This window comes from Buttiauxella cochleicola, assembly GCF_021282405.1.
Taxonomy (GTDB): Bacteria; Pseudomonadota; Gammaproteobacteria; order Enterobacterales; family Enterobacteriaceae; genus Buttiauxella; species Buttiauxella massiliensis.
In genome coordinates, this window is the sequence record NZ_JAJSOU010000010.1 from 1 (window position 1) to 56,489 (window position 56,489).

The 56,489-nt window shown below is 50.7% G+C and carries 57 protein-coding genes and 1 other annotated feature (1 of these 58 running past the window's edge); of the genes, 26 read left to right on the top strand and 31 right to left on the bottom strand.

The genetic code is table 11. The features are described 5' to 3' along the window. The first annotated feature begins 81 nt into the window (after positions 1-81). Positions 82-321, top strand: a complete 240-nt coding sequence (locus tag LVQ79_RS14175; protein WP_370639856.1) for a tyrosine-type recombinase/integrase — start codon at positions 82-84, stop codon at positions 319-321. 131 nt (positions 322-452) lie between these two features. Here the strand turns inward: LVQ79_RS14175 and ihfA are convergent, their stop codons facing one another. From ihfA to LVQ79_RS14225, 10 genes are all read right to left on the bottom strand, one after another. Further along, entirely contained in the window at positions 453-752 is a 300-nt protein-coding gene (gene ihfA, locus LVQ79_RS14180) for an integration host factor subunit alpha (protein ID WP_001229265.1), read from the bottom strand. A gap of 4 nt (positions 753-756) precedes the next feature. Next, positions 757-3,144 carry a phenylalanine--tRNA ligase subunit beta gene (gene pheT, locus LVQ79_RS14185; protein WP_232865464.1) on the bottom strand — a complete coding sequence of 796 codons (2,388 nt, stop codon included), beginning with the start codon at positions 3,142-3,144 and terminating at the stop codon, positions 757-759. A 14-nt stretch (positions 3,145-3,158) separates the two neighbouring features. Further along, on the bottom strand, positions 3,159-4,142 hold the full coding sequence (pheS, locus tag LVQ79_RS14190) for a phenylalanine--tRNA ligase subunit alpha (RefSeq protein WP_034455974.1): 984 nt from the start codon (positions 4,140-4,142) through the stop codon (positions 3,159-3,161). A gap of 66 nt (positions 4,143-4,208) precedes the next feature. Continuing rightward, positions 4,209-4,332, bottom strand: a sequence feature (Phe leader region). Continuing rightward, positions 4,283-4,327: a pheST operon leader peptide PheM gene (gene pheM / locus LVQ79_RS14195; protein WP_001386830.1), complete on the bottom strand. Its 45-nt coding sequence runs from the start codon at positions 4,325-4,327 to the stop codon at positions 4,283-4,285. Its footprint overlaps the feature before it by 45 nt. Before the next feature lie 76 nt (positions 4,333-4,408). Then, positions 4,409-4,765 (bottom strand): 50S ribosomal protein L20, encoded by a 357-nt coding sequence (gene rplT / locus LVQ79_RS14200; RefSeq protein WP_000124850.1) that lies wholly within the window; start codon positions 4,763-4,765, stop codon positions 4,409-4,411. A gap of 45 nt (positions 4,766-4,810) precedes the next feature. After that, positions 4,811-5,008 carry a 50S ribosomal protein L35 gene (gene rpmI, locus LVQ79_RS14205; RefSeq protein WP_005968897.1) on the bottom strand — a complete coding sequence of 66 codons (198 nt, stop codon included), beginning with the start codon at positions 5,006-5,008 and terminating at the stop codon, positions 4,811-4,813. A 96-nt stretch (positions 5,009-5,104) separates the two neighbouring features. Beyond that, positions 5,105-5,647, bottom strand: a complete 543-nt coding sequence (gene infC, locus LVQ79_RS14210; RefSeq protein ID WP_072009408.1) for a translation initiation factor IF-3 — start codon at positions 5,645-5,647, stop codon at positions 5,105-5,107. Between the two features lie 4 nt (positions 5,648-5,651). Further along, entirely contained in the window at positions 5,652-7,580 is a 1,929-nt protein-coding gene (gene thrS, locus LVQ79_RS14215; protein ID WP_064518256.1) for a threonine--tRNA ligase, read from the bottom strand. A 483-nt stretch (positions 7,581-8,063) separates the two neighbouring features. Then, on the bottom strand, positions 8,064-8,315 hold the full coding sequence (locus tag LVQ79_RS14220; RefSeq protein ID WP_232865465.1) for a YdgH/BhsA/McbA family protein: 252 nt from the start codon (positions 8,313-8,315) through the stop codon (positions 8,064-8,066). Positions 8,316-8,581: 266 nt separating this feature from the next. After that, on the bottom strand, positions 8,582-9,340 hold the full coding sequence (locus LVQ79_RS14225; protein WP_151995436.1) for a DUF481 domain-containing protein: 759 nt from the start codon (positions 9,338-9,340) through the stop codon (positions 8,582-8,584). Between the two features lie 289 nt (positions 9,341-9,629). Between LVQ79_RS14225 and pfkB the strand changes: the two genes are divergently transcribed. The 3 genes from pfkB to LVQ79_RS14240 all read left to right on the top strand — a co-directional run bounded on the left by pfkB (position 9,630) and on the right by LVQ79_RS14240 (position 11,912). Then, the gene (gene pfkB / locus LVQ79_RS14230; protein WP_232865466.1) at positions 9,630-10,559 is read left to right on the top strand and encodes a 6-phosphofructokinase II; all 930 of its coding nucleotides are present in this window, start codon (positions 9,630-9,632) and stop codon (positions 10,557-10,559) included. A gap of 98 nt (positions 10,560-10,657) precedes the next feature. After that, positions 10,658-10,948 (top strand): type V toxin-antitoxin system endoribonuclease antitoxin GhoS, encoded by a 291-nt coding sequence (gene ghoS / locus LVQ79_RS14235; RefSeq protein ID WP_134183131.1) that lies wholly within the window; start codon positions 10,658-10,660, stop codon positions 10,946-10,948. A gap of 103 nt (positions 10,949-11,051) precedes the next feature. After that, positions 11,052-11,912: a fructosamine kinase family protein gene (locus tag LVQ79_RS14240; protein WP_232865467.1), complete on the top strand. Its 861-nt coding sequence runs from the start codon at positions 11,052-11,054 to the stop codon at positions 11,910-11,912. A 35-nt stretch (positions 11,913-11,947) separates the two neighbouring features. Here the strand turns inward: LVQ79_RS14240 and LVQ79_RS14245 are convergent, their stop codons facing one another. After that, positions 11,948-12,484: a YniB family protein gene (locus LVQ79_RS14245; RefSeq protein WP_064518235.1), complete on the bottom strand. Its 537-nt coding sequence runs from the start codon at positions 12,482-12,484 to the stop codon at positions 11,948-11,950. Positions 12,485-12,651: 167 nt separating this feature from the next. Between LVQ79_RS14245 and hxpB the strand changes: the two genes are divergently transcribed. The 5 genes from hxpB (at position 12,652) to LVQ79_RS14270 (ending at position 17,286) form a co-directional block, all read left to right on the top strand. Further along, positions 12,652-13,320, top strand: coding sequence for a hexitol phosphatase HxpB (gene hxpB / locus LVQ79_RS14250; RefSeq protein ID WP_064518233.1), 669 nt, complete (start codon positions 12,652-12,654; stop codon positions 13,318-13,320). Positions 13,321-13,476: 156 nt separating this feature from the next. Then, entirely contained in the window at positions 13,477-14,238 is a 762-nt protein-coding gene (kduD, locus tag LVQ79_RS14255) for a 2-dehydro-3-deoxy-D-gluconate 5-dehydrogenase KduD (RefSeq protein ID WP_154153176.1), read from the top strand. 113 nt (positions 14,239-14,351) lie between these two features. Next, the gene (locus LVQ79_RS14260; RefSeq protein ID WP_151995440.1) at positions 14,352-14,942 is read left to right on the top strand and encodes a metal-dependent hydrolase; all 591 of its coding nucleotides are present in this window, start codon (positions 14,352-14,354) and stop codon (positions 14,940-14,942) included. Positions 14,943-15,075: 133 nt separating this feature from the next. Then, the gene (locus LVQ79_RS14265) at positions 15,076-16,467 is read left to right on the top strand and encodes an L-cystine transporter (RefSeq protein WP_151995441.1); all 1,392 of its coding nucleotides are present in this window, start codon (positions 15,076-15,078) and stop codon (positions 16,465-16,467) included. Positions 16,468-16,599: 132 nt separating this feature from the next. Further along, positions 16,600-17,286 (top strand): tetratricopeptide repeat protein, encoded by a 687-nt coding sequence (locus LVQ79_RS14270; protein WP_151995442.1) that lies wholly within the window; start codon positions 16,600-16,602, stop codon positions 17,284-17,286. An 80-nt stretch (positions 17,287-17,366) separates the two neighbouring features. Here the strand turns inward: LVQ79_RS14270 and cedA are convergent, their stop codons facing one another. Further along, positions 17,367-17,669, bottom strand: coding sequence for a cell division activator CedA (gene cedA / locus LVQ79_RS14275; RefSeq protein WP_370639855.1), 303 nt, complete (start codon positions 17,667-17,669; stop codon positions 17,367-17,369). Between the two features lie 95 nt (positions 17,670-17,764). On the opposite strand from cedA, the gene katE reads away from it, so the two are divergent. Beyond that, positions 17,765-20,026 (top strand): catalase HPII, encoded by a 2,262-nt coding sequence (gene katE / locus LVQ79_RS14280; protein WP_232865468.1) that lies wholly within the window; start codon positions 17,765-17,767, stop codon positions 20,024-20,026. Positions 20,027-20,078: 52 nt separating this feature from the next. On the opposite strand, the gene osmE is transcribed toward katE, so the two are convergent. Continuing rightward, positions 20,079-20,417 (bottom strand): osmotically-inducible lipoprotein OsmE, encoded by a 339-nt coding sequence (osmE, locus tag LVQ79_RS14285; RefSeq protein WP_064518222.1) that lies wholly within the window; start codon positions 20,415-20,417, stop codon positions 20,079-20,081. Between the two features lie 274 nt (positions 20,418-20,691). Here osmE and nadE point away from each other — a divergent pair, with 274 nt between their 5' ends. Continuing rightward, positions 20,692-21,516 carry an NAD(+) synthase gene (nadE, locus tag LVQ79_RS14290; RefSeq protein ID WP_232865469.1) on the top strand — a complete coding sequence of 275 codons (825 nt, stop codon included), beginning with the start codon at positions 20,692-20,694 and terminating at the stop codon, positions 21,514-21,516. Between the two features lie 83 nt (positions 21,517-21,599). Beyond that, entirely contained in the window at positions 21,600-22,490 is an 891-nt protein-coding gene (gene yddG / locus LVQ79_RS14295; RefSeq protein WP_232865470.1) for an aromatic amino acid DMT transporter YddG, read from the top strand. A 109-nt stretch (positions 22,491-22,599) separates the two neighbouring features. On the opposite strand, the gene hutU is transcribed toward yddG, so the two are convergent. Together hutU and hutH are read right to left on the bottom strand one after the other, a co-directional pair. Then, positions 22,600-24,300 carry a urocanate hydratase gene (gene hutU / locus LVQ79_RS14300; protein ID WP_232865471.1) on the bottom strand — a complete coding sequence of 567 codons (1,701 nt, stop codon included), beginning with the start codon at positions 24,298-24,300 and terminating at the stop codon, positions 22,600-22,602. A gap of 17 nt (positions 24,301-24,317) precedes the next feature. Beyond that, a complete protein-coding gene (gene hutH / locus LVQ79_RS14305; protein WP_232865472.1) occupies positions 24,318-25,862 on the bottom strand; it encodes a histidine ammonia-lyase in 1,545 nt (514 codons plus the stop codon). A 160-nt stretch (positions 25,863-26,022) separates the two neighbouring features. Between hutH and hutC the strand changes: the two genes are divergently transcribed. Then, positions 26,023-26,775: a histidine utilization transcriptional repressor HutC gene (gene hutC, locus LVQ79_RS14310; protein WP_232865473.1), complete on the top strand. Its 753-nt coding sequence runs from the start codon at positions 26,023-26,025 to the stop codon at positions 26,773-26,775. Here the strand turns inward: hutC and ves are convergent, their stop codons facing one another. After that, on the bottom strand, positions 26,776-27,321 hold the full coding sequence (ves, locus tag LVQ79_RS14315; RefSeq protein WP_232865474.1) for an environmental stress-induced protein Ves: 546 nt from the start codon (positions 27,319-27,321) through the stop codon (positions 26,776-26,778). Further along, positions 27,321-28,685 carry a formimidoylglutamate deiminase gene (locus LVQ79_RS14320; protein ID WP_232865475.1) on the bottom strand — a complete coding sequence of 455 codons (1,365 nt, stop codon included), beginning with the start codon at positions 28,683-28,685 and terminating at the stop codon, positions 27,321-27,323. Before LVQ79_RS14320 ends, ves begins: the two co-directional genes overlap by 1 nt. A gap of 174 nt (positions 28,686-28,859) precedes the next feature. Here LVQ79_RS14320 and hutI point away from each other — a divergent pair, with 174 nt between their 5' ends. Then, on the top strand, positions 28,860-30,089 hold the full coding sequence (hutI, locus tag LVQ79_RS14325; RefSeq protein WP_232865476.1) for an imidazolonepropionase: 1,230 nt from the start codon (positions 28,860-28,862) through the stop codon (positions 30,087-30,089). Beyond that, positions 30,073-30,870, top strand: coding sequence for an N-formylglutamate deformylase (gene hutG / locus LVQ79_RS14330; protein ID WP_232865477.1), 798 nt, complete (start codon positions 30,073-30,075; stop codon positions 30,868-30,870). The genes hutI and hutG overlap by 17 nt, the downstream gene beginning before the upstream one ends. Before the next feature lie 263 nt (positions 30,871-31,133). Here hutG and spy read toward each other — a convergent pair whose 3' ends face one another. The 6 genes from spy to astC all read right to left on the bottom strand — a co-directional run bounded on the left by spy (position 31,134) and on the right by astC (position 37,995). Then, positions 31,134-31,622: an ATP-independent periplasmic protein-refolding chaperone Spy gene (gene spy, locus LVQ79_RS14335; protein ID WP_232865478.1), complete on the bottom strand. Its 489-nt coding sequence runs from the start codon at positions 31,620-31,622 to the stop codon at positions 31,134-31,136. Between the two features lie 322 nt (positions 31,623-31,944). Beyond that, positions 31,945-32,910, bottom strand: a complete 966-nt coding sequence (gene astE, locus LVQ79_RS14340) for a succinylglutamate desuccinylase (RefSeq protein WP_232865479.1) — start codon at positions 32,908-32,910, stop codon at positions 31,945-31,947. Positions 32,911-32,943: 33 nt separating this feature from the next. Continuing rightward, a complete protein-coding gene (gene astB / locus LVQ79_RS14345) occupies positions 32,944-34,272 on the bottom strand; it encodes an N-succinylarginine dihydrolase (protein ID WP_232865480.1) in 1,329 nt (442 codons plus the stop codon). Between the two features lie 2 nt (positions 34,273-34,274). Continuing rightward, entirely contained in the window at positions 34,275-35,747 is a 1,473-nt protein-coding gene (gene astD / locus LVQ79_RS14350; protein WP_232865481.1) for a succinylglutamate-semialdehyde dehydrogenase, read from the bottom strand. Next, complete coding sequence (astA, locus tag LVQ79_RS14355; RefSeq protein ID WP_151995458.1) at positions 35,744-36,778, bottom strand: arginine N-succinyltransferase; 1,035 nt, start codon at positions 36,776-36,778, stop codon at positions 35,744-35,746. The genes astD and astA overlap by 4 nt, the downstream gene beginning before the upstream one ends. After that, the gene (gene astC, locus LVQ79_RS14360) at positions 36,775-37,995 is read right to left on the bottom strand and encodes a succinylornithine/acetylornithine transaminase (protein ID WP_232865482.1); all 1,221 of its coding nucleotides are present in this window, start codon (positions 37,993-37,995) and stop codon (positions 36,775-36,777) included. Before astC ends, astA begins: the two co-directional genes overlap by 4 nt. A gap of 434 nt (positions 37,996-38,429) precedes the next feature. On the opposite strand from astC, the gene xthA reads away from it, so the two are divergent. From xthA to LVQ79_RS14390, 6 genes are all read left to right on the top strand, one after another. Further along, positions 38,430-39,236: an exodeoxyribonuclease III gene (gene xthA, locus LVQ79_RS14365; protein WP_154153124.1), complete on the top strand. Its 807-nt coding sequence runs from the start codon at positions 38,430-38,432 to the stop codon at positions 39,234-39,236. 43 nt (positions 39,237-39,279) lie between these two features. Continuing rightward, positions 39,280-39,939: a TVP38/TMEM64 family protein gene (locus LVQ79_RS14370; RefSeq protein WP_232865483.1), complete on the top strand. Its 660-nt coding sequence runs from the start codon at positions 39,280-39,282 to the stop codon at positions 39,937-39,939. Between the two features lie 10 nt (positions 39,940-39,949). Continuing rightward, complete coding sequence (locus LVQ79_RS14375; protein ID WP_232865484.1) at positions 39,950-41,125, top strand: ABC transporter substrate-binding protein; 1,176 nt, start codon at positions 39,950-39,952, stop codon at positions 41,123-41,125. After that, entirely contained in the window at positions 41,122-42,702 is a 1,581-nt protein-coding gene (locus tag LVQ79_RS14380; protein WP_232865485.1) for an ABC transporter permease, read from the top strand. The genes LVQ79_RS14375 and LVQ79_RS14380 overlap by 4 nt, the downstream gene beginning before the upstream one ends. Then, a complete protein-coding gene (locus LVQ79_RS14385) occupies positions 42,702-43,340 on the top strand; it encodes an ATP-binding cassette domain-containing protein (protein ID WP_232865486.1) in 639 nt (212 codons plus the stop codon). The genes LVQ79_RS14380 and LVQ79_RS14385 overlap by 1 nt, the downstream gene beginning before the upstream one ends. A 94-nt stretch (positions 43,341-43,434) precedes the next feature. Next, positions 43,435-44,730, top strand: coding sequence for a rhodanese-like domain-containing protein (locus tag LVQ79_RS14390; protein WP_232865487.1), 1,296 nt, complete (start codon positions 43,435-43,437; stop codon positions 44,728-44,730). A 71-nt stretch (positions 44,731-44,801) separates the two neighbouring features. On the opposite strand, the gene LVQ79_RS14395 is transcribed toward LVQ79_RS14390, so the two are convergent. From LVQ79_RS14395 to LVQ79_RS14405, 3 genes are all read right to left on the bottom strand, one after another. Beyond that, complete coding sequence (locus LVQ79_RS14395) at positions 44,802-45,014, bottom strand: hypothetical protein (protein ID WP_232865488.1); 213 nt, start codon at positions 45,012-45,014, stop codon at positions 44,802-44,804. 442 nt (positions 45,015-45,456) lie between these two features. Beyond that, entirely contained in the window at positions 45,457-46,071 is a 615-nt protein-coding gene (locus tag LVQ79_RS14400) for a CDP-alcohol phosphatidyltransferase family protein (protein WP_232865489.1), read from the bottom strand. Beyond that, positions 46,064-46,639: a carboxymuconolactone decarboxylase family protein gene (locus LVQ79_RS14405; RefSeq protein ID WP_233338098.1), complete on the bottom strand. Its 576-nt coding sequence runs from the start codon at positions 46,637-46,639 to the stop codon at positions 46,064-46,066. Before LVQ79_RS14405 ends, LVQ79_RS14400 begins: the two co-directional genes overlap by 8 nt. A gap of 76 nt (positions 46,640-46,715) precedes the next feature. On the opposite strand from LVQ79_RS14405, the gene LVQ79_RS14410 reads away from it, so the two are divergent. After that, positions 46,716-47,123, top strand: coding sequence for a pyrimidine (deoxy)nucleoside triphosphate diphosphatase (locus tag LVQ79_RS14410; RefSeq protein ID WP_232865490.1), 408 nt, complete (start codon positions 46,716-46,718; stop codon positions 47,121-47,123). Here LVQ79_RS14410 and LVQ79_RS14415 read toward each other — a convergent pair. The 4 genes from LVQ79_RS14415 to LVQ79_RS14430 form a co-directional block, all read right to left on the bottom strand. Next, complete coding sequence (locus LVQ79_RS14415) at positions 47,089-47,331, bottom strand: YnjH family protein (protein WP_370639857.1); 243 nt, start codon at positions 47,329-47,331, stop codon at positions 47,089-47,091. The genes LVQ79_RS14410 and LVQ79_RS14415 overlap by 35 nt on opposite strands. Continuing rightward, positions 47,297-49,285, bottom strand: a complete 1,989-nt coding sequence (locus LVQ79_RS14420) for a DNA topoisomerase III (RefSeq protein ID WP_232865580.1) — start codon at positions 49,283-49,285, stop codon at positions 47,297-47,299. The genes LVQ79_RS14415 and LVQ79_RS14420 overlap by 35 nt, the downstream gene beginning before the upstream one ends. A 4-nt stretch (positions 49,286-49,289) precedes the next feature. After that, positions 49,290-50,333 carry a selenide, water dikinase SelD gene (selD, locus tag LVQ79_RS14425; RefSeq protein ID WP_232865492.1) on the bottom strand — a complete coding sequence of 348 codons (1,044 nt, stop codon included), beginning with the start codon at positions 50,331-50,333 and terminating at the stop codon, positions 49,290-49,292. Positions 50,334-50,451: 118 nt separating this feature from the next. After that, positions 50,452-51,003 carry an NAD(P)H nitroreductase gene (locus LVQ79_RS14430; protein ID WP_154153098.1) on the bottom strand — a complete coding sequence of 184 codons (552 nt, stop codon included), beginning with the start codon at positions 51,001-51,003 and terminating at the stop codon, positions 50,452-50,454. Positions 51,004-51,162: 159 nt separating this feature from the next. On the opposite strand from LVQ79_RS14430, the gene sppA reads away from it, so the two are divergent. The 4 genes from sppA (at position 51,163) to chiD (ending at position 56,232) form a co-directional block, all read left to right on the top strand. After that, on the top strand, positions 51,163-53,013 hold the full coding sequence (sppA, locus tag LVQ79_RS14435) for a signal peptide peptidase SppA (protein ID WP_232865493.1): 1,851 nt from the start codon (positions 51,163-51,165) through the stop codon (positions 53,011-53,013). An 89-nt stretch (positions 53,014-53,102) separates the two neighbouring features. Then, complete coding sequence (gene ansA, locus LVQ79_RS14440) at positions 53,103-54,119, top strand: asparaginase (protein ID WP_232865494.1); 1,017 nt, start codon at positions 53,103-53,105, stop codon at positions 54,117-54,119. A gap of 9 nt (positions 54,120-54,128) precedes the next feature. After that, positions 54,129-54,758 carry a bifunctional nicotinamidase/pyrazinamidase gene (gene pncA / locus LVQ79_RS14445; protein ID WP_232865495.1) on the top strand — a complete coding sequence of 210 codons (630 nt, stop codon included), beginning with the start codon at positions 54,129-54,131 and terminating at the stop codon, positions 54,756-54,758. Positions 54,759-54,960: 202 nt separating this feature from the next. Next, entirely contained in the window at positions 54,961-56,232 is a 1,272-nt protein-coding gene (gene chiD, locus LVQ79_RS14450) for a chitinase ChiD (RefSeq protein WP_232865496.1), read from the top strand. Positions 56,233-56,280: 48 nt separating this feature from the next. Here chiD and LVQ79_RS14455 read toward each other — a convergent pair whose 3' ends face one another. Then, a protein-coding gene (locus tag LVQ79_RS14455; protein WP_122974001.1) for a YeaC family protein crosses the window boundary here: on the bottom strand, positions 56,281-56,489 show its 3' portion. It continues 67 nt past the right edge of the window; the window shows 209 of its 276 coding nt (coding positions 68-276); its start codon lies beyond the right edge, outside the window; the stop codon is at positions 56,281-56,283.

Here is a 56,489-nt window from a genome sequence, read left to right on the forward strand (position 1 = left end):
CAAAGAAATGGAGTATGCCGATCCAAAACTGGCGGCTGGCGATGAGTCGTTTTATTATCGAGTTCGGTGACCGCCTGAGCGATCACCTTTAATACGTTGGCAGTTACACAGAATTATTTACAGGGTCGGCCAGCGACTCACTCATTGAGACATAGCTTCGCAACTCACTTCATGATTAACGGAGGAAGCATTATCACTCTGCAGCGGATACTGGGACATACCAGAATTGAGCAGACGATGGCGTATGCTCATTTTGCTCCTGAGTTCCTACAGGATGCCATTGCACTTAATCCACTTAGGGGAAATTTGCATCCACAATGAGTCCACACACAGGTGGTTTCAGGTGGTCACTGATGGGCTTCTAAGCCGTATTAAACCATTGTAGGTCGGCACTTTCAGGTGCCAGAAGCAAAGAAAAAGGCCGCTAAAGCGGCCTTTTTGGTTAATTCAGGTTACTCGTCTTTCGGCGACGCGTTTTCAACCCTACTCTTCAACTTCTGACCAGGTCGGAAGGTCACTACACGGCGTGCCGTGATAGGAATATCTTCACCAGTCTTCGGGTTACGCCCGGGACGTTGGTTTTTATCGCGTAAGTCAAAATTACCAAAGCCTGATAGTTTAACCTGCTCGCCGTTTTCCAAAGCACGACGGATCTCTTCGAAAAACAGTTCTACCAACTCTTTAGCATCACGTTTGCTAAGCCCTAGCTTATCAAACAGATATTCTGACATTTCAGCTTTTGTAAGCGCCATACGTTCAATCCCTCAATGATGCCTGGAATCGCTCTTTTAATGCCTCTACACATTTTGCAACGGTAGCGGCCATCTCCTCTTCTTCGAGTGTACGGCCCGTATCCTGCAGGATAAGGCTTATGGCAAGGCTCTTATAACCTTCGGCTACACCTTTACCACGGTACACATCAAACAAGTTTACGCCAACTACCTGATTTGCGCCAACTTTCTTACACTCTGCCAAAATATCTGCTGCGGGAACGTTTTCTGCAACCACAACTGCAATGTCACGACGGTTCGCAGGGAAACGAGAAATCTCTTTAGACTCAGGCACAGCGCGGTCTGCAAGCTTGTTCCACAGCACTTCGAACACCAGTGTACGACCGTTGAGTGAAAGCTTACGTTCAAGTTCCGGGTGCACAACACCAATGAAACCAACGTATTCCCCGCATAAATAAATGGCAGCACTTTGGCCTGGATGCAAGGCTGGGTTGCTTGCTGCTTTAAATTCGATGTCTGAAAGTTTACCGGTCAGATCCAGAACAGCTTCCAGATCGCCCTTCAAATCATAGAAGTCGACGGTGTTACGCGCCAGATCCCAATGCTCTTCGTAGCGGTTGCCACAGATCGCACCAGCCAGCATAAGATCCTGACGAATACCCAGGTCTGCCTGCGTATCAGGAACAAAGCGTAAACCGGACTCAAAGATGCGCACACGTGCCTGTTGGCGGTTTTGGTTATAAACCACGGTATTGAGCAGGCCGGTCAGCAGGGACAAACGCATTGCTGACATTTCGCTGGAAATTGGACTTGGCAGAATCAGATTTTCTTCACCCGGGTGCAGCAGTTGTTGAACTTTAGGATCAACAAAGCTGTAGGTGATCACTTCCTGGTAGCCTTTATCGACCAGCATGGTTTTCACACGCTTGAGCGAAAGGTCAGCTTCACGGTGAGTACCCATGATCAGACCCGCTTGTACAGGCTCATTAGGAATGCTGTTATAGCCATAAACGCGCGCTACTTCTTCAACCAGATCTTCTTCAATCTGCATATCAAAGCGCCAGCTTGGAGCCACTGCCGTCCACTGGTTATCGCCTTCAGTCACTTCGCAGCCAAGACGACGCAGAATATCGCCAACCTGCGCATCTGAAATATGATGGCCAATCAGACGGTCCAGCTTGCTGCGACGCAGAGTAATTGTGGCAGCTTTTGGCAGATGTGCTTCATTAGTCACATCAATTACCGGGCCTGCTTCACCGCCACAGATATCAGTCAACAGACGAGTAGCACGTTCCATTGCTTTGTACTGCAACGCTGAATCCACACCACGCTCATAACGATGAGAAGCATCGGTATGCAAGCCATGGCGGCGCGCGCGGCCGGTAATTGACAGCGGGCTGAAGAATGCACACTCAAGCAGTATGTTCTGGGTTTCATCATTCACACCAGAATGTTCACCACCAAAGATGCCGGCCATTGCCAGCGCTTTGTTGTGGTCAGCAATGACCAGAGTATCGGCATTCAACTTCGCTTCGTTACCATCAAGCAGCGTCAGGGTTTCACCCTCTTCTGCCATACGTACAACAATGCCACCTTCAATGCGGTCTTTATCAAACGCATGCATCGGCTGGCCGAGTTCCAACAGCACGTAGTTAGTTACGTCAACTACCGCATCGATAGAACGAATACCACAACGACGCAGTTTTTCTTTCATCCACAGCGGCGTAGGAGCTTTGACGTTGATACCTTTAACCACGCGGCCCAGGTAACGGGGACATGCTTCAGGCGCATCGACACGAATTGGCAGCGTGTCGGTAATAGTCGCCGCTACAGTAACTATTTCTGGCACGTTTAATGGCAGTTGGTTCACAACCGCAACATCACGGGCAACACCGATGATACCGAGGCAATCGGCGCGGTTTGGCGTGACGCTGATTTCGATAGTGTTGTCGTCAAGCTTCAGGTATTCGCGGATGTCGGTGCCAATCGGCGCATCCAGCGGCAGCTCAATAATACCGTTATGGTCATCGGAAATACCCAGCTCGGAGAATGAGCAGAGCATGCCTTCTGATGGCTCGCCGCGCAGTTTTGCAGCTTTAATTTTGAAATCGCCTGGCAGAACAGCACCAACGGTTGCCACAGCAACTTTCAGGCCCTGACGGCAATTTGGTGCACCACAAACGATGTCTAACAGACGGTCGCCACCGACATTAACTTTTGTTACACGCAGCTTGTCAGCATTCGGATGTTGGCCGCACTCAACCACCTCACCCACAACCACGCCGTTGAATTCGCCAGCAACGGCATCAACACCATCAACTTCAAGACCAGCCATAGTAATTTGACCGGAAAGCTCTTCACTACTGTTGGCTGGGTTTACCCATTCGCGTAACCAGAGTTCACTGAATTTCATTGGATATCCCGCCCTTATTTAAACTGTTTGAGGAAACGTAAATCATTTTCGAAGAATGCACGCAAATCGGTTACGCCGTAGCGCAGCATGGTTAAACGTTCCATGCCCATACCGAAAGCAAAGCCTGAATAAACCTCTGGGTCGATACCAACGTTACGCAGAACGTTCGGATGCACCATGCCACAGCCTAATACTTCCAACCATTTGCCATTTTTACCCATCACATCAACTTCTGCGGATGGTTCGGTGAACGGGAAGTAGGACGGGCGGAAACGAATCTGCAAATCAGCTTCGAAGAAGTTGTTCAGGAAGTCGTGAATCGTGCCTTTCAGGTTGGCGAAGTTGATATTGGTATCAACAATCAAACCTTCCATCTGGTGGAACATTGGCGTGTGAGTCTGATCGTAGTCGTTACGATACACGCGGCCCGGCGCGATAATACGAATCGGCGGCTGCTTGTCTTTCATGGTGCGAATCTGAACGCCAGAAGTCTGGGTGCGCAGTAAACGAGTTGCATCGAACCAGAATGTATCGTGGTCAGCACGAGCCGGGTGATGGCCTGGAATATTCAGCGCATCGAAGTTGTGATAGTCATCTTCGATTTCCGGGCCAGTCGCCACGGTGAAGCCTAACTCACCGAAGAAGCTTTCAATACGGTCGATGGTGCGTGTTACTGGATGCAAACCACCATTTTCAACACGACGACCAGGCAGTGAGATATCGATAGTTTCTTCTGCCAGGCGAGCATTCAGGGCAGCACTTTCAAGTGCATTTTTGCGAGCATTCAATGCTTCCTGCACTTTCTCTTTGGCTTCGTTAATTACTGCACCCGCTGCTGGGCGCTCTTCTGCTGGCAATTCACGTAGGGTGGTCATCTGGAGGGTCAGATGACCTTTTTTCCCTAAATACTCGACGCGTACGTTGTCTAACGCGGCAACATCCTGGGCCTCGTTTATGGCGGCCGTTGCGTTGGCAACCAGCTCTGCGAGATGTGGCATGGTATTCCTCTTATGCCGGCATAATTACCGGGGTAGTTGATTCGTATACAAAGATAAAAAGGATGCAAAAAAAAAGCCTCCATTATGGAGGCTTTCGGCGCTATTTTTCGTTTCTTTTCTTACGCGCAAAGCCCCCGAGTTCAGGTGCTAAAGTAAAAAAAGAAACGGAAAATAGCAGCATTCATGCTTGCAGTTACCTTATTGAACAGTGTTAAACATTACCGTTAGAAATTAAAAGAGGGAGCAAGCTCCCCCTAGTAACTGGCTTACGCCAGAGCTGCTTTCGCTTTTTCAACTAGTGCAGTAAATGCCACTTTGTCGAATACCGCGATGTCAGCCAGGATCTTACGGTCGATTTCAACAGAAGCTTTTTTCAAGCCGTTGATGAATTTGCTGTAAGAGATCCCGTTCTGACGAGCTGCAGCGTTGATACGTGCAATCCACAGCTGACGGAATTGACGTTTACGTTGACGACGGTCACGGTAAGCGTATTGGCCAGCTTTGATAACAGCCTGGAAAGCAACGCGGTATACGCGTGAACGCGCACCGTAGTAGCCTTTGGCTTGTTTAAGGATTTTTTTGTGACGAGCACGTGCGATAACACCACGTTTTACGCGAGCCATATTAGCTCTCCTGTTCTATATTCTGAATTAATTAAAAAATGCTACTTATGCGTACGGCAGGCAAGCGATGACCAGGCCCAGATCCCCTTTGGAGACCATACCTTTCGGACGCAGGTGACGTTTACGCTTAGTAGACTTTTTAGTCAGAATATGACGCAGGTTAGCGTGCTTACGCTTAAAACCACCACCGGCGGTCTTTTTGAAGCGCTTAGCAGCGCCGCGTACAGTTTTAATCTTTGGCATTTAATAACTTTCCACTTCGCATTGTTAATAAAACGAACCAGAAGGCGAACAAAACTCACGAGGCCGAAACCTCGCGAGAACTGTTACTTGATGGCCTTACTGTTTCTTCTTCGGAGCGAGCACCATGATCATCTGACGGCCTTCGATCTTCGATGGGAAGGATTCGACGACTGCCAGTTCACTCAGATCGTCACGGACGCGGTTAAGCACTTCCATACCAATCTGTTGGTGAGCCATTTCACGACCGCGGAAACGCAGTGTGATTTTAGCTTTATCACCCTCTTCCAGAAAGCGAACCAGGCTGCGGAGTTTTACCTGATAGTCGCCATCATCGGTACCAGGTCGGAATTTGATTTCCTTGACCTGAATAACTTTTTGCTTCTTCTTCTGTTCCTTAGAAGATTTGCTTTTTTCGTAGAGGAATTTGCCGTAATCCATAATTCGACAAACAGGCGGTTCAGCATTAGGACTGATTTCAACTAAATCAACCCCAGCCTCCTCGGCTTTTTCTAAAGCTTCATTCAGACTCACAATACCTAGTTGCTCGCCGTCTATACCTGTCAGACGAACCTCAGTGGCACGAATTTCTCTGTTTATGCGATTAGGACGCGCCGGTTGAACTCTTTTTCCGCCTTTAATAACTCTATTCCTCTAGTTGATTAAGATTGCGACTGCGAATTTCATTCTGCAGCTTTTCAATCAATTCGTTGACGTCCATGCTCCCCAAATCTTTGCCACGACGGGTACGAACGGCAACTTTGCCTGCTTCGACCTCTTTATCGCCACAAACTAACATGTAAGGGACACGACGCAACGTGTGTTCACGGATTTTAAAGCCAATCTTCTCATTTCTCAAGTCTGCTTTTACGCGAATGCCTGCATTTTGCAGTTTACGGGTCAATTCTTCGACATAATCAGACTGTCCATCAGTGATATTCATAACCACTGCTTGTACCGGCGCCAGCCAGGTTGGGAAGAAGCCCGCAAATTCTTCGGTCAGGATACCAATGAAACGTTCCATTGACCCGAGAATTGCACGGTGAATCATTACCGGAACCAGGCGTTCGTTACTTTCGCCGATATAAGACGCATTCAGGCGTGATGGTAAAGAGAAGTCGAGCTGTACAGTGCCGCACTGCCATGCACGATCCAGGCAGTCATACAGGGTAAATTCAATTTTAGGGCCATAGAATGCACCCTCACCCGGTTGATAATCAAACGGTATATTATTTTCTTGCAGCGCTACGGCCAAATCCGCCTCTGCACGATCCCACATTTCGTCGGTACCGATGCGTTTTTCCGGGCGGGTAGACAGTTTCACAACGATTTTTTCAAAACCGAAGGTGCTGTACATGTCATAAACCATGCGGATACAGCTGTTCACTTCATCGCGAACCTGCTCTTCGGTACAGAATACGTGAGCATCGTCCTGAGTAAAGCCACGAACGCGCATCAGGCCATGCAACGCGCCTGACGGCTCGTTACGGTGACAGCTACCAAACTCAGCCATACGTAATGGCAGGTCGCGGTAAGACTTCAGACCCTGGTTAAAGATCTGCACGTGACCCGGGCAGTTCATTGGCTTGATGCAGTATTCACGGTTCTCGGAAGAAGTAGTAAACATCGCATCTTTATAGTTGTCCCAGTGGCCAGTTTTTTCCCACAGCACACGGTCCATCATGAACGGGCCTTTCACTTCCTGATATTGGTACTCTTTGAGTTTGGAGCGTACAAACACTTCCAACTCACGGAAGATAGTCCAGCCGTCGTTATGCCAGAACACCATACCTGGCGCTTCTTCCTGCATATGATACAGGTCGAGTTGCTTACCAATTTTGCGGTGATCGCGCTTAGACGCTTCTTCCAGGCGTTGCAGATAAGCATTCAACTGCTTTTTATCTGCCCACGCGGTGCCATAAATACGTTGCAGCATTTTGTTGCTGCTGTCGCCACGCCAGTATGCACCGGATGTTTTCTGCAGTTTGAAATGATGGCAGAAACGCATATTCGGTACGTGCGGACCACGGCACATATCAACGTATTCTTCATGATGATACAGACCTGGCTTATCATCATGGCTGATGTTTTCATCAAGAATCGCAACCTTGTAGCTTTCGCCACGGTTAACGAAAGTTTCGCGGGCTTCGTGCCAGCTCACTTTCTTCTTGATGACGTCGTAATCTTTCTCAGCCAGCTCGTGCATACGCTTCTCGAGCAGCTCAAGATCTTCCTGCGTCAGCGTGTGGTCAATGTCAACGTCGTAGTAAAAACCGTTATCAATAACCGGGCCGATCGCCATTTTAGTGTGCGGCCACAGCTGTTTGATGGCATGACCCAATAAGTGGGCGCATGAGTGGCGGAGAATCTCCAGGCCAGCTTCATCTTTAACGGTGATAATCGCGAGTTTAGCATCGTGCTCAATAACATCAGATGCATCAACCAGTTCGCCATCAACACGGCCAGCGATACACGCTTTTGCGAGGCCAGGACCGATGTCCAAGGCTACATCCAGCGGGCTAACAGCATGGTCGTAATGGCGTTGGCTGCCATCAGGAAGAGTAATAACAGGCATTATAAGTCCTTATTCGCAGTGGTGACCCATACGCAAGATCACATGCAACATGTATTTTACTTTGGTTTCAACCGGTTGCGTCGTCATCTCGCCCACAATTGCAAGGCCGACTCCACAATTTATGCGTGAGTGCGAAGTTCACAGCCTCACGACGGTTGAGAATACTATCACTTTAAGGAGGGTATGTCGCGTTTTGCAGTCCAGAATCATCTTGATACCGGTAATAATAACTGACTGTTTTATCCCCATTTTTTCACGCAACTATCAGTGAAAATACGTTTGTATTCTCGAAAAATATGCAAATGAAACTAATAAGATTTTCTAAACATTGTGCTGACCAATAATTACATTATCGGTTTATAAGATTAGGAAAATAAAAAAACCGGGCATCTTGCTCCGGTTTTTTGTTTCATACGAATTTGAAAAATGAGAGATCAATTAGCAAGTTCGTATAAATGAAAACTAATCAGCATTGCTCAATTACTAATACCACTCGCCAGCAACAAGTGTATGGACATCAAAAGCATCATCCATTGAACGACCAGTTGATTGCGCACCCGGTTGGATATTTGAACCAGCTTCGATATCAGTCGCATGCCATGTGTTGGAAGGTGCAGTCTGCGAGGCGGCTGTAGTGCTTGTTAAAGTAGTGGCAGTTACAGGTTGAGCGGCAAACGCACCGCATGAAATCACAGAAAGTAAGGCTGCAGTAGCGATATATTTAATATTTTTCATATTCTTGATTCTCTTATTTAGTGGGACAGCAAGTTATTATCTCGCTATGAAATAAGAGTAGATCCAGATCACACTTTTCACAAGGTGATTTATTTATCAATTTGTGCCAAATATAAAGAAAATATGACGAGACAGATGATTAAGGAGAGATTGTGAAGAAATTAAAAAAAGATCTTTTTATTTAAAATAAAACCATGGACCAAAATAATAATAGCACATTACGATAAAATAAAACATTAAAGCCGGGAATTACCCGGCTTTGCCAATTACATCTTATAACCAAGAGTAACTGCGGTGCGTCTATCTGTATGCTCTGGAGCTGAATCAGGTGGATTTGAGTTCCAGGTGACGTTGTAGCCAACCCGCAAACCAAAGTGCTCATTGATTGCAACTTCAAGAGCAGTTTCAGAGTTTACCGTCGTATCCTGACTACCCAGCACAGAAACACCCTGGATAAATTTGGCATTGTCGGTCAGCTGCCAGTTATAGATACCTGACGCGTAACCCAACGGCTGAGTCTTATGCCCGCCATCAGTGTACTCGTCATAACGCACGCCTGGACCAAATTCCACACGCAAACTGTGTACCGGGCCACTGAGGAACTGACGACCATAACCTGCGGTCAGCACATCACGCGACTGATATCCGTTGTAGCGGTCTGTTAACCAGCTGGCCTGACCAAAGAGATAATCGCTATCAGTCATGTTGTAACGGCTACGACCACCAGCAGCATAAGTCTCAGAAGAGCGCTCATCGTTAGAAGACGTGTTGTTTGCATTACCCCACAGTGACCACGCGGTAGAGGTGTCGTACCAGGTCATGTTGGTGTTCGCAGTCAACGAAGAACTTGTGGTGTTGCCTGATTGCGCAAGATAACCCGCATTCAGGTTACCTTCGAACGGTTTCTTAGCGGTAGATGGGTCATCCATGACAGTGAAAACCGAATTATCTGCAATTGCAAAGTGACTCAATAGCGCACTTCCGGTCAGCAAAATTGCAGCCGGTACTGTCTTAACTAAATTCATTTAATCGTCCGTACAACATAAAAAGAAACCATCAAGGTTCCGGAATCTCTTCTGTGGATCAAATAATTATGAGCCAAGAAAGGTTACAAATTATAAAAAAGCCCGAATAACATAGCAATGAATTCTTCTTTCATTTTTTGAATAAGAGAGCTCTTAAAACATCTTTATTTTCATAAACATAGTGTTCTATTGCTTTTTACAAATCATATGATAAATCATTGTGTTAATTGACATTCTTTGGGCTGAAACAGTGCTACGCTTTAACCCAACGCTCAATTAAGGAGGATATATGGCTCGGATTTATACATTGACACTTGCTCCCTCACTCGATAGCGCAACATTAACCGCACAAATTTACCCGGAGGGAAAACTCCGCTGTACCGCTCCAGTGTTTGAACCTGGCGGTGGCGGCATTAACGTTGCACGTGCGATTGTGCACTTAGGAGGCCAGGCAACAGCCATATTTCCTTCCGGTGGCGCGACCGGGGAACACCTTTGTGCCCTCCTGCTAGATGAACATGTCGCTATTGATACTATTAATGCACGCGACTGGACTCGGCAAAACTTACATGTTCATGCGGAATCAACCGGCGAACAGTATCGTTTTGTAATGCCTGGAGCCGCACTCACCGATGATGAATTCCGTCTGCTCGAAGAAAAAGTTTTGTCCATTGAACCCGAAGCTATTTTGGTTATCAGTGGCAGTCTCCCACCAGGCATTAACGTTTCTAAACTTTGTGCATTAGTAAAAACAGCTCAACAAGCAGGTATCCGCTGCATCGTGGATAGCTCTGGCGAAGCCTTAAAAGCAACCCTTGAAATCGGCAATATTGAGTTGGTTAAACCAAACCAAAAAGAGCTCAGTGCATTAGTAAACCGTGATCTCACTCAACCTGACGATGTGCGCCAAGCCGCCCAAGAGATTGTCGACAGTGGCAAAGCGAAACGCGTGGTGGTTTCTCTGGGTCCACAAGGTGCTCTTGGTGTTGATGCCAGCGGTTGTGTGCAAGTTGTACCACCACCAGTCAAAAGCCAAAGTACGGTTGGCGCAGGCGATAGCATGGTCGGGGCAATGACGTTGAAACTGGCAGAAGGTGCACCTTTATTAGATATGGTTCGTTTCGGTGTTGCCGCCGGTAGCGCAGCCACCCTAAATCATGGCACTCGGTTGTGTTCACTGGAAAATACGCAAAAAATCTACGATTACTTGCGTAGTTAGCGACTACATCCTGAATGGCGGCTTGTCGTTTCGTCAGAAGTCGCCATTTCATATAGATCAACTATGCTGAAACCTTCGGGATAACAATGAGGTGAATAATGAGTAGCGGAGACATCGTGCGCTATGTTGTCACATTTAAGTTCCAGGAAAATAATCTCACGGATCTTAACGAGCTCAATAACCAACTGACACGCGGCGGTTTTTTGCTCACTATGTCAGATGACGAAGGTAAAATTCACGAGTTAGGTATCAACACATTTGGGTTAATAAGCACATCAAGCCAGACAGAAGTTGAAGAGTTATCCCGTGGCCTTGGTCAGTTAGCACTGGGTATCGAACCCGAAGTGTCAGTAACAACATGGGAAAACTGGCTACAAGAGAGTAAATAGCCTTGTTTTAAATATCATGACCGGGGATGTGCGTCAGTTCGAAGTTTGACCCGGTTAACAGCGATAAGCTAATGATCTACCAGAAAACCTGGGGAGAAGCATCATGTGGCAAGCTATTAGTCGTCTGTTAAGTGAACAACTCGGCACTGCTGAAATTGAACAACGCACGGAATTACCCGGCGGCGAAATTCATGCCGCCTGGCGAATTCACTATGCCGGTCATGAGATCTTTGTCAAAAGCGATGCGCGTGAAATGTTGCCCATCTTCACTGCTGAAGCCGACCAGCTTGAGTTACTTTCGCGCAGCAATACGGTACGCGTACCTAAAGTTTGGGCGGTTGGCAGCGATCGCGATTACAGCTTCCTGCTGCTCGAATACATGCCATCAAAACCGCTGGATGCGCATAACGCCTTTTTGCTGGGGCAACAGCTGGCTCGGTTGCATCTATGGAGCGAGCAACCGCAATTTGGCCTCGATTTTGATAATGATCTTTCCACTACCCCTCAACCCAATGCCTGGCAACGACGTTGGTCTACATTTTTTGCGGAACAACGCATTGGCTGGCAGTTAGAACTCGCCGCTGAAAAAGGGATCCATTTTGGTGATATCGATCTCATCGTCGATTTTGTACACCAAACGCTTGCCTCCCACCAGCCGCAGCCATCATTGCTACATGGTGATTTGTGGTCAGGAAATTGCGCAATGGGGCCTGATGGTCCATTTATTTACGACCCGGCGTGTTACTGGGGAGACCGCGAATGCGATCTGGCAATGTTGCCATTGCATCCTGATCAACCACCGCAAATCTACGACGGTTACCAGTCGATATCCCCTCTTCCCGCCGATTTCCTCCTACGCCAACCGATCTATCAACTCTATACCCTACTTAACCGGGCGATTCTTTTTGGCGGTCAGCATTTAGTGGTCGCAGAAAAAGCATTGGATAGAGTTCTGGCGGCGTAATGACTTCGCCACTCCTCAAACAGGAGTGGCGTTTTCTAGATGAAACCCAGTAATGAAAAGAAGAAGTAGCCGATGACGATAATGATGATGGGTAAAACATAGAGCGGGAAAATTTGCAGGAAAATCGTGTGTCGCGGCACGACAATTTTTGCATCAATCTGCGCTTTCGTTAACCCTTCCGGGCCTTTTGCTTGTTCCAGAATCAATTGATCTTGCACACCTTCACGCAGAAACTTCGCCTGGCGGCTCATACGTGCGCCAGATGCCTGTAATGCGAGGCCAACAAATATCAGCGCGTAGATGACCCAGAACAGAATGTTTGCCTGCTGATGGAACTCCGGTTGTGGCGAGTTGTACCAGAAGAAATTTAAAAATGGCGTATTGAAACGCATCATCTCAATCATGACATGAGCAAAATCCAGCATCACGGCATTAATGCCCGCCTGTTTTTCGCTATGCGCATCCATAAACTTCAAAATCGAAATCAGTGTAGAAATTACCGCTGGGATAAAAATTACCCAGCCAGCCACACGTTTGAGTACGGCAATGCGTCCAGCTTGTTGATACGTCATTCGTTCCCCTTGGTTAAGACGTAACTTGTACGCACAAAGTCTACCTTGTCCGGTGTGATTTCGCCTGAGCTTTACGGGCGAATTTCATAAAGCAGTGGCATCCTCAGGTAATTCCAGCTATTGATTAGAGATCTTATCTTTAATACATAAATGACAGGAGTCGTTAAATGGCTGTTACTCGCCAAATTGTAGCTGCAATTTTTGATATGGACGGTTTGTTGATTGATTCAGAACCGTTATGGGATGAAGCAGAGCTAGAGGTTATGGCAAGCATTGGCGTGGATATCTCCCGCCGTTGCGAACTGCCCGATACGCTCGGCTTGCGTATCGACCTGGTCGTCGACCTGTGGTTCTCCCACCAACCGTGGAATGGTCCAACGCGTGAAGAAGTGACTAACCGCGTCATTACCCGTGCCATTTCCTTAGTTGAAGAGAAACGCCCTCTCTTGCCAGGCGTGCGTGAAGCCGTTGCATTGTGCAAAGCACAGGGGCTGAAAGTAGGTTTAGCTTCTGCATCACCTCTGCATATGCTTGAACGCGTTCTGGAAATGTTTGATCTGCGTGATCAGTTTGATGCCATCGCCTCAGCTGAACACCTGTCTTACAGCAAACCGCACCCTCAGGTTTACCTGGATGCCGCCGCTAAACTTGGCGTCGACCCGCTAACTTGTGTGACGCTTGAAGATTCCGTAAATGGGATGATTGCCACCAAAGCTGCGCGTATGCGTTCAATCGTGGTTCCCGCCGAAGAAAACCATGATGATGTGCGCTGGTGCCTTGCCAACGTAAAACTGCCGTCACTGGTTGAATTACGCGCCGAACACCTGCTTGGCTAATCTTTTATAAGGTGCGGGGATCCCCGCATCTTTCTCAAAATCATACCTCCGTCAAAATTATTGAAACGCTATTTCATATTAATTTGAATTTCCCCCATCCCGTATCTATTCTTTATTTACACGCGCATATGCGCTTTTCCGGATACCGGGGTAACTATGATTCTCGATGCTTTTAATCTGCAGGGTAAAGTCGCTATCGTCACAGGTTGTGACACTGGATTGGGTCAGGGAATGGCGATCGGCCTTGCTGAGGCTGGTTGTGACATCGTTAGTGTGAACCGCAAAATCCCGCACGAAACCGCACAAAAAGTGGAAGCGCTGGGGCGACGTTTTCTCGCCATCCAGGCAGATTTAAGCCAGCACGAGGTCATTCCGGGCATCATCGAACAAGCCGTGGCGGGAATGGGAAAAATAGACATTCTGGTCAATAACGCGGGCACCATTCGCCGCGAGGACGCCCTTGAATTTAGCGAGAAAAACTGGGATGACGTGATGAACCTGAATATTAAATCAGTGTTCTTTCTCTCTCAGGCGGTAGCAAAACAATTCATCAGGCAAGGTGGCGGCGGGAAAATCATTAATATCGCCTCAATGTTGTCATTCCAGGGCGGTATACGAGTTCCCTCTTATACGGCATCAAAAAGCGCGGTGCTCGGTGTCACGCGATTGCTGGCAAACGAATGGGCACAGCACAATATTAATGTGAATGCTATTGCACCAGGATATATGGCTACTAACAATACTCAACAACTGCGTGATGACGAAGTGCGCAGCCAGGAAATACTAGACCGTATTCCGGCAGGCCGATGGGGCGTTCCCGCGGACCTACAAGGCCCAATAGTTTTTCTCGCATCTAGCGCGTCCGATTACGTCAACGGATATACCATTGCAGTCGACGGGGGCTGGCTAGCCCGGTAAATCCGCTATCGCCGGGTTACCGGCGGTAGCAAAATGTTACGCCGTCACCTCTTCCGTCTACTGTATAAAATCCCTATACTGTATGAATCGACAGTTTTCATCCAGGTAGTATCATGACGGCGGAAGGCCATCTTCTTTTTTCCATTGCCTGCGCAGTTTTCGCAAAAAACGCCGAACTCACGCCCGTGCTTGCTCAAGGAGACTGGTGGCATATTGTGCCGTCAGCCATTCTGACCTGCTTATTACCAGATATCGACCATCCAAAGTCGTTTCTGGGCCAGCGTCTGCCGTGGATTTCCAAACCTATTGCCCGAGCCTGCGGTCACAGGGGCTTTACACACAGTTTGTTTGCGGTGTTTGCAAGCCTTGCACTGTTCTATCTTAAAGTCCCTGAAACTTGGGTTATTCCCGCCGATGCGCTACAAGGCATGGTGTTGGGTTATTTGAGCCATATTCTGGCAGATATGCTTACGCCTGCTGGTGTTCCACTGCTGTGGCCATGCCGTTTGCGCTTTCGCTTTCCGATTGTCAGACCGCAAAAAGGCAACCAACTTGAACGCGTTTTGTGTATGGCGCTGTTTGGTCTGGCTGTGTGGATGCCGCAAAGTTTGCCCGATAACAGTGCGGTACGTTGGTCATCACAGGTGATAATTTCAATGCAAATGACCTTCAACAGCATTTTAAATCACCATTCAGCACAATAATTAGACGAAACCATTCAAAATGTAATAATCAATTCCTTTTGAATATAAGTGTCGTTCTAAGCTTCTGGTACGATTTACAGAATAAAGATGGCAATCAGTCCATCTATTTAAAAAACACTCAGGAGATACGGGGATGAATTTTCCACTTATAGCGAACGTTATCGTGTTCGTTATTCTGCTGCTGTTGCTGGCGCAAACTCGCCACAAACAGTGGAGTCTGGCAAAGAAAGTACTGCTTGGTTTAGCAATGGGCGTAGTATTTGGCCTTGCGCTGCATACCATTTATGGCGAAGACAGCCCGGTACTTAAACAATCTATCCAGTGGTTTAACATCGTTGGTAACGGTTATGTGCAACTGTTGCAAATGATCGTCATGCCATTAGTGTTCGCCTCAATTCTGAGCGCGGTAGCTCGTTTGCATAATGCCTCTTCATTGGGGAAAATCAGCTTCCTGACTATCGGGACCTTGCTGTTTACCACTTTGATCTCGGCACTTGTCGGCGTGTTGGTGACCAACCTGTTCGGCCTGACCGCTGAAGGTTTGGTACAAGGTACAGCTGAAACCGCCCGTCTGAGCACCATTGAAACCACGTACGTGGGCAAAGTGGCTGACCTGAACGTGCCGCAACTGATTCTGTCATTCGTGCCGAAAAACCCGTTTGCTGACCTGACTGGGGCGAATCCAACCTCCATCATCAGCGTGGTGATTTTCGCCGCATTCCTGGGTGTCGCTGCTCTGAAATTGCTGAAAGACGATGCGCCGAAAGGTGAACGTGTTCTGGTTGCGATTGATACGCTGCAAAGCTGGGTAATGAAGCTGGTGCGCCTGGTCATGCAATTGACGCCATACGGCGTACTTGCACTGATGACTAAAGTTGTTGCCGGTTCAAACCTGCAAGACATCATCAAGCTCGGTAGTTTCGTGGTTGCGTCTTATCTCGGTCTGGCAATTATGTTCGGCGTGCACGCAGTATTGCTGGCCGTAAACGGCGTAAGCCCGCTGAAATACTTCCGCAAGGTTTGGCCGGTACTAACATTTGCCTTCACCAGTCGTTCTAGCGCCGCCAGCATTCCATTGAACGTTGAAGCGCAAACTCGCCGTCTGGGAGTTCCTGAGTCCATCGCAAGCTTTGCGGCGTCCTTTGGTGCCACTATCGGCCAGAACGGTTGTGCTGGTCTCTATCCTGCCATGCTGGCGGTGATGGTCGCTCCAACTGTCGGTATTAACCCGCTGGACCCGGTCTGGATTGCAACTCTGGTTGGTATCGTCACCGTAAGCTCCGCAGGTGTTGCGGGCGTTGGTGGCGGTGCAACCTTCGCAGCCCTGATTGTTCTGCCAGCCATGGGCTTGCCGGTCACACTGGTAGCATTGTTGATTTCTGTTGAGCCACTGATTGATATGGGTCGTACTGCTCTGAACGTTAGCGGTTCAATGACTGCCGGTACTATCACCAGCCAGTTGATGAAGCAGACGGATAAAGAATTACTCAATAGTGATGAAGAAGCGGAATTGGCGCATCGCTAATCAGTAGCAAAACCACCTTATAATCTGCGACAATAAACGGTTCCTGTAACAGGGAACCGTTTTTTTATTTATAACTTAGAGCCCCTCTCAGGGTGCCAAAACACTTTCGCCTTCTACGGACCTCTTCCCTCAATGAAACGACTCTGCATTCTACTTTTCTTCTTTGTCTCTGGCGCCTGGGCAGAAAATGTCGATAGCCCTTACCTGAAACATGCGCAGGAAGGTGACAGCCGTGCGCAATTCTATCTTGCCGATACTCTGGTTAGCGCAGGCGAATATCAGCAGGCAGAAAGCTGGGCTGCCAAATCAGCCGCTCAGGGTGATGCCGATGCCATGGCATTATTGGCTCAACTCAAAATTCATGACCCTGCCACCGCTGATTACCAACAGGCTAAATCGTTAGCACAACAGGCCGTACAACGAGGCAGCCAGTCTGGAAAAGTGACTCTGGCACGCATTTTCGTTAATACCCAAGCGGGTAAACCCGATTACACCAGGGCCATTGAACTGCTGGAAAGCGCCTCGCAGGATATAGAAAGTGACTCAGCAGTCGATGCGCAAATGTTTCTGGGGTTACTCTACGCCAATGGTGTAGGGACAGCGCAAGATGATGAAAAAGCCACTTTCTGGTTTAAACGCAGCTCTACGCTCTCCCGCACCGGATATGCCGAGTATTGGGCTGGAATGTTATTTTTAAACGGTGAAAAGGGTTTTATCGCTGTCAATAAACAGCGTGCATTGCAGTGGTTAAATCTGAGCTGCATGGAAGGCTTTGATACCGGTTGCGAAGAGTTTGAGCGGCTCAGTAACGGCGGGTAAGTCAATCTGCGTTGCAGGGCCTGCACTCGACAGGCCTTTAAATTCAAGTCTCTTAAAACAGCTCTGAGCTCGTTCTTCTCTCAGTAAATCTCATTTTCATGTCTGACCTGTATTGCCCAGCGTTGTGCCGATTCCGGTAAGGTAAAGGGCGGTGACTGGCGGAACGCATTTCCTACCAGCACAAAAGCCACGTAGCGGTTGCGTAGCAGCCACACATCCTTAAACCCATCCACTCGAAAAGCATGAGACGGTGGTGAGGGTTCAACACGCGCTTGGTACGTAAGAACGGGACGAGTATTCGGTTGGCGTAAAGGTTTCATAGGCAATGGAATCAAAACTAAATTGTTGAACAACTTCGCTATGATAGCGGAGAACTGTCCCATAAGTCTCGCGTCGAGATGACCTTGTCCTATAGTTAAAGCTGTTTTGGGCCATACGAAGCCCAATGAGAGCAGAACTAAAACAGGAGATGAGTTCAATGTCGACGAACGATAAGCACCCTCTGAATCACAGTGCACCTATACATGACGCCAATGAATCGAAGCCTGGTATGGATTCACTGGCACCCGATGATGGCTCTCATCGCCCTTCAACTGAACCGAGCCCTCCGGGAGCGCAACCTACTGCGGCAGGGAGTTATAAAAGCCCGGACACCTCCAACGAAAAATTAAAATTGCTCGATAAGCATCGCAAGAACGGTGAAAACTTCCCTCTGACCACCAATCAGGGCGTGCGCATTGCCGATGACCAGAACTCGCTGCGTGCTGGTACGCGTGGGCCTACGCTTCTGGAAGATTTTATCTTGCGGGAGAAAATCACCCACTTTGACCATGAGCGTATTCCTGAGCGAATCGTTCACGCGCGCGGATCAGCGGCACACGGTTATTTCCAGCCATACAAAAATATGGCGGAAGTGACCAAAGCAGATTTTCTTTCCGACCCCGACAAAATCACTCCGGTATTTGTACGTTTTTCAACGGTACAAGGTGGCGCAGGCTCGGCCGATACAGTGCGTGATATCCGCGGATTTGCCACTAAGTTCTACACCGAAGAAGGCATTTTCGATTTAGTCGGTAACAATACTCCGGTATTTTTCATTCAGGATGCGCATAAATTTCCTGATTTCGTCCATGCAGTGAAACCTGAGCCACACTGGGCTATCCCGCAAGGTGGCAGCGCGCACGACACCTTCTGGGACTATGTCTCGCTGCAACCTGAAACACTACACAACGTCATTTGGGCGATGTCTGACCGCGGTCTGCCGCGCAGCTACCGCACCATGGAAGGTTTCGGGATTCATACTTTCCGCATGATTAACGCAGAAGGGAAAGCGACTTTCGTACGCTTCCACTGGAAACCGACCGCGGGCAAAGCTTCTCTGCTTTGGGATGAGTCGCAAAAACTGACCGGACGTGATCCTGATTTCCACCGCCGCGACCTTTGGGAATCGATTGAAGCGGGTGACTTCCCGGAATATGAACTGGGCCTACAATTAATTCCGGAAGAAGATGAATTTAAATATGACTTTGACCTGCTCGACCCAACCAAACTGATCCCGGAAGAACTGGTGCCGGTTCATCTGGTGGGCAAAATGACGCTCAACCGCAACCCGGATAATTTCTTTGCCGAAAATGAACAAGTGGCATTCCATCCGGGCCATATCGTTCCAGGCTTAGATTTTAGTAACGACCCGCTGTTACAAGGCCGTTTGTTCTCTTACACCGATACACAAATCAGTCGTCTCGGGGGGCCAAACTTCCATGAAATTCCGATAAACCGTCCGACCTGCCCATATCACAACTTCCAGCGTGACGGCATGCATCGCATGGATATTGACAGCAATCCTGCCAACTACGAACCCAATTCTATCAACGACAACTGGCCGCGCGAAACACCTCCGGGGCCAAAACGCGGCGGTTTCGAAAGCTATCAGGAGCGTATTGAGGGCCATAAAGTCCGCGAGCGCAGCCCGTCGTTTGGTGAATATTATTCGCAACCGCGGTTGTTCTGGCAAAGCCAGACTCCTGTGGAACAGCAGCACATCATCAGTGCCTTTAGTTTCGAATTATCTAAAGTCGCGAGGCCGTATATCCGCGAACGTGTACTGGATCATTTGACACATATTGATATTTCCCTTGCTCATCCGGTCGCAGAAAATCTCGGAATTGAACTGTCTGATGAGCAGATGCATGTTGCGCCGCCAAAAGATGTGAACGGCCTGAAGAAAGATCCAAGCCTGAGTTTGTATGCCGTGCCAAGTGGTTCAGTGAAAGGCCGCGTGGTGGCTATTTTGCTGAGTGAAAAAGCCAATGCTGCGGATGTTCTGGTAGCGATGAAGGCGCTGAAAGCTCAGGGCGTGCATACCAAACTACTGTTTTCCCGCATGGGTGAAACAAGCGCTGATGACGGATCCCTGCTCCCGATTGCCGCCACGTTTACCGGTTCGCCATCGGTCACGGTAGATGCGGTGATTGTTCCCGGGGGCGATCTCACTTCAATTCTCAACAACGGTGACGCAGCTTATTATTTACTGGAAGCTTATAAACACTTAAAGGTCATTGGTCTTGCAGGGGATGCCCGCCAGTTTAAAACTCAGCTAGGAATCGATAATAACCAGGGCGAGGAAGGCGTGGTTGAAGGTGACACTGTCACGACTGCATTTACCGATGATTTCCTTAAACTGTTAGCCGCGCACCGTATTTGGTCGCGCAGCAATAAAATCAGCCATATCCCGGCTTAACCCACAAAAAAGCCGTCACATCAGTGACGGCTTTTCCATTTCTAACGTGTAATTATTTTTTGACCTGCGGGTCTGTATCGTACTCAGCACAAGTCTGATAACCCGAGTTCATCACATGCCCGGTTTCATCAAGCGCTACGAAATAAGTTTCTGTTTTGCCATCACGCTGACCGAGAATGTAGGTCTGGCAAGTACCACGTGCGTGAATCATGGTCACTTCTGAAGACGGTTTGCCTGCGACCTGTTGAACTTGCTCACGGCTCATGCCTTTTTTCACATCTTTTACAACCGGTGTTGCTACCTGATCTTTAGTACGATCGTAGGCTGTACAACCGGCAAGCATTGTCATAACCGCTGCTGCACTTAAAATTCCTGCAAAAGTCTTGTTCATATTTTATCCTCGTTTTTCAGGGTATTGCTCATGCGTGTTAGATAAGCCTGGAATATAAAAGCGCATTTTTCAACTAAGCAGACCAAATGAACAAATTTTAGGATTATTAAACAAAACACCAGGTTAGCTCCAAAACGTACCAAATAGCTCTAAATCACACCAAACGGCACAACCACTCTCCCATGAGTCTTGTCGTTTTACCCACAAACGGGTAGTTTTAACAAATCTGACTTTTGCTACCTGCATACGCAGGTAAATTGCACCGGAGGGTTAAATGGCTCTGCAACAAGAGATTATTCAGGCACTAGGGGTGAAACCACAAATCGACCCAGCACACGAAATTCGTGTCAGCGTTGATTTCCTGAAGTCGTACCTGAAAAGATATTCATTTATTAAGTCACTGGTGCTGGGTATTAGCGGCGGCCAGGATTCAACCCTTACCGGTAAACTCTGTCAGCTCGCCATCAATGAACTGCGTGATGAAACCGGTGACGAAAGTTACCAGTTTATCGCAGTACGCTTGCCATTTGGCGTGCAGGCCGATGAACAAGACTGTCAGGATGCCATCGCCTTTATTGAGCCAGACCGCGTGCTAACCGTGAATATCAAAGGTGCTGTGCTGGCGAGCGAACAAGCACTGCGCGAAGCAGGTATTGAGTTGAGCGATTTTATTCGTGGTAACGAAAAAGCTCGCGAACGTATGAAAGCACAATACAGCATCGCTGGCATGACCAAAGGCGTTGTTGTGGGTACTGACCACGGTGCTGAAGCGGTAACCGGATTCTTCACCAAATACGGCGATGGCGGCACCGATATCAACCCAATCTTCCGCCTTAACAAGCGCCAGGGAAAAGCACTGCTTAAAACACTGGACTGCCCTGAGCATCTTTACCAGAAAGCGCCAACCGCTGACCTTGAAGATGACCGCCCTTCTCTGCCTGATGAAGCTGCTCTGGGCGTTACCTACGAGCAAATTGATGACTACCTGGAAGGCAAAACTCTGGACGATGCCACCAGCAAAATTATCGAAGGCTGGTATCTGAAAACCGAACACAAACGCCGCACGCCGATTACCGTGTTTGATGATTTCTGGAAATAAATAGCATCACGCCATCCGACCTGCTGCGGGTTTTCCAGGTCGGATAAGCGCAGCGTCATCCGACAATCCCTTTCTGGAAACACATGGATACCTCTGCAAAACGTGCCACGGCTTTTGGCCTGCTGGCGATCCTCCTCTGGAGCACCTCGGTCGGTTTACTGCGCAGTATCAGCGAGCATTTTGGCCCGGTGGGTGGCGCTGCGCTGATTTACACCGTCAGCGCATTTTGCCTGTGCATTGCGCGGGGATTACCGAAAATCCGTGAAATCCCTCCGCGCTATCTGTGGATTGGCGGTGCGCTATTCGTCACTTACGAAATTTTCCTCGCCTTAGCGATTGGGCTGGCGCACAGCCGCAGCCAGTCGCTTGAGCTGGGGATGATCAACTATTTATGGCCAAGTCTGACCATCCTGCTTGCGCTGTTTATCAACCAACAACGCAGCAATTTGTGGCTCTGGCCGGGGCTGGCGCTTTCGCTGGCGGGCATCGTTCAGGTGATGAAAGGCGATGGTGACTGGTCACCGTTGCAGATGTGGCACAACATTCTCGATAACCCGCTGGCTTATGGCCTGGCGTTTGCCGCCGCGCTCATTTGGGCGCTGTATTGCAACATCACTCGCCGCTGGAGCGCAGGCAAAAATGGCGTGTCGCTATTCTTCTGCGCCACCGCCACCGTGCTGTGGGTGAAATTCGCCTTTGTTAGCGAAGCGCCGATTCACTTCACGCTGCCTTCAACGCTGCAACTTCTGTTTATGGGTGTTTCTACCGCTGTCGCCTACACGGCCTGGAATCACGGCATTCAGCGCGGGAACATGACGTTGCTGGCTACGGCCTCGTATTTCACGCCGGTGCTTTCGGCGTTGATTGCGAGTTTGTGGTTGGGTTTGCATCCTGGCTGGGGTTTCTGGCAGGGTGTGGCGATGGTAGTCAGCGGGTCGTTACTCTGTTGGCTCGCGACCCGACGTTATGGTTAACGCTTCATACTTCGAGCTGCAACTGCGTTGGCTGCTCTCACAAACCCCAATCACTTACTTTAGTAAGCTCCTGGGGATTTGCTCCTTTGCCACCTTGCTGCAACCCGAATTATTTTGCGTTATGAATGGGTAGCATCGGTAGTTTCAGATCTTGCGCTTTCGCGCATTCAACAGCACTTTCATAACCCGCATCGGCGTGGCGCATCACGCCCGTTGCCGGGTCATTCCACAGTACGCGACCTAAACGCACCGCCGCTTCTGGCGTACCGTCTGCAACAATCACCACGCCTGCGTGTTGCGAGAAGCCCATACCTACTCCACCGCCATGATGCAAACTTACCCAGGTCGCGCCACCTGCGGTATTTAGCAGTGCATTCAGCAATGGCCAGTCGGAAACCGCATCAGAGCCATCCTTCATGGATTCTGTTTCACGATTTGGCGATGCTACCGAACCGCAGTCCAGATGGTCACGACCAATTACGATTGGTGCTTTCAGCTCACCGTTACGCACCATTTCGTTAAACGCCAACCCGGCAAGATGACGTTCGCCAAGGCCTAACCAGCAAATGCGTGCCGGCAGCCCCTGGAAAGCAATGCGCTCCTGCGCCATATCCAACCAGCGATGCAGGTTCTGGTTATCCGGGAACAATTCTTTGAGTTTCGCATCAGTTTTCGCAATATCTTCAGGATCACCTGAAAGCGCTACCCAGCGGAACGGCCCTTTGCCTTCGCAGAAAAGTGGGCGAATATAGGCCGGAACAAAGCCCGGGAAATCAAAGGCATTTTCCACGCCTTCATCAAACGCCACCTGGCGGATATTGTTACCGTAATCCACCGTCGGCACGCCCATTTCCCAGAAATCGAGCATCGCCTGAACATGTACGGCCATCGACTCACGAGCTGCTTTCTCAACCATTTTTGGCTGTGTGGAGCGCTCTTCATGCCAACGATCCACAGTCCAGCCCAGCGGCAAATAACCATTAACCGGATCGTGCGCTGAGGTTTGATCGGTCACAATATCGGGCTTAATGCCCCCCGCTTTCGCGCGTTTTACCAATTCTGGTAGCAGATCGGCTGCGTTGCCTAATAGACCGACGGAGATCGCTTTTTTCTCCGCGTTCGCTTTTTCGATCATCGCCAGTGCTTCATCAAGAGTTGTCGCTTTATAGTCGAGATAACTAGTACGCAGACGGAAATCAATGCGCGACTCCTGGCACTCGATGGCTAACACCGAAGCGCCTGCCAGAACGCCAGCCAGCGGCTGTGCGCCACCCATTCCGCCCAGGCCAGCAGTCAGGATCCATTTGCCACGCAAATCCCCACCATAATGCTGACGTCCAGCCTCGGCGAAGGTTTCAAAGGTGCCCTGCACGATGCCTTGCGCGCCGATGTAAATCCACGAACCCGCGGTCATTTGCCCATACATCATCAACCCGGCTTTATCGAGTTCATGGAAATGATCCCAGTTTGCCCAATGCGGTACGAGGTTGGAGTTGGCAATTAGCACGCGCGGAGCATCTGCGTGAGTGCGGAAAATACCGACTGGTTTGCCCGATTGCACCAGCAATGTTTCATCGGCCTTGAGCGTACGCAGCGAGGCAAGGATCTGTTCAAAGCAATCCCAGTTGCGAGCGGCTTTACCGATCCCGCCGTACACTACGAGATCTTCCGGGCGTTCAGCGACATCGGGATCGAGGTTGTTTTGGATCATGCGGTAAGCTGCTTCAATCAACCAGTTTTCGCAGTGCAATGTCGCACCATGCGGTGCGCGTACCGTGCGGGCTACCGCCTGTTTTACAGATTCAGTCATTGTAGTGGCTCCCGGCATCAGGCCGACGTAGAAGGGAAAAGTTGTGTAATAACAGCAGGTAATTCACCACTACAGCCCCACTGGCGCATGCTTTCGATATCCGGAGCCAGTAAGCGGTCTTTATCAAGGAAAGCAACGCGTTCACGCACGCCACTAAAGACCTGTTCCATGATTGGCGAACTGCGTAATGGGCGGGAAAACTCGATCCCCTGAGCAGCAGCCATCGCTTCAATTCCCACTACGGCGGCGGTGTTGAAACACATTTCCCCAAGGCGGCGCGCGGCATAAGTCGCCATTGAAACGTGGTCTTCCTGGTTTGCTGAAGTTGGCAGGCTGTCCACACTTCCCGGATGAGCCAGTGATTTGTTTTCAGATGCCAGCGCGGCGGCTGTCACCTGGGCAATCATAAAGCCTGAATTAATTCCGCCCTCTTTTACCAGGAATGGCGGTAAGCCAGAAAGACCGGTATCCAGCAGTAATGCCAGTCGACGTTCAGAAATCGCGCCAATTTCAGCAACGGCCAGCGCAATAATATCGGCGGCGAATGCTACAGGTTCAGCATGGAAATTCCCTCCGGAAATCACCTCTCCGGTTTCGCTAAATACCAGTGGGTTGTCCGACGCGGCGTTAGCTTCAATTTGCAATACGCGTGCTGCATGGCGCAGGTTATCGAGGCATGCTCCCATTACTTGCGGTACGCAACGGATGGAATACGGATCTTGTACACGCCCACAATGCTGATGAGAGTCAACAATTTCACTATCGGCAAGCAATGCTCTGACTGCCGCCGCAACGTCGATTTGCCCGGTCTGCCCGCGCGCTTCATGAATTCGCGCATCGAAAGGTTTCACTGAACCTTTAATTGCTTCCAGTGATAACGCCCCGGCGATAAGGCCAGCACCAAACACTTTTTCGCCTTCAAACAGGCCGCGCAACGCCAGTGCAGTAGAAACTTGCGTACCGTTAAGTAACGCCAGCCCCTCTTTTGGCCCAAGCACCAGCGGCTCGACTCCGGCAATTTTCAAGCCGGCGATAGCTGGAAGCTCTTCGCCATTGATACGCACATTACCTTCACCCAACAACATCAGCGAAAGATGCGCCAGCGGGGCTAAATCTCCCGATGCGCCAACTGAACCTTTTTCCGGGATAACCGGCATCACACCTGCGTTAAACAGGCGCAATAAACTGTCGATAACATCCATACGCACACCAGAGTGACCACGCGCGAGGCTAATAATTTTGCTCGCCATCACCAGACGTACCACATCATCTCGCAACGGTTGCCCAAGACCCACGCTATGCGAAAGCACCAGGTTGCGTTGCAATTCAGCCAGGTGCTCTTTGGCAATGGTGGTTTGCGCCAGCTTGCCAAATCCCGTATTAATGCCGTAAACCACATCGCCATGATTGACGATAGCCTCAACGGTTTGCTGGGACTTAATGACCGCATCAATGGCCCTGGAGTCAAGGCTCAAAGTCACGACTCCATGGTAGATTTCACGCAGTGTGGCGAGCGTTACGTGCCCCGGTGTAAGACAGCAAATCTTTTTTTGCAGCGACATAGCGACATCCTGATGGCATCAATTCATGTGAACGTATAGAGTTGTATAGACAACCTAACTAATAAACCCAAATGACCGCCAGCGGGTCATAGGAAATTTTTATTGAACAGTGAGCGAGATCGCGCTTTCGCCGCAAAATGCAATTTTTAAGGAACCGTTGATGTCTGAAATCCAACCTCTGGATCAATTGCGTGCCGCCATCAGTGATTTACCTGCGCCCATTTACCTACGGGTAAAACAAGGAATCATCAGCCAGATCCGCAGTGGGAACTGGCTCGCTCATCAGCGAGTGCCTTCGGAAACCGAACTGGTGAATGCGCTGAATGTCAGCAGAATGACTATCAACCGGGCGTTGCGAGAACTCACTGGCGAAGGCTGGCTGGTACGAATGCAAGGTGTGGGAACCTTTGTGGCAGAGCAAAAAGGCCATACTGCAATGCTTGAAGTGGGTAGCATTGCCGAAGAGATTACCGCGCGAGGTCATCACTACCGCAATCAGGTGGTAGCGCTTGAACAAGTTAAGGCAGATGAAAAACTGGCACATGCCTTTTCAGTCAACGTTGGCGAGCCGCTGTTTTATTCGCAACTGGTTCACTACGACAACGATATGGCAGTACAGCTGGAAACGCGCCATGTGAACCCGGCGCTTGCCCCAGACTATCTACAACAAGATTTCCGCCTGGTAACGCCACACCATTATCTGAGCAAAGTCGCACCGCTAACTTCGGGTGAACATATTGTGGAAGCGGTGCTGGCAGATGAAACGCAGCAAGGATTGCTTGAAGTGACGGCCAACCAGCCTTGTTTATTGATTCAACGCCGCACCTGGCACCATTCACAGGTGGTGACGGTAGCCCGACTGCTGTATCCGGGCTCGCGTTATCAATTGGTCGGCAGTTTTACCGGGCAATGATCAGAGATAGGTAATTTCGCTAAACAGTAGCTTTCCTTCCGACTTCAGTAAGCGCAAGGTGTGGCGGCCCTCTTGCCACCACGCACCTTGCTCTGGCGTCAGTAGTTTGTCACCCAGTTGCCACTCACCGCTGAGCACATAAACAATGCCGCCACGCGGAGCGAAGGTCGTAAACGTGCGGTCAGCGACACGCACTTTGGCGCGGCAACGGTCACGATGCGTCATGATGTTAAAATCCATCGACATACCCTGCTTTAGCTCGGCTTTAACCGTGTAATCACCGGCAAAAGCAAACGGCTGAAAGTGCTTTAGGGTATGACGAAACGCCTTTCCGGCATCCAGAACCACTTCCCCCCCTTCAAGCAAGGTGATGACACGGTCTACCTGAGGGAAAGCTGAAAACTCGCCGCTACTGGCGATTGACGCGATACTGGCGCGCCAGTTGAAATCGCGCGTAGCGGGCGGAAAACAGCAAATTTCGCGGGTTTCTCCGGCCCCGTTACGCCACAAGCTGACGGGTACTTTCCGTATATCAAAGAATTCCATCACCACTCCTGAAGAGTGCGCATCACCTGCGCAAACTGTGCATTACTTTGTTCATCGAGTGGGTGCTGCCTGTCGGTTATCACCTGTTTTCCAGCAACCCACACGTCTCGTATTTGTTCGCTGCGTCCACCAAACAACCAGCGGTTAAGAATCGCGTAATCTTCAACATGCGCAAGCCATGAGTCACGCTCGAGTACCAGCCAGTCCGCACGCTGCCCAGGAGCAATCATCCCCATCGTCACACCGCAGGCTTGTGCCCCGCCAACTGCAGCCTGCCGCCACAAAACCTCGCCGACCTGAGGCAATTCTGGCAACACAATGCGGTTGCGCCTTTTATCACGAAGGCGCTGCGCGTACTCAAGCCAGCGTAATTCTTCAAGCGCACTAACCGACACATGACTGTCAGAACCCACTCCCCAATGGCCGCCCTGGGCGATGAAATTGGTCGCTGGGAAAATGCCATCGCCGAGATTTGCTTCGGTTGTTGGGCATAAACCTGCCACTGTGCGGCTTTCAACAATTTGGGTTAACTCTTCAGGCGACAGGTGCGTGGCATGAACCAGGCACCAGCGGTCGTCCACCGCAAAGCGGTTATATAGCCATTCCACCGGGCGTTCATTGCTCCAGGCAAGGCAGTCGTCGGCTTCTTTTTCCTGCTCAGCAATATGGATATGAACCGGCAGGCGGTAATCACTCGCTTCCAGAACATCTTCCATCTGCTCCTGTGTCACCGCGCGTAATGAGTGAAAACACAAACCGTGATTAATCAATGGATAACGGCGTAATGCATTGCCCAACGCTTGTTGTTGGCGCAGATAACGATCGACATCCTGGATAAATCTTTTTTGCCCCGCGGCAGGTGGTTGTGCGCCAAAACCCGCGTGGCTGTACAACACTGGCAACAGCGTTTGCCCTATCCCACTGTTATCGGCAGCAAGCAGCAGTTGCTGTAGCATCAAATCACCTGACGCATACGGTTTTCCGTTAACGTCATGATGTAAATAGTGAAATTCAGCGACCTGAGTGTAACCACCCTTGAGCATATCAATGTACAAATGAGTGGCAATGGCACCGACTTGTTCGGGAGATAGTTTCTGCACCATGCGATACATCATGTCGCGCCACGTCCAGAAACTGTCCTGCGGATTGCCTGCCACTTCTGTCAACCCCGCCATCACCCGCTGAAACGCATGAGAGTGCAAGTTTGAGATAGAAGGAATCACTATGCCCGGTAGCAGTGTGGCATCTTCCCCTGAAGCACCAACTTCGACGTGAGTAATCGTTCCTTGTTCGTTGACGCTAATACGCACATTGTGCCCCCAACCTTGTGGGAGCATCACAACTGGAGCAAAAAATGCAGGCATGGATTTGATTCCTTCTTTTGCGATGCCAATGATTTAGCGATTAAATCAGACTAACGCAAACCAAATTTTAAACTTGTTTAACCCCGTCATAATTCGCATGACTGAAGTTGCCGAAAAGTACATGCTGCGCTAGCTTGTAGTCAATTGTCTATACAACCTGATGTGGAGAATGTCATGACTTACCCTCGCAGCATCGACAGCCTGTGGAGCGGTGCAACGCTTGTCACCATGGTGGATGGGCAATACCAGTTGATTGAAGATGGCGTTATCGCAGTGCATCAGGGGAAAATCGTTTGGCTGGGCGCTCGTGCTGATCTGCCCGACATTACAGCGCAAGCACATCACCACTTTGATGGCGGGATAATTACTCCGGGCTTTATTGATTGCCACACTCATTTGGTGTTTGGTGGCGATCGCAGTGCGGAATTTGAAATGCGGTTAACTGGCATGAGTTACGCAGAAATTGCCGCACGTGGTGGTGGCATTATTTCCACCGTTCGCAGTACGCGCGAAGCCGATGAAGATGAGTTGCTGCATTCTGCCCGCAAGCGTCTGCAACATCTTCTGCAAGAAGGCGTGACGACTGTCGAAATTAAGTCGGGATACGGGCTGGATATCGACAATGAAATCAAAATGCTGCGCGTTATCCGCCGACTGGGCGAAACCTTACCGGTTGAAGTTTACGCCACCTGCCTTGCGGCTCACGCCGTTCCTCCTGAATTTAGCGGTGATAGCGACAGATGGGTCGAAGTGGTTTGCGAACAATTACTCCCGCGTGTAGCACAAGAAAAACTGGCTGATGCCGTAGACGCATTCTGTGAGCATCTGGCTTTTAGCCCGGCGCAAACCGAGAAAGTTTTTACCGCCGCCCGCACTCTGGGAATGCCTGTAAAACTCCACGCCGAACAACTTTCAGCACTCGCTGGCAGCACTCTTGCCGCTCGTTTTCAGGCGTTATCTGCCGACCACCTTGAATACGCAACCGAAGCTGACGCGCAAGCAATGGCAGAAGCCAATACCGTTGCCGTATTGCTGCCTGGCGCGTTTTATCTGTTACGTGAAAAGCAACAACCGCCGGTTGCTGCATTCCGCAAACATGGTGTGCCGATGGCGGTCGCAAGTGATGCCAACCCAGGCACCTCGCCTGCATTATCATTGCGTTTAATGCTCAATATGGCCTGTACTCTGTTTGGTTTAACGCCTGAAGAAGCGCTGGCAGGTGTCACGCTGCATGCCGCGCAGGCATTGGGTATCCGTGAAAGCCACGGCAGCCTTGAGTGCGGAAAAGTTGCTAACTTTGTGCACTGGCCCGTGGCACGTCCCGCAGAACTGGTCTATTGGTTAGGGGGGCAATTGCCCTGCACCGTTATTTATCAGGGAGAGAAACGTGACAGCACCTTTTAATTTCAGTCGTGGGAAACTGCCCATCCTTATCAGCATTCCACACGCAGGCACCGCACTCACACCAGAAGTTGAGTCGGCCTTAAGCGATGCAGCAAAACCATTGCCTGATACCGACTGGCATATCCCGAAGCTTTATGATTTTGTTGCCGCATTGGGTGCAAGCGTGATTACCGGCAATTATTCGCGCATGGTTATCGACCTCAACCGACCGGCGGACGATAAACCGCTCTACACCACCGCCACAACCGGTCTGTATCCTGAAACGCTATTTGATGGCACTCCGGTGTTTATTCCGGGCAAAGAACCGACTCCAGATCAGCGCAAAGCCGCACTTGAGACAATTTGGCAGCCTTACCACCAGCAGTTACAAAGTGAGCTGGAGAGAATGAAAGCGGAGCATGGATACGCGCTGTTGTTCGACGCACATTCCATCGCCAGCCATATTCCGCGTTTGTTTGAAGGTAAGCTTCCGGATCTTAATTTCGGTACTAACGGCGGTAAAAGCTGTGATGAGTTGATAGAAGAGCATCTGGTGGCTTGTGCGGCATCGCAAAAGCAATTTAGCTGGGTGGCAAACGGGCGCTTTAAAGGCGGTTATATCACGCGTGCTTATGGGCAACCATCACAGGGGATCCACGCGGTGCAGTTAGAGCTAGCCCAATGTAATTATATGGATGAGCAACCGCCGTTCGCATGGCGGGAAGAGCGGGCCGCGCAGTTACAACCGCTGCTTGAGTTGCTTATCCGTTCAATGTTGAACAGCGCGCAGCAGATAGCCTGATCTGAAAAACTGGTGGATGACGCCTGCGGCTTATCCACCCTACAAAACCTGAACATCAAAAATTTACCCTAAATAATTCGAGTTGCAGGAAGGCGGCAAGTGAGCAAGTCCCCAGGAGCTTACAAAAGTAAGTGACTGGGGTTTGCTAGTGCAGCCAACACACCTGCAGCTTGAAGTATGAAGGGTAAAAAGAAAACCGCCGGTTCTGTCCACAGCAATAACGCTTTGTGGACAAAACCGGCGGTCTTAAGTCAGTCGATCAGTTATTCCTGATCAGCAGGCATTTTACCTTCATGTTGCGGACGTTCTGTCAGACGCTTCTCAAAATTGGCATTAAATTGTTTTTTCTGTTCCGGCGTCAGAATGTTGTAGATCTTATTCTGTGTTTCCATATGAGCCATCATGCGAGCTTTATTCTGCTCAGCCATTTTATCTACCTGAGCCTGCGCTTTAGCCTTATCGAAGCTGTCGCTGGCAATAATGCTGTGTGCCGCACGGCGCTCTTCTAATGAAGGACGCTCCATTTTACCGCGCTGCTCTTTCATGATGTCGCGCACTTGTTGTTTCTGCGCGTCAGTCAGGTTTAAATCCTTAAACATCATATCGTGGTGACCACCACGCATACCTTTATGGTGCGTCATCGGCGCGTCGGTTTTTGCCGCCGGGGTCGCGGTGGTGTCAGCTGCATGAGCCAGGTTCGCCGCGCCGAGAGCCAGAGTTGAAGCAACAAAGAGAGCTGTTAATTTACGCATATTGTTTATTCCTATTCTGATTTCTATTACGACAAGGTTTGCCGCGTTGACGAAATTAAGTTTACGGGGTTGTGCGTCAAGTAATAGTCCCCGTCGGTAAAGCATTGAAAGGGTAAAAAACAAAATTGCAGCAATTATGAAGAGAATAAGGATAAACAAAGGGGAATTGAAACAGAATACAACAAAGTAATGATTTTAAAGGAATTATGAAGAGAGTGTATAGCAATACGCAGAATGGATAAAGCCGCCAACTAAGATTTATCTGTATATTGTTGTTTGCCCGTTGATTATTTATTGGCCCCACTACTGAGGCCAATACATATTAAATTTCGTGCAGCATTAATCCTGCACGTAATCCCAGCGCAACATTAGGATTAGGGAATAAAACAAACTCGACATCTTCTTTCACCACATATTGCGTGTCGCCATCTTCGGCCAGCAATGTGCCTTTCGGGAATGCGGTGAAGTTCTGTGTTTGCGCTGACATATGCAACACAAAGGCATCACTGTGTCGCGTGATTTGCTGCGCCACTTTATAGCGTAACGGTTTACCTTCAATGGGCTCTGGCGCCTCGCCGCTTAGCAATGCCTGCAATGCCTGTTTTGTCACCTCAAACTGGCTGAGATCGTTTTCGCCAAAAGGCTGTGCTTTGCCCAACTCAAGCGTGCAACTGAGCGCATTGAAATGTTCGCTGCTGAAATGGGTAAAAGTGCCACCAGGTTCCTGATGAAACACCAGCGCCTGTAATCCCGCACAGCCCAGCCAGGAGAGAAATTCCTCATCATATGGCAATGGACGCGAAGGCAAGACGCCGAAACGCGGGTGATAAGAGCTGCGAATGGCAGTATGCATATCCAGATGCCAGCAGATGGTCTCTTCACATTCGGCCAAAAACAGATCCAACGCATGCTCAAGTCGGCAGGCACGTTGTGTTTCAATGCTTTCAGGGAATTGCTGCCAACCACCGCTAAACATACGATTCATATCGCTGTGCTGATAGCGCTGATTGCTGCGCAGTGCCGCAGGATTGCCCAGAATCACCAGCAACCGCCACTGCAACGCTATTTCACCGGCAACCAGGCTGTCCACCAACTGCGCAAGTATTTCTACCGGCGCAGTCTCGTTTCCGTGGACTCCTGCCGACAACACCAGTGTCTTTTGCGTCGCCTGATGTGGGGCCAGTGTCAAAATACCTTCATCCCACCACTGCCAATGCAGATGGGCATTTTCTCCGGCGCTCGGAGTTGGCACTTTACCCGCCAGGGTTTGCGCCAAAAAATCCAACATTGTGCCTCCTGTTAGAGCCTGCCAGGCAGGCTCTTAATGTTGAAATGGATAAACAGAACCTAAGTCTAGTATATGGGTTAGTTCATCGAGTGCTTCGCGCCCTTCTCGCAACAACTGTGGGTCAGCTAAATCAGCCTGAGTCAGTTGGTCACGATACCAACGGTCCACCCAGTTATTGAGCGTGACAAACAACGTTTCGTTCATCATCACCGCTGGGTTTAACGCTTTTTGTTCCGCTTCGTTCAATACAACTCGCAGGCGTAAACATGCCGGGCCGCCGCCATTTGCCATGCTTTCGCGCAGGTCAAACACTTTGAGTTCGCTGATTGGGTTATCGGCTGCCAGCACTTCGTTGAGATAATGCCAGACGCCTGCATGCTGCCGGGACTCTTCTGGCAAAATCAGCGTCATGCTGCCATCGTCACGGCTTAATAACTGGCTGTTAAACAGATAAGTTGCGACCGCATCGGCCACTGAAACTTTATTTGCGGGAACTTCAATAGGCGTGAATCCGGGCACTTTAACACGCAACTGCTCGTATAACGCATGTTGATGAAGAAATGCCTGTTCGTGGCAGAACAATACCTGGCGGTTGGATACCGCGATTACGTCGTTATGGAACACGCCCTGATCGATAACCGTCGGGTTTTGTTGCGCGTAAACCACTAAGTCCGGGTTAACCTGGTTGAGCCGGACGACAGCCTGACTTGCTTCGAGCGTCTGGCGAGCCGGATAACGTGCAGGAACCAGCCCTGCTTTTGCCTCTTCGCGGCCATAGACAAAAAGCTGTGTCGATGGCTCGCCATACGCACCACCGAGGCGGTTATGGTTTGCCGCCCCTTCGTCACCAAACATCGCCACCTGTGGAAGTGCACCGTGAACAGAAAAATACTGTTCATTTCGGAAGATAGCCCGTAACACGTTTTCTGTGGTCGGCGCTTCACTGGCACGGTGGAACTTGTTGTTCAGGTTCGCCACGGTGAAGTGGACTTTGCCATCGAGGCTATCTGCTGATGGGCTGACTGTCGCGGCATTTGCTACCCACATTGAGGAAGCCGAACTCACCGCCGACAGCAATTGCGGCGCTTGTTTTGCCACGCGTTCAACAATCTGTTCATCGCTGCCGCTAAAACCCAACTGGCGCAACAGCGGAATATTAGGTCGCTCTTGAGGAGGGATAACCCCTTGTGCAAACCCGGCATCCGCCAGCGCTTTCATCTTCAGCAAACCTTGCTTCGCGGCAAGCTTCGGGTTGGAAACCCGGAACTGATGCCTGGTTGATGCTTCATTCCCGAAAGAAAGCCCGGCGTAATGGTGGGTCAGGCCCACCAGTCCATCAAAATTAACTTCACGCGCTTTCATGATTATTCCTTACCGCTAAAATCAAGTCCCGGGCTCAGGGTGGCAGGCAGCGGGAAGGACGGGCTTTCCAGCGTTGCCATCGGCCACGCGCAGTAATCTGCCGCATACCACGCACTGGCGCGGTGGTTGCCAGATGCGCCCACGCCGCCGAACGGTGCCGCACTCGACGCGCCTGTTAACGGTTTATTCCAGTTAACAATCCCGGCGCGAGCTTCGAGTAACAACTGGTCAAACTGCTCACGATGCGGAGAAATCAGGCCGCTTGCCAGCCCATAACGTGTGTCATTCGCCATCGCGATAGCATCATCGAAATCGGCATAACGGTATACGGTCAGTAACGGCCCAAACACTTCTTCGTCTGGCACATTCGCCACGCCGGTTAATTCAACAATTCCTGGGGTGAGCAGCGATGTGCCTGCTTTTACCAGTTTCGGCTCGAGCAGTGATTTGCCGCCACGCGCGATATGTTCCTGCCAGCCAGTTAGCACGCGCTCTGCCGCCTGAACGGAGATAAGCCCGCCAATAAACGGCTGCGGTGTGGCGTCCCACGCATCCGGGCGAATACGCCCCGCTACTTCTACCAGGCGGTTTAAGAATGCATCACCTTGCGCACCCTGTTTTACCAACAAGCGACGCGCACAAGTGCAGCGTTGCCCGGCGGTAACAAACGCCGACTGAATGACCAGGTGAACTGCACCGTCGATATCTTGTGGATCTTCAACGATCAGCGGGTTGTTGCCACCCATTTCGAGGGCGAGAATTTTTTCTGGCTGCCCGGCAAACTGGCGATGAAGTTGGTAGCCGGTATTGGCGCTGCCGGTAAATAACAGGCCATCCAGCGTCGATTGCTGCGCCAGTGCCTGTCCGGTTTCGCGCCCGCCCTGCACCAGGTTCAGCACGCCATCCGGCACACCCGCCTGCTGCCACAGCTTCATCACTTGCTCACCAATCAGCGGCGTCAGTTCGCTAGGTTTAAATACGATGGTATTCCCTGCCAGCAGACCCGGCACGATATGGCCGTTCGGCAAATGGCCGGGGAAGTTGTACGGGCCAAAGACCGCCAGAACACCGTGTGGACGGTGGCGCAATGTCGCTGCACCATCTGGCATCGGAGTGTGCGTTTCGCCGGTGCGCGTGTGGTAAGCCTTAATCGAGATGGATATTTTATTCACCATCGCGGTAATTTCAGTCGCCGCTTCCCAGCGCGGCTTGCCAGTTTCCTGGGAAATAGTCACGGTCAGGGCTTCTTTGTTGGCTTCAAGCAGGCTTGCAAACTTTTCGACGATAGCCTGGCGCTCGGCAAACGGGCGTTTTGCCCATGCCGGGAATGCGCTACGCGCAGCAATGCACGCCTGTTCTACCTGCGATGCGTTAGCCGCAACCCCTTCCCACAGCAAATCACCGTTTACCGGGTTATTTTTTTGTAATGATTCGCCTTGCCCGGAAAGCCATTGTCCATTAATCCACTGAGTCATACTTTTTTCTCCTCGGGGCACAAACGCACCAGACGTACTTTATCGCCAGCACTACATTTCAGGGCATCTGCGGTAACGGCATCAATCACAAGCCGGTCACCTTTTGGATTTGCCTTAATCAGCATGGCGCGGAAATCGTTATATTTTTCATTGGCTACCAGGCACATCGGCAGCTCTTCGGTTGCTGGTTGACCAATAGCAATTTCAACCAGACGGCTTTTGCGAATCGCCCTTACGCGGTCGATATCGCACTCAAGTGTTGGGCCACCGTCAAAAATATCCACGTAATTGCGATAACGGAAACCTTCGGCTTCCAGCACCGCCCGTGCAGGCGCAGTTTGCGGGTGGACTTTGCCTATCACCGCCTGCGCTTCAGGCGAGAGGAAATCGGTGTAAATCGGGTGTTTAGGCATTAATTCGGCGATAAACGCTTTTTGCCCGGTGCCACACAAGTAATCGGCACGGCTAAATTCCATAGAGAAGAAACGGTTGCCTAAGCTTTCCCAAAACGGTGAATGACCATGTTCGTCAATCACGCCACGCATCTCGGCCACCACTTTTTCGTTAAAGCGATCGCGAAACGCTGCCATAAACAGAAAGCGTGATTTGGATAGCAGGTAGCCATTGCCCTCTTTACGCCAGTCAGCGTCGAGGAATAGCGTGCAAAGCTCGCTGCTGCCGGTGTGATCGTGGCTGAGAAACAGCGTTGGTAATGCATTGTAAATATTCAGCTCTTTGGAAGCATGAACATGGGTACCCACGTGGTAGTTGTACCAGGGGTCGTTTAACCCAACCGCCACTTCGATGGCGCAAATCCCCACCACGCGTTCGATGGCGGTATCTTCCAACACGAAAACATAGCCCTGGTCGCCTTCTGGCAGGCCACCCTGCCAGGTATTCATTGAGCGTTCGATACGTTCAGACAGCGTTTTTTCATCCGCAGGCAGTGAAGTCAAGCCGCCGCCTGTTTTACCCGCCATCTCCAGCAGCCCGGATAAATCACCGCGCTCAACCGGACGGATAATCATCATGATTGCTCTCCCGCAATAAAGCGTTCACAGGCGCGCTCAAAACGATCCAGCCCTTTTTGCACTTCAGCTTCGCTGACTATCAACGCTGGTGCAAAACGTATGACGTTCGCCCCGGCGATAAGCATCATCAAGCCTTCGGCGGCGGCGGCCTGTAAGATAAGTTTAGCCTTTCCGCTGTATTCCGGTTGCAGCACGCAGCCAATTAACAGCCCCAGACCGCGCACTTCACTAAATAGCTGATGTTTCTGGTTTATCTTGTTTAAACGCTCAACAAACCAGGCGTGACGCTGTTTAACACCGTTGAGTACTTCAGGTGTATTAATGATTTCCATCACCCGGCCTGCCACAGCACCTGCCAGCGGGTTGCCGCCATAAGTTGTGCCGTGAGTGCCTACTACCATCACTTTGGAGAATTTATCGGTGGTCAGCATCGCGCCAATCGGGAAGCCACCGCCCAATGCTTTAGCCGTAGAAAGCACATCCGGCGTGATGCCGTAATGCATGTAGGCGTAAAGCTCACCCGTACGGCCAACGCCGGTTTGCACTTCATCAAAAATCAGCACCGCGTTGTGGCGGTCACACAGTTCGCGCAAACCTTGCAGGAACGTTGGATCCGCAGGCACCACACCGCCTTCACCCTGAATTGGCTCCACAATCACTGCGCAGGTATTTTCGTTAATCAGTTCACTGGCAGATTGCAGGTCGTTATAAATGGCGTGGCTGATTTGCGGCGGCAATGGCGCAAAGTCTTGTGAGTAAGCAGGCTGTCCACCCGCCGAAACCGTAAACAGCGTGCGGCCATGGAAAGCATTTTTGAAAGCAACGATGCCGCTTTTCTGTGGGCCAAAATTATCGTGCGCATATTTACGCGCCAGTTTTAATGCCGCTTCGTTAGCTTCCGCCCCTGAGTTACAGAAGAACACTTTGTCGGCAAAAGTGGCATCAATCAGCTGTTTTGCCAGGCGCAGAATCGGCTCGTTGGTGTAGCCGTTGCCGGTATGCCAGAATTTTGATGCTTGTTCTTCCAGCGCTTTGCGCAGTTCCGGGTTAGCGTGACCCAGAGCGTTCACCGCAATCCCACCCGCAAAGTCGATATAATCTTTGCCTTGCTGATCCCACAACGTCGACCCTTCACCACGTACCGGAATAAAAGAAGCTGGGGCATAAACGGGCATCATCCATTCGTCGAAATTCTGGCGGGTAATTGACTGCGACATAGCGACCTCTTCCGGTAAATAAAAAGTTATTTATATGTTAATTAATTGGGTGTTTGCGCTGTAAATGTAGATTGCACGCTTCGTGCCAGCCAGCGATATAAATGAATAGCAGAGAGGCTGGATTGTTAAATCAATAGCTTACGCACCATGGCTATTCACACAAAGTGAATATATAGTGCATAGTTTTACGGTGCCGCTTGGATCGCCAGATAAAAACAAGAAAGATTATGCAGTGGGAAAATATAATACTGGATTTGTGATCGATGATGGGGTTTGCACGTTGTTTACGCCCCAAAACGGGGCGGCGTGGCGTATTTTGGTGCAGATTTTGCTCAGTTCAAATTCGCCCAGGGAAAAAATTGGCCATCAGTCTCACTTCCCCGCTTTTTCTGCTACCATCCTGCAACATTGTTAAGCAACCACGGCAGCGACTTATGAAATTCGTCTCTTTTAATATCAACGGCCTGCGCGCCCGCCCACATCAACTTCAAGCCATTGTGGAACAACATCAGCCTGATGTTATCGGTTTGCAGGAAACGAAAGTCCACGACGATATGTTCCCGCTCGAAGATGTCGCAAAACTGGGCTACAACGTCTTTTATCATGGTCAGAAAGGCCATTACGGTGTGGCGTTATTAACTAAAGAGACGCCGATTTCGGTTCGTCGTGGCTTCCCGGGTGATGATGAAGAGGCACAACGCCGTATCATTATGGCGGAGCTTCCAACGCCATTAGGCAACCTGACGGTGATTAACGGTTACTTCCCGCAGGGCGAAAGCCGCGACCACCCGACCAAATTCCCGGCCAAAGCAAAGTTCTACCAGGACCTGCAAAACTTCCTCGACAGCGAACTGAATAAAGACAACCCGGTGCTGATTATGGGTGATGTCAATATCAGCCCAACCGATCTGGATATCGGTATTGGCGAAGAAAACCGCAAGCGTTGGTTGCGTACCGGTAAATGCTCCTTCCTGCCAGAAGAACGTGAATGGATGGATCGCCTGAAAAGCTGGGGCTTGGTTGATACTTTCCGCCACGCTAACCCGGAAACTAACGACAAGTTTTCATGGTTTGATTACCGCTCAAAAGGCTTTGATGACAACCGCGGTCTGCGTATCGATCTGCTTCTGGCAAGCCAACCGCTTGCCGAACGTTGTATCGCGACCGGCATTGATTACGATATTCGTAGTATGGAAAAACCTTCTGACCATGCACCAGTGTGGGCTGAATTTAAACTGTAAGGACGTTGTATGAACATCACCTGGCGCTACGGTTTCTTGCCCAATGCGTAAGTTACTTTTTGCCGCTCTGGTGGTTGTTTTTATCCTGCTAATTATCTTCCTGCCGCCGGGTAGCCTGGCGGCACTGCAACATTACCAGGCACAATTCTCCACATGGCATCAGTTGCATCCGCTGCAAACGGCACTGGCATTTTTTGTGATTTATGTTGTGGTCACCACCCTTTCGATTCCCGGTGCCACACTATTAACGCTGCTGGCAGGTTCGCAATTTGGTTTGATTCAGGGAACCGTGCTGGTGGCGCTGGCTGCAACCTGTGGTGCAACACTCGCGATGCTCATCAGCCGCTATTTGTTACGTGACTGGGTACAACTTCGTTTTGCTGCGCCGATGTCGTCGATTAACCGCGGCATGGAGCGCGAAGGGTTGTACTATCTTTTTGCGCTACGACTAACGCCTGTTTTTCCGTTCTTTCTGATAAATTTGTTGATGGGCCTGACGCCAATCAAAACGCTGCGCTATTTTGCCGTTAGCCTTGTCGGGATGCTGCCGGCGATCGTAATTTATCTCAACGCGGGGCGCCAACTGAGCCAGTTGCGTACCCTTAGCGATATTCTTTCACCCGGCATGATCGTGATGTTTATTTTGTTGGGTTTGCTGCCGCTGGCGTCACGCCGGTTAGTCCGCATGCTCCGAAAATCATAAGGACCCCACTTTGCGCCTTTTAACGCTTTTGCTGTCGCTTGTTGCGTTCAGCTTCACAACCTTTGCACAACCCACCAACTGGAACACTCTGCGCCAGCAGGCGAACGGTCAGACAGTTTACTTCAACGCCTGGGGTGGCGACCCGGCGGTAAATAGTTATCTCGACTGGGTAGCAAGTGAAATGAAGCAGCAGTACGGCGTGACGGTAAAAGTGGTGCGCCTGGCTGATGCCGCTGATGCGGTAAAACGCATTCAGAGTGAAGCCGCCGCCGGACGCAAAGAAAATGGTTCAGTTGATTTACTGTGGGTCAACGGTGAAAACTTCCGCACATTGAAACAAGCGGGATTGTTGAAAGAAGGCTGGGCATGGGAATTACCCAACTGGCGTTATGTAGACCAGAAGAAACCGGTGCGCGAAGATTTCTCCCAGCCTACGGACGGTGCTGAAGCCCCCTGGGGCAGCGCACAGTTGATGTTGATTGGCAACAAACAACCTGATGTTAAATTCCCGCGTAGCGCAGCCGAACTACTGGTATTCGCCGAAAAAAACCCAGGTAAACTGAGCTATCCTCGCCCACCCGATTTTACCGGTACCGCATTTATCGAGCAGTTACTGATTGTGCTGACTCACGACACACAGGCGCTACGCCTACCGCCGGATCCCGCGACCTTTAAGCAAGTCACTGCTCCACTGTGGGAGTACCTGGATAAACTGCATCCTCTATTGTGGCGCGAAGGTAAAGCTTTCCCACCAACACCCGCGCGCATGGACCGTATGCTGGCAGATGGTGAGTTGCTGTTTTCTGTGACATTCAATCCCGCACACGTCGATAACCTTATCGACCGCAAACAACTGCCGAAAACAGCACAAGCCTTTGGCTTTGAAAAAGGCATGTTGGGCAATGTCCATTTTGTGACTATTCCAGCCAATGCCCGCGCCCAGGCAGGAGCTCAGGTGCTGGCAAATTTCCTGATGTCGCCACAAGCGCAAATTCGCAAAGCCACCCCGGCAATCTGGGGTGATGCCACCATTCTGGATAGCGCAACGCTACCTGCGCCATTAAATGAACAGCTTGATGCGCAAAAACCAGTCCATCAGCAAGCGGTGCCATATCTGGCTGAACCTCATTCTGCCTGGGTTGATGCGCTAGAAAAAGAGTGGTTACAGCGCTACGGAGCGAAGTGAGTAACCGCTGGCTGCAACGCACATTAGCCTTGCTCGCAGTGGGGTGCGTTTTTGCTCCGCTGCTACCAGGCTTAGTGATGATGGCAAAACCAATGTTGATGCCCGATATCTGGCGTCAGCTTTGGGCCGACAACCAGTGGCCAGATGCGCTGCAGGCGACACTATATTCGACCATGATTAGTGTTATCGGCTCGTTGACTCTTTGCCTTGTACTGCTTTGCGGCTTATGGCCAGGCGCGCACTGGCAACGTTTGACCTCGCGACTGCCGCTACTTTTAGCGCTACCACACGTCGCTTTTGCCAGCGGTTTTTTATTCCTGCTTTCCGATAATGGCTGGCTGGCGCGTCTATGCGGCGTGTCGTTTCATCTTGATAAAAATGGTGTTGGGCTGGGTATCTTACTGGCGCTGAAAGAGTGCTGGTTCCTGCTATGGATTGCCAGCACGCAGCTCAACCAGCGGTCCCTTTCCCAACAGCTTACCGTGGCACAAAGCCTGGGCTATGGCCCATTGCAAAGCCGCATTCGGGTGCTGGTCGCGCAGTTATTGCCGCGCCTGAAATGGGCGTTGTTAGCGGTGGTGGCTTACAGCCTGTCTGTGGTGGATGTGGCAATCATTCTGGGTCCATCCAATCCACCAACACTCGCCGTTCTGGCCTGGCAGTGGCTTAACGATGCCGATCCACAACGTGTGGCAATGGGCATGTTGACGTCAATGCTGCTGGTGGTGATGCTGGTAATTTTTACTACCGTTGGCTACGCCATATGGCGGTTCAGCCGCCGCTGCCTGGGACAATTTTCCGGGAAGCGCCATCAACTCAGCATTCAGCCTCTGGCATTAGGATCAGGTTTTATCATGACCCTCACAGGCGTTGCAGCGATAGCAATGCTGGTGATGTGGTCATTTGCAGACGGCTGGTTTTACCCGGCACTCTTGCCCGATGCCTTCGCCCTTTCCGGCTGGCAAACGGCTGAACTGTCTCCTTTAATCACCACGTTAGTGCTGGCGCTGGCAAGCAGCCTGATAGGTTTACTGGTGGTTGTTCTGTGGCTGGAAGGGGGAAGTTCACGCTTTGATCTCTGGCTTGCGCTACCGCTTTTCTTACCCGCTCTACCGCTGGTTGCTGGGCAATATCAGATATTGCTGGTTATGGAGCAGGACGGTAGTTGGCTGGGCGTTATCTGGAGCCATTTGCTGTGGGTTGTCCCCTACATGCTTCTGGTCGCACGCCCCGCATGGCAACAGTTTGACTCGCGCCTGGCGATTACTGCGCAAACATTTGGCTGGTCACCGTGGAAGATTTTATGCTGGGTTAAGCTACCATTGCTTATCCGCCCCCTACTGGCAGCACTGGCTGTCGGGTTTTCGGTGAGCGTCGCGCAATATTTACCGACGCTGTACGCAGGTGCCGGGCGCTTTACCTCCGTCACAACAGAAACTGTGGCACTCAGTAGCGGCGGCGACCCGCAGCAGCAGGCCATTCAGGCGTTACTACAAATGCTACTTCCGGCAATCATATTTATTGTCATGCGACAGCTCAGCAGCCTGTTCACCCATTATCGACAAGGATTACGCTAATGCTGCGTGTTCAGGATTGTTCCATTTCTAATGCCACCCGCTCGTTGATTCAGAATATAAGCTTCACGGTCTCTCCCGGTGAAGTATTGACGCTGATGGGCCCCTCCGGGGCAGGAAAATCGACATTTCTGAGTTGGATGATTGGCGCGCTGCCTGTGGAATTTAGCGTTACAGGAGAGCTGTGGCTGAATCAGCAACGCCGCGATACGCTCCCAACCGCGCGGCGAAATATTGGCATTCTTTTTCAGGATGCCCTGCTGTTTGCGCATTTGAATGTTGGACAAAACCTGGCGATGGCCCTTCCCGCAACAATTAAAGGGCGCGAACAACGGCAGTATTATGTCGAACAAGCGCTGGCAAATGCGCAGCTAACCAATTTTTCTCGACGCGACCCTGCAACACTTTCCGGTGGTGAGCGCGCGCGCGTTAGCGTGTTGCGGGCATTACTGGCGAAACCCGAAGCGTTATTGCTCGATGAGCCGTTTTCACGATTGGATCAAACCTTACGCGAACAGTTCCGTCAGTTCATCTGGCAGCAGGTTGAGCAACAAGCCATTCCGGTGGTACAGGTAACACACGATCCGCAAGATATTCCCACGGGCGGGCATATTATTACGGTCAATGATTCCGGCTATTAATTTGTCATACATAATTATGCGTTATCGCAAGGAATAGCCGCCGTTATTCGGCAAGAATAGCGGCTCTTTTTTTCTCTTCTTTTCAGGTTATAAGATGAAACGTGTTTCTCAACTAACCGCCGCCTTGATGTTATCCGGGTTGGCGCATATGGCTTCCGCCGCAGGTCAGCCTTCTCAGATGACTTTCTCCAATCTTCAGGCGCAAAAAGGCGTGGTAATCGATACACGTCCAAGTGCCTTTTATAACGGCTGGCCACAAACCGTTCATGGTGTGGGTGGGCATGAACCTGCTGCACTGAATTTGTCTGCCAGTTGGTTAGGTATGATGAACGATGAGCAACTGCAACTGTGGGCAAAGCAACACAGCATCGCACCAGACAGCCTGATTGCGCTGTATGGTCAAAGCACTGAGACAACAGCGGTAAAAGAACGCCTGGCTAAGCTGGGCTACTCGCATATCGCGCTGCTCTCCGATGCTTTGCAACAGCCTGCGCGTTTGCAGAAAATGGCGCACTTCGAGCAGCTCGTTTACCCACAGTGGCTGCATAACCTGATGCAGAACAAACCCGTTGCGGCGAAGCCCGCGGGCGAAGTTAAAATCATCGAAGCCGCCTGGGGCGCGCCTAAGCAGTATTTGCTGAGCCATATTCCGGGCGCGGATTACATCGACACCAATGAGGTGGAAAGTGAGCCGTTATGGAACAAAGTTTCTGACGACAAGCTTAAAGCGATGCTGGCAAAACACGGTATCCGCCACGACACGACCGTTGTTCTCTACGGGCGCGATGTTTATGCTGCGGCACGTGTCGCACAAATCATGCTGTATGCGGGCGTGAAAGATGTTCGCCTGCTGGATGGCGGCTGGCAGAGCTGGTCTGACGCCAAACTGCCTGTGGAACGCGGCTTACCGAGTGACGTTAAACCTGCGGCAGACTTTGGAGCGCCAATCCCGGGCCAGCCACAGCTGATGCTTGATACAGAACAGGCTCGCGGGCTGCTCGGCCGTAAAGATGCTTCTTTGGTAAGTATCCGTTCATGGCCAGAATTTATCGGCACTACCAGCGGCTATAGCTATATCAAGCCAAAAGGTGAAATTGCCGGGGCGCGCTGGGGTCATGCAGGTTCAGACTCCACCCATATGGAAGATTTCCATAACCCGGACGGCACCATGCGTTCTGCTGATGACATCGCAGCAATGTGGAAAAGCTGGAACATCACACCGGATCAGCACGTGGCGTTCTATTGCGGCACCGGCTGGCGCGCATCAGAAACCTTCATGTATGCCCGTGCGATGGGTTGGCAGAATGTGGGCGTGTACGACGGTGGCTGGTATGAGTGGAGCAGTAATCCGAAGAACCCGGTTGTGAGTGGGGAGCGGAAGCCGGAATAGGTTTAGTTAACGCGCCCTCTCCCTCAGGCTGTCTCTTAGTCACATATCTGTGAGTCGCGAGACAGTTCCGTTCACCCGGTGTTCAGTGTTTCATATAGCCACTGAACCGGTGAACGTCTTAGGGTGGCCACCGCCGCCACCCTAAGAACCCGGACTCCCGGCAAATCAATCGCCGCTGCGCGGTAAACACCGTTTTTCACCCAACATTCGCGGTCGTTCGCGATTCGTTTATTCGGCACATCCCTGTGCCGAACCACTTCGTGGCCAACGCAAGCGTTGTTCAAAAATGTTCCTGACATTTTTGTCCGACGATCGCTCTCTCACGTGGCTCCCGGCCACGTGACCCCGACTGAAGGGTGAAAAACGGCGCGATTGAAGCCGGAACCCAGGGCCAACTTCAAAACCCAAAGACCACACCAAACCGGTTTTGACCTTGTTCCCGGTATAAATTGCCCCAGTGTTACCCATAAGTCAGGGTTGAGCTGCCGGGAGCAGCGAAAGTGAGCGATCGCCGGGAGCGAGTCGCGAACGACCCTGAACGTTGGGGATAAGCTGGGGTTTACCGCGCAGCGGCAATTTAAAAACCGGGCGCCAGGATTGCCAAGGAGAGGGCGTTCTCTCCTTGGCACGTTCACCGTTAACAACAGTTGTAGAGATAACCAGACGTTCGGGTGAACGGAAAAACCTCTCATCTTACAGATCCCTCTCAAGGGATAAGGGACCAGGTTATATCACCCGCCTCAGTGTCTCATACCCACTCCACACCCGCGTAAACGTCGTCATCCAACACAGCGCACCAAACACCCACGCGAACCAGACAAACCACTGTGGAAACAGGCAACTCAACACAAATAATGCAATTGTCTCTGTGCCTTCGGTCAACCCGCCCAGATAGTAAAACGATTTATGCGCATAGCCTGGGTTATCAAGCTGGTGTTTTTGCGCCACTGCAGCAAAAGCAAGAAAACTACTGCCGGTGCCAATAAACGCGAACAGCAACCAGCCGCCCGCCAGCGCATTTTGTGCAGGGTCGGCAAGAATAAAACCAAAGGGCACCAGCGCGTAAAACAGAAAATCCAGGGCGATATCGAGAAAACCACCAGCATCAGTCAAGCCGCGCCGTCTCGCCAGTGCGCCATCTAATCCATCGAACAGTCGATTGAGGACGATGGCAACGAGCGCTGCGCCATACCATTGCAGTGCAAGGAAAGGTAGAGCCAGTACTCCGATGGCAAAACCAAACATCGTCAGCCCATCTGGGGTGATGACACTTTTGTCCAGTTTGGCTGCCAGGCGTTCTAGTGAAGGTTTTATGCGCGGATGAAGGTAGCTATCAAACATTCGGCTTTTTCCCTGGTTCGCTCACACATAACCCTTGCGCCGGAATATCCAGCGCGGCATTAAAGCGTGCAGATAGGTTTTGAAAAGCAATTAGCGCGGTTAATTCGGTGATGGTTTTCTCATCGTAATGCGTTTTCAGTTCGGCTTTTAGCGCATCACTGATTTGCGGAGGTGTTGCGGTCATGGCGTCAGCATAGGCCAATGCGGCCTGCTCTTTGGCTGAAAACAATGTTTCTTCACGCCAGTTAGCCACCGCCAGCACTTTGTCCATCGAACCACTGCGCTCCGCCAGCCGTAAGCTATTAGCATCAATACAGAATTCACAACAGCACTGCTGGGAAACACGGGTCATCACCAGCGAGCGCACCACCGGGTCGATACCAGAGCGGCGTCTTTCAAGAAACCCAACAAACAAAGCCACCAGCCAGAATAGATAAGGAAAACGCCCCCACCAACGTGTAGGGTTCAGCACCGCACCGAAGTGCTTTTCCTGCATTGAGATAATAGGCCGCAAACTGGCAGGCAATTTTTTAAGCGGCATCACCCATGGAGAGCTGTTTTTAATCATAATTCGGGTAGATCTTCAGATAATCTTTGGTGGCGCGTATTATGCCACGCCCATAGACAAAGAACGGATTGGTATCATGAAAACCATTGATGTTGTGGCGGCAATCATTGAGCACAACGATAAGATTCTACTCGCTCGTCGGCCGCAAGGCGGCGATCAGGCGGGTTTGTGGGAGTTTCCCGGTGGCAAAGTCGATGCGGGGGAATCTCAACCTCAGGCGTTGGTGCGGGAACTGAAAGAAGAGTTAATGATTGAAGCGTTAGTGGGCGATTATATTGCCAGCCATAAGCGTGAAGTATCAGGAAGGATCGTTCATTTACATGCGTGGCATGTAAGCGAATTTAGCGGGGAGCTAACAGCACTTTGCCATAGCGAACTGGCCTGGTGTTTACCTGCCGAGGCATTTGATTATGATCTCGCCCCGGCAGATATTCCGTTACTTGAAGCGTTTATGTCTTTACGCGACGCCAAACTAAAGGGTTAGTGCTAAGCGTTTTTTCATCTCGCTGGCATTGCAGCAATACGCCTCCATCAGCTTTCACCACAGCCCCTTCAGAATAGTTTTGATCCTGATAAATGCAGCATTGGTTACAGGGTGCAGCACGCTGCCCCTGAGTGCTGAACACTTCCGGCGGCACCGAGATATCTACCTGCGGATCAAGACGCTGCGCCATCACTGGCAGAGTCGCCATCAGCGCTACGGCGGCGGCGAGCAGGCTTCTTAGTTGCATTATCACTTCCCTCTTTTTTCGCCCATTGCTTACGCGATTTTTTCTGCTCGTCAGGCGCTTTAACACCTTTGAAAGCATGATGAACCGGCTTGGTTCGAGCCTGGTGAATCAGGTCATACAGCGTTTGTACCAACGGTTGCATGAAGTCCTGATAACGGCACTGCTTTTCGCTGATTTGCGTCAGCGTCGATTCCCATTGCGCCGTCATATCCGGCCTTGCGGCCAGTTCCGGGAGCGAGTGAATTAACGCTCGTCCGGCATCAGATGAATGAATATAGCGGCCTTTTTTGACCAGAAACGTTCGCTTAAACAAAAGCTCAATGATCCCGGCGCGGGTCGCTTCAGTGCCCAGTCCATCTGTGGCGCGCAGGATCTTTTTCAGATCTTTATCCTGCACAAAACGCGCAATCCCGGTCATCGCTGACAGCAGTGTCGCATCAGTGAAGTGGCGCGGTGGCTGGGTCTGGCGTTCAATCACCTCGCCTTTTTCACACAGCAGTTCATCACCTTTGGCCACCACCGGAAGCGGTGTACCATCGTTCTCTTCATCGCGTTCTTTGCCGCCAAGCAGCGTGCGCCAACCGGCTTCGGCGAGGAAACGCGCTTTGGCGTTGAACTTGCCGCCTGCGATATCGAGATCAATGGTGCATTTGCGGAACACTGCATCGGCACAGAACTGCATTAAGTATTGTCGGGCAATCAGGTTGTAAACTTTAGCTTCATTTTCAGAGAGCGAAATTTTGGAGCTACGTGCAGTAGGAATGATTGCGTGGTGAGCATCGACTTTTTTGTCATCCCAGCAGCGGTTACGCAGGTCGGTATTCAGCGCAGGCTGCGGGAATAAATCAGGCTGGTGAATGCTAATCGCATTGAGTACCGCATGACGCCCGGCGAAATGCTCATCCGGCAGATAACGGCTATCCGAACGCGGGTAAGTAATTAGTTTGTGGGTTTCGTACAACTTCTGGCAGATATCCAACACGTTCTGTGCACTTAGCCCAAAACGCTTTGCCGCCTCGATTTGCAGGCTAGAGAGCGAGAACGGCAGCGGAGCGACTTCTGATTCCCGTTTATCATTATAGGCGGTGACGATGGCTGGCTGCCCGCCAATACGGTTGACCACATGTTCAGCCAGCGGACGATGCAGCAAACGCCCTTCTTCATCTTGATACGGTTCGCAAGACTCGCTGGGTATCCAGGTGGCGACAAAACGCTCATCTGCAGGCGTGACGATATGTGCTTTCACTTCAAAGAAATCTTTAGCGATGAAATTCTCGATTTCTTCATCGCGACGCACCACCAGTCCAAGCACCGGAGTTTGCACACGGCCGACCGAAAGCACGCCCTGATAACCGGCGTTACGCCCAAGAATGGTGTAGGCGCGGGTCATGTTGATACCGTAAAGCCAGTCGGCACGCGCACGTGCGAGTGCCGAAACACACAAGGGTATAAATTCGCTGTTCGCACGCAGACGGCTGATAGCGCGTTCAACGGCTTGCGGGTTGAGATCGTTTATCAGGCAGCGTTGAACCTGCTGGCGCTTTGCCGGTGCCAGGTCGAGATAGTCGAGAACTTCATCCACCAGCAACTGCCCTTCGCGATCCGGGTCACCCGCATGAACCACTTCGTCAGCCTGGACGAGTAGTTTTTTGATGGCGTTGAGCTGTTTGGTGACTGATGGACGCGGCTGCAACTGCCATTTTTCCGGCACGATCGGCAGGTCGGCGAGGTTCCAGCGCGCGTATTTCGCGTCGTAAGCATCCGGCTGAGCCTGTTCCAGCAGGTGACCGATACACCAGGTCACCACTTGCCCATTGCCACATTCAATGAACCCGTCGCCACGACGATGGGGTTTTGGGAGCACATCAGCAATAGCGCGAGCGAGGCTGGGTTTTTCGGCAATAAACAAACGCATCAGACTAACGAATCTCAATCATCGGGCGGCCTGCGCGGGCGGTTTTTAGCTCACCAATAGCAGTCAGTTTGATGCCATTTCTTTCGGCAACGGCGGCAACCGCGTCTTCTGCGTCGGCTTCAACAGCTAACAACAAACCGCCGGAGGTTTGCGGGTCGCAGAGTAGATCACGCTGTGCCTGGGTCATTTCGCCCATCAGATAACCGTAGCTTGCGAAGTTGCGCGAAGTACCACCAGGAACGCAGCCCTGCGCGATGTAATCTTCAACATCAGGTAATTTCGGCACTTTATCAAACCACACTTCGGCCTGAACGCCCGCGCCCTGGCACATTTCGCTGAGGTGACCCAGCAGGCCAAAGCCGGTGACATCGGTCATGGCGGTAACGCCTTCGATGTCGGCAAATTCCGCACCTGGCTTGTTAAGCTGGCACATCACTTCTGCGGCAAGGCCGTAATGTTCAGGTTTGAGTAGGGATTTTTTCTCGGCAGTGGTCAACACGCCAATGCCGAGCGGCTTGGTGAGGAACAGTTTGCAGCCTGCGGTGGCGGAGCTGTTTTTCTTCACGCGGTCGGTTGGCACAATGCCGGTGACGGCAAGGCCAAAGATAGGTTCTGGTGCGTCGATAGAGTGACCGCCAGCCAAAGAAATACCGGCTTGTTGGCAAACAAAACGCCCGCCTTCAATCACTTTGCGGGCAATTTCAGGTGCAAGAGTGTTAATCGGCCAGCCGAGAATCGCGATAGCCATAATCGGTTTGCCGCCCATCGCGTATATGTCGCTAATCGCGTTGGTGGCAGCAATGCGCCCAAAGTCGAACGGATCGTCGACGATCGGCATAAAGAAGTCGGTGGTGCTGATGACACAAGTGCCGTTGCCCAGATCGTAAACCGCAGCGTCATCACTGGTTTCGTTTCCGACCAGCAAGTTAGGGTCGACAAATTTAGCCTGCTCGGAATGCAGAATAGTTTGCAGGACTTTCGGGGAAATTTTGCAGCCGCAACCAGCTCCGTGGCTGTACTGCGTCAAACGAACGGTTTGCTCACTCATGGACTACTCCTGTCATTGGCAATGCCACTATGGTAACTCTTACGCCTGGGAGTAGTAAGTATCAGTGTCTGAATTGGGCCATTGCTGGTCACAATCCAGACAGCTTTTGCGTGATTGCTTAGAATCTGTGCACAAATGGCGTGATGTCTGGCACGCTAACGGTGGTAGACGCTTTAAGCTGCGGCGTTCCCAGATACAGGAAACCGACCACTTCATCTTGCTCACGACACTTGAGCGCGTCGCGCACGGCTTCACTTTCAGTCCAGATGCCAGTACGCCAGATCCCGTTGAATCCCTGCGCTACTGCAGCCATCTGCATTGCCATTACCGCACAACCGGCAGAAACAACCTGTTCCCAGACCGGAACCTTATGATTGTCATCACAATGCGCAACGACCGCTATAATCATAGGAGCACGGAACGGAGCGGTACGGGCTTTTTCGATACCCTTTTCGTCTTGCTCTTCAGCAATTGCAGCTTCTTCCATGACCTTACTGAAACGCTCACGGCCTTCGCCTTCAATGACAATGAAGCGCCATGGTTGCAAGGTTCCATGATCAGGGGCACGCATACCTGCACGAATGATATTTTCCAGCGTTTCACCTGCTGGAGCAGGTTCCGCCAGGCGGGAAGCGCTGCGACGGTTAAGAAGTAGTTCAAGTGCATCCATTTGATAACTCCTGCAATGAAATTTAGCGCCGAAATTAACACAGCCGTAGATTTTGTTACAGCGCGGGGCAGATTTCCTACTGACTTTTGCCCTGGGGGTATTTAGGATAGCGGTCACTTAAGCTGTTATATGCAGCTTGCCAGATATTACGGAGAATACATGCGCACCATTGGGCGATTTGTTGCCGGTTTTTTTAAGTGGACCTGGCGTCTGCTTAACTTTATTCGAGAATTTATTCTCAACCTATTTTTAGTGTTACTGGTGCTGGTTGGCGTAGGGATCTGGATGCAGATTAACAGCGCGCCAGCAGAACCTGCACGCGGTGCGTTGTTGCTGGATATCACCGGCGTGGTGGTCGATAAGCCTTCTGTCAGCAATAAACTGGGCGTGATTGGCCGCCAGTTGCTGGGTGCCAGTTCAGACCGCCTGCAGGAAAACTCGCTGTTTGATGTGGTCGATACCATTCGCCAGGCAAAAGATGACCGCAATATCACCGGGATTGTGCTGGACCTGAAAGAGTTTGCCGGTGGCGACCAGCCTTCTATGCAATATATCGGCAAAGCACTGCGTGAATTCCGTGACAGTGGTAAACCGGTTTATGCCGTGGGCGATAGCTACAACCAGGGGCAATATTACCTGGCAAGTTTTGCCAATAAAATTTGGCTCTCACCGCAAGGCGTGGTGGATCTTCACGGCTTTGCCACCAACTCGCTCTATTACAAAACGCTGCTCGATAAGCTGAAAGTCTCCACGCATATTTTCCGCGTCGGCACTTACAAGTCTGCCGTGGAACCGTTTATTCGTGATGATATGTCACCTGCTGCGCGTGAAGCGGATAGCCGCTGGATTGGCGAGCTATGGCAAAACTATCTCACCACCATTGCAGCTAACCGCCAGATTACGGCGCAGGAAGTGTTCCCGGGTGCGCAGGGTCTGCTTGATAACCTGCAAAAACTGGGGGGCGATACCGCGAAATATGCCCTGGATAACAAACTGGTTGATGAACTTGCCAGCAGCGCCACCATCGATAAAGCCATGGTGAAACAATTTGGCTGGAACAAAGAAAACAAAGATTTCAGCTACACCAGTATGTATGACTATGTAGTGAAAAAACCGGCTGATACCGGCGATGCGATTGCTGTCATTATCGCCAATGGCGCAATTATGGATGGCGAAGAAACGCCAGGCCAGGTTGGTGGTGACACCACGGCAATGCAAATCCGCGAGGCGCGCCTTGACCCGAAAGTGAAATCGATTGTTCTGCGCGTAAACAGCCCAGGCGGCAGTGTCTCCGCATCAGAAGTGATTCGTGATGAGCTGGAAGCGGCACGCGCGGCGGGTAAGCCAATTGTGGTTTCAATGGGCGGTATGGCGGCTTCCGGCGGTTACTGGATTTCAACTCCAGCCAATTACATCGTGGCAAGCCCGAATACATTGACCGGATCAATTGGCATCTTTGGCGTCATCAATACCGTTGAAAACAGTCTCGATTCGATTGGTGTTCATACTGATGGAGTGGCGACTTCACCATTAGCCGATGTTGCGGTGACAAAATCACTGCCACCGGAAGTTCAACAGATGATGCAGTTGACCATCGAGAACGGTTATAAGCGTTTTGTGAACCTGGTTGCAGATTCCCGCAAGAAAACGCCGGAGCAAATTGATGCAATCGCTCAGGGTCATGTCTGGACAGGTCAGGATGCAAAAGCAAACGGCCTGGTAGACAGCCTGGGTGATTTCGATGATGCCGTAGCGAAAGCCGCTGAGCTTGCAAAACTTAAAAGTTGGCACCTGGTTTTCTGGCAGGATGAGCCAAGCGTGCTTGATATGGTATTCAACAGCGTGAGCGGTTCGGTACGTGCCATGCTGCCACAAGCATTACAGGCATATTTGCCAGCACCGTTGGCGGATGCGGCTTTGGCGGTAAAAGCGCAAAACGATAAGTTTGGCACGATGAATGACCCCCAAAACCGATACGCCTTCTGCCTCACCTGTGGTGACGTACGATAATCTAAATCCAGCCCGGTATTTACCGGGCTGATTTTTTTGCCCCATCCCACTATACTGCGGCCAATCACGCCAACTCTCTGAGTTTATTCATGCAAAAAAAATCCATTTACGTTGCCTATACTGGCGGTACTATCGGTATGCAGCGTTCAGAGCACGGTTACATTCCTGTTTCCGGCCATTTACAACGCCAGTTGGCTTTGATGCCAGAATTCCATCGCCAGGAAATGCCTGATTTCACGATTCACGAATATCAGCCACTGATGGACTCCTCCGACATGACGCCAGAAGACTGGCAGCACATTGCTGATGACATTAAAGCCAATTACGACAAATACGACGGTTTCGTGATTCTGCATGGCACCGACACCATGGCGTTTACCGCCTCGGCGCTCTCCTTCATGCTGGAAAACCTCAGCAAGCCGGTGATTGTGACTGGTTCGCAGATTCCCCTGGCTGAGCTTCGTTCTGATGGGCAGATTAACCTGCTTAACTCTTTGTACATCGCTGCCAATTTCCCAATTAACGAAGTCACTCTATTCTTCAATAACCGTTTGTATCGCGGTAACCGCACCACCAAGGCGCATGCCGACGGTTTTGATGCCTTTGCCTCACCCAATCTGGCACCGTTGCTTGAAGCGGGTATCCACATTCGCCGCCTGAATACGCCAGCCGCGCCACACAGCGAAGGCGAGTTAATTGTTCACCCGATTACCCCACAGCCGATTGGTGTGGTGACGATTTACCCAGGGATTTCAGCAGACGTTGTCGGCAATTTTTTACGCCAGCCGGTTAAAGCGCTGATCCTGCGTTCTTATGGTGTGGGTAATGCTCCGCAGCACGGCGCATTCCTCAGAGAGTTACAAGAAGCCTGTTCACGCGGAATTATCGTTGTAAACCTGACGCAATGTATGTCCGGTAAAGTCAATATGGGTGGCTACGCAACGGGTAACGCACTGGCTCAGGCAGGTGTGGTTAGCGGCTATGATATGACTGTAGAAGCTACGTTGACTAAGCTTCACTATTTGCTCAGCCAGAATCTGGGTGTGCAGGCCATTCGCGAGGCCATGACGCGCAACTTGCGTGGTGAACTCACCCCAGACGAGTAAGGAGACGCCATGAAACGTGCTTTGTTGATGGTTGATATACAGAATGATTTTTGTGCCGGTGGTGCCCTTGCTGTCCCTGACGGGGATAGCATCGTAGATGTAGCAAATGCGCTGATTAGCTTTTGCAAAACGCGCGGGGATGCAGTTGTTGCCACACAAGACTGGCATCCAGCTAATCACGGAAGCTTTGCCAGCGTCCAAAAAACCGAGCCTTACACCCAGGGTAAACTTGACGGGTTGAGACAAACCTGGTGGCCTAATCACTGCGTACAACACAGCGAAGGTGCAGAACTTCACCCTTTGCTGAATACTCAGGAGATCGATGCTATTTTTCGCAAAGGCGAAAACACTCAAATTGATAGCTACAGTGGCTTTTTCGATAATGGGCATCGCCAGAAAACGGAGCTTGACAGCTGGCTATTTCGCAATGAGATCAAACAGCTAGTGGTGATGGGTTTGGCAACCGATTATTGCGTGAAGTTCACAGTACTCGACGCCCTGACATTGGGCTATGACGTGATAGTGATTACAGATGGTTGCCGGGGTGTGAATCTTCATCCTCAGGACAGCCTGAAGGCATTCCAGACTATGTCTGCGGCAGGTGCCACTTTAATGACGTTTGCTGATTTTACTTACTAATTTCCTCCAGGGCGCTATCGCGCCCTTTCCCCTTTCTCGATTCCGCTCTCATTCTGAACTTTTATTACTCGCTCATTTTTGAGAGCGCTCTCATAATGAATTTGTTTATTAATGCAGCATGTTAGCTGTGTTTTTTACCTGTCGCCCCGCTGGGTTGCGTCAGGCTTTTAATCGATATTGCTCGTCAAAGAGGAACTACCCTATGGTCTTCACGCGTAAACTGCTGCCCTTGCTGGCAGTAATACAAATCGCTTGTGCCGGTGTGGCTCAAGCAAGCTCTTACCTCTCCGTCGGTTATTTCAATGGTGGCGGTGATGTTACTGCCGGGCCTGGTGGCGATATCAATAAACTCGATGTGCGCCAGATAACCCACCTCAACTACTCATTTGGCCTGATTTACAACGATGAGAAAGACGAAACCAACGCGGCACTGAAAGACGCATCAAAACTGCATCAAATTTGGCTCTCGCCAAAAGTCATCTCAGACCTTGAAAAGATCCCTACGCTGCGTAAACAGAATCCCTCATTAAAAGTTTTGCTTTCTGTAGGGGGTTGGGGTGCTCGTGGCTTCTCAGGCGCTGCGGCAACACCTGAAAACCGCGCGGTGTTTATCCGTTCAGCACAAGACGTTATTGCCAAATACGGGCTGGATGGTATCGATCTGGACTGGGAATATCCGGTCAACGGTGCGTGGGGCCTGGTAGCCAGCATGCCGGAAGATCGCGCTAACTTCACTTCGTTGCTCAATGAGTTACGTACTGCGCTGGGCAAACAAAAATTACTGACCATTGCAGTGGCTGCAAACGTGAAAGGCCCGACCGAATGGGTCGATATGAAAGCCATTGCGCCAGCGCTTGATTACATCAACCTGATGGCCTACGACATGGCGTACGGCACTCAGTATTTCAACTCGAATCTTTATGACTCGAAAGCCTGGCCAACAGTTGCGAAAGCGGATAAGTACAGCGCTGATTATGTGGTGAGTAACTACATTGCGGCGGGCATGAAACCGGCGCAGCTAAATCTGGGTATTGGTTTCTATGGCCGCGTACCTAAGCGCGCAGTGGAGCCAGGCATTGACTGGGATAAACCAGACGCAGCTAAAAACCCAGTCACCCAACCCTACTTTGGTGCACCGGAAAAAACCGTGTTTACATCGTTTGGGCTGGATCTGTCGAAAGACACTTATCTGAAATACAACGATATTGTGAGCAAAATGCTCAACGATCCGCAAAAACGTTTTACTGAGCACTGGGATAACGACGCGCAAGTGCCTTATCTGACAATGAAATCGGCCGAGGGCAAAGATCTGTTTGCTATCTCGTATGAGAACCCACGTTCAGTGGCTGCCAAAGCGGAGTACATCAAAGCTAAAGGATTGGGTGGCGCGATGTTCTGGGAGTATGGCGCAGATGACAATAATCAGTTGGCAAAAGAGTTAGCCAAAGATTTGGGCATTAAAACGGAGCATTAATTTTCAAAATCAAACTGGGCGGCAACTGTGCCACCCAGTTTTTTGAGTTTACAGCTTCACCGTCATAATCGGCGCAGGCTCAATGCCGAACTCAGCTTTAAGCTGCTGCTTACTCTTCATCACTATGTTGCCATCAGTGCCGATGGTCATATGCTGCGGGTCAGTGTTATGACGCGTCTGCCACATCATCACTAATTGCAAACTGTTCTCTTTTTGATCGGGCGTCAGTGCCACACCGTCTGGCCATTTTCCCAGCT

Excerpts from the sequence above, each read along its gene's own strand:
- hutH (WP_232865472.1), bottom strand. The coding sequence starts at position 25,862 with ATGTCGCTGCAAAAAAAGATTTGCTGTCTTACACCGGGGCACGTAACG.
- hutC (WP_232865473.1), top strand. The coding sequence starts at position 26,023 with ATGTCTGAAATCCAACCTCTGGATCAATTGCGTGCCGCCATCAGTGAT.
- LVQ79_RS14265 (WP_151995441.1), top strand. The coding sequence starts at position 15,076 with ATGAATTTTCCACTTATAGCGAACGTTATCGTGTTCGTTATTCTGCTG.
- katE (WP_232865468.1), top strand. The coding sequence starts at position 17,765 with ATGTCGACGAACGATAAGCACCCTCTGAATCACAGTGCACCTATACAT.
- hxpB (WP_064518233.1), top strand. The coding sequence starts at position 12,652 with ATGGCTGTTACTCGCCAAATTGTAGCTGCAATTTTTGATATGGACGGT.
- thrS (WP_064518256.1), bottom strand. The coding sequence starts at position 7,580 with ATGCCTGTTATTACTCTTCCTGATGGCAGCCAACGCCATTACGACCAT.
- cedA (WP_370639855.1), bottom strand. The coding sequence starts at position 17,669 with ATGGGACAGTTCTCCGCTATCATAGCGAAGTTGTTCAACAATTTAGTT.
- LVQ79_RS14270 (WP_151995442.1), top strand. The coding sequence starts at position 16,600 with ATGAAACGACTCTGCATTCTACTTTTCTTCTTTGTCTCTGGCGCCTGG.
- astC (WP_232865482.1), bottom strand. The coding sequence starts at position 37,995 with ATGTCGCAGTCAATTACCCGCCAGAATTTCGACGAATGGATGATGCCC.
- pfkB (WP_232865466.1), top strand. The coding sequence starts at position 9,630 with ATGGCTCGGATTTATACATTGACACTTGCTCCCTCACTCGATAGCGCA.
- pheS (WP_034455974.1), bottom strand. The coding sequence starts at position 4,142 with ATGCCACATCTCGCAGAGCTGGTTGCCAACGCAACGGCCGCCATAAAC.
- LVQ79_RS14415 (WP_370639857.1), bottom strand. The coding sequence starts at position 47,331 with ATGGCGACTCTGCCAGTGATGGCGCAGCGTCTTGATCCGCAGGTAGAT.
- nadE (WP_232865469.1), top strand. The coding sequence starts at position 20,692 with ATGGCTCTGCAACAAGAGATTATTCAGGCACTAGGGGTGAAACCACAA.
- astE (WP_232865479.1), bottom strand. The coding sequence starts at position 32,910 with ATGTTGGATTTTTTGGCGCAAACCCTGGCGGGTAAAGTGCCAACTCCG.
- LVQ79_RS14320 (WP_232865475.1), bottom strand. The coding sequence starts at position 28,685 with ATGCCTGCATTTTTTGCTCCAGTTGTGATGCTCCCACAAGGTTGGGGG.
- rplT (WP_000124850.1), bottom strand. The coding sequence starts at position 4,765 with ATGGCTCGCGTAAAACGTGGTGTTATCGCACGTGCTCGTCACAAAAAA.
- LVQ79_RS14390 (WP_232865487.1), top strand. The coding sequence starts at position 43,435 with ATGAAACGTGTTTCTCAACTAACCGCCGCCTTGATGTTATCCGGGTTG.
- LVQ79_RS14240 (WP_232865467.1), top strand. The coding sequence starts at position 11,052 with ATGTGGCAAGCTATTAGTCGTCTGTTAAGTGAACAACTCGGCACTGCT.
- pheT (WP_232865464.1), bottom strand. The coding sequence starts at position 3,144 with ATGAAATTCAGTGAACTCTGGTTACGCGAATGGGTAAACCCAGCCAAC.
- osmE (WP_064518222.1), bottom strand. The coding sequence starts at position 20,417 with ATGAACAAGACTTTTGCAGGAATTTTAAGTGCAGCAGCGGTTATGACA.
- xthA (WP_154153124.1), top strand. The coding sequence starts at position 38,430 with ATGAAATTCGTCTCTTTTAATATCAACGGCCTGCGCGCCCGCCCACAT.
- astD (WP_232865481.1), bottom strand. The coding sequence starts at position 35,747 with ATGACTCAGTGGATTAATGGACAATGGCTTTCCGGGCAAGGCGAATCA.
- hutU (WP_232865471.1), bottom strand. The coding sequence starts at position 24,300 with ATGACTGAATCTGTAAAACAGGCGGTAGCCCGCACGGTACGCGCACCG.
- rpmI (WP_005968897.1), bottom strand. The coding sequence starts at position 5,008 with ATGCCAAAGATTAAAACTGTACGCGGCGCTGCTAAGCGCTTCAAAAAG.
- LVQ79_RS14385 (WP_232865486.1), top strand. The coding sequence starts at position 42,702 with ATGCTGCGTGTTCAGGATTGTTCCATTTCTAATGCCACCCGCTCGTTG.
- chiD (WP_232865496.1), top strand. The coding sequence starts at position 54,961 with ATGGTCTTCACGCGTAAACTGCTGCCCTTGCTGGCAGTAATACAAATC.
- hutI (WP_232865476.1), top strand. The coding sequence starts at position 28,860 with ATGACTTACCCTCGCAGCATCGACAGCCTGTGGAGCGGTGCAACGCTT.
- sppA (WP_232865493.1), top strand. The coding sequence starts at position 51,163 with ATGCGCACCATTGGGCGATTTGTTGCCGGTTTTTTTAAGTGGACCTGG.
- pncA (WP_232865495.1), top strand. The coding sequence starts at position 54,129 with ATGAAACGTGCTTTGTTGATGGTTGATATACAGAATGATTTTTGTGCC.
- ghoS (WP_134183131.1), top strand. The coding sequence starts at position 10,658 with ATGAGTAGCGGAGACATCGTGCGCTATGTTGTCACATTTAAGTTCCAG.
- LVQ79_RS14405 (WP_233338098.1), bottom strand. The coding sequence starts at position 46,639 with ATGATTAAAAACAGCTCTCCATGGGTGATGCCGCTTAAAAAATTGCCT.
- astA (WP_151995458.1), bottom strand. The coding sequence starts at position 36,778 with ATGATGATTATCCGTCCGGTTGAGCGCGGTGATTTATCCGGGCTGCTG.
- LVQ79_RS14430 (WP_154153098.1), bottom strand. The coding sequence starts at position 51,003 with ATGGATGCACTTGAACTACTTCTTAACCGTCGCAGCGCTTCCCGCCTG.
- LVQ79_RS14400 (WP_232865489.1), bottom strand. The coding sequence starts at position 46,071 with ATGTTTGATAGCTACCTTCATCCGCGCATAAAACCTTCACTAGAACGC.
- LVQ79_RS14420 (WP_232865580.1), bottom strand. The coding sequence starts at position 49,285 with ATGCGTTTGTTTATTGCCGAAAAACCCAGCCTCGCTCGCGCTATTGCT.
- LVQ79_RS14410 (WP_232865490.1), top strand. The coding sequence starts at position 46,716 with ATGAAAACCATTGATGTTGTGGCGGCAATCATTGAGCACAACGATAAG.
- astB (WP_232865480.1), bottom strand. The coding sequence starts at position 34,272 with ATGAAAGCGCGTGAAGTTAATTTTGATGGACTGGTGGGCCTGACCCAC.
- LVQ79_RS14370 (WP_232865483.1), top strand. The coding sequence starts at position 39,280 with ATGCGTAAGTTACTTTTTGCCGCTCTGGTGGTTGTTTTTATCCTGCTA.
- ansA (WP_232865494.1), top strand. The coding sequence starts at position 53,103 with ATGCAAAAAAAATCCATTTACGTTGCCTATACTGGCGGTACTATCGGT.
- LVQ79_RS14220 (WP_232865465.1), bottom strand. The coding sequence starts at position 8,315 with ATGAAAAATATTAAATATATCGCTACTGCAGCCTTACTTTCTGTGATT.
- kduD (WP_154153176.1), top strand. The coding sequence starts at position 13,477 with ATGATTCTCGATGCTTTTAATCTGCAGGGTAAAGTCGCTATCGTCACA.
- yddG (WP_232865470.1), top strand. The coding sequence starts at position 21,600 with ATGGATACCTCTGCAAAACGTGCCACGGCTTTTGGCCTGCTGGCGATC.
- LVQ79_RS14260 (WP_151995440.1), top strand. The coding sequence starts at position 14,352 with ATGACGGCGGAAGGCCATCTTCTTTTTTCCATTGCCTGCGCAGTTTTC.
- LVQ79_RS14225 (WP_151995436.1), bottom strand. The coding sequence starts at position 9,340 with ATGAATTTAGTTAAGACAGTACCGGCTGCAATTTTGCTGACCGGAAGT.
- selD (WP_232865492.1), bottom strand. The coding sequence starts at position 50,333 with ATGAGTGAGCAAACCGTTCGTTTGACGCAGTACAGCCACGGAGCTGGT.
- ihfA (WP_001229265.1), bottom strand. The coding sequence starts at position 752 with ATGGCGCTTACAAAAGCTGAAATGTCAGAATATCTGTTTGATAAGCTA.
- spy (WP_232865478.1), bottom strand. The coding sequence starts at position 31,622 with ATGCGTAAATTAACAGCTCTCTTTGTTGCTTCAACTCTGGCTCTCGGC.
- LVQ79_RS14245 (WP_064518235.1), bottom strand. The coding sequence starts at position 12,484 with ATGACGTATCAACAAGCTGGACGCATTGCCGTACTCAAACGTGTGGCT.
- ves (WP_232865474.1), bottom strand. The coding sequence starts at position 27,321 with ATGGAATTCTTTGATATACGGAAAGTACCCGTCAGCTTGTGGCGTAAC.